The following is a 57,671-nucleotide window of genomic DNA, read 5'->3' as shown; positions in this document are numbered from 1 at the left end:
TTCAGATGTAAAAGTATCATCAGCATCGATTTCATTTTTCAATGTTTTGGCAAATTGCTCTAAACATGAATTAATGAAATTCGCTCCCATCGAATCCACCGTTTCAAACGATCCTTTAATTTGGAAGTAGTTTTCTAAATCTGCAGTTTTATCAATTAATTCAAGGTTTAAGATTCCACCATTACGCGCACGCATATTTTTGGTAATATCATTCGTTTCCTCGATTAATTTTGCTTTAATATTGTTTTCAAACGCTGTTCTTAATTTTTCAACATCACCTTCATACATGAAATGAACGTGACCTAATTTCGTTGTTGAAAGAACGGTTGTTTTAAATCCACCTCGGTCTAACCAAAACTTAGCCGCTTTAGAAGCAGCTGCAACTACCGAAGATTCTTCGACCGCCATTGGGATCGTGTATAATTCATCGTTGATTAAAAAGTTTGGTGCTAAACCAAAAGGCATATAAAAGTTAGAGATTGTATTTTCAGAGAATTCGTCGTGCAGTTTTTGTAAGTCTGCATCGTCGTTCCAATATTGTTTCAAAGTTTGGATGGCTTTTTCGTCACCATTAAGGTATTCGTTGACTAACCATTCAATTTTTCCTTCTTTCGATAATTTCGAAAATCCTTCTACGGGTTGATGTTTCATATTGGATGATAAATTTTAATTGTTGCAAAATTAAGAACCTTTGTTTTATAAAGTTGAATAAATCTTATGGAATTGCCTAATTATTTAACATTGTTTGTAACAAAAGCATAGTTATACGGACTGATAGAATAACTATTTTGTTATATTTGATTGTTTATACACATGTTTTAGGATAAGATTATGAAAAAGACTTTATTAAGTTTTCTGGTTTGTACGGTAAGTATGTATACTTATGCACAGAAAATTACGTTGGAAAACATTTACGGAGGAAAATACAGCGAACGTGGTTTGCGTGGCGTAAACTCGATGAATGATGGAGAAAATTACACGATACTAAATGAACAAGGTTTAGTAAAGAAAACGTATCAATCGACATTGAATAAATCCATTGATAAGGAAGTGGTATTAGTACCAGGAAAATTCCAAGGATATGAATTTTCAGCTGATGAGCGTTATGTGTTACTACAAAACAATGCTGAGAGTATCTTCCGTCATTCGTTTACAGCAACGTATGAAGTGTTTGATACGCAAACGAAATCTAAAGTAAAAGTCTTTGATGGTAAAGCTATTCAAGAGCCCTTATTTTCACCAGATGCTTCTAAAGTTGCATTTGCTTATGAGAACAATTTATATGTTCAAGATTTAAAATCGAACCAAATCACTCAAATCACAAAAGATGGAAAGAAAAATGAAATCATCAATGGAATTTGCGATTGGGTGTACGAAGAAGAGTTTGGATTTGTTCGTCATTTCGATTGGAATGCCGATGGAACAGCTTTAGCTTTTGTTCGTTTTGATGAATCGAAAGTAAAAGAAATCAATATTCCGATTTATTACCAAAATTTATATCCTCAAGAATTAAAATTCAAATACCCAAAAGCGGGAGAAGATAATTCAGAGGTTTCATTACATGTTTACAATGTAAAATCGAACACAACAGACAAAGTTGATTTAAGTGGAGTACAGAACTATTACATTCCTCAAATCAAATTCTCGAAGAAATCGAATTTATTAACGGTGATTACTTCAAACCGTCACCATAACAGTGTAGATGTTTCATTTTACGACATCAATACTAAAAAAGTAAACAAGTTATTTACTGAAACGAATAAAGCGTGGATTGAAACAGATCATTTCACTTTAGAGTTCTTAAATGATAATTCATTCTTATGGGCTTCGGAGCGTGATGGAAATAATCACATGTATCATTATGCCGATAATGGAAAATTAATTCGCCAGATCACGAAAGGTGATTGGGAAGTAACGCGTTACTACGGATACAATCCTGCGAACAAAACAATCTATTACCAATCGACTGCAAATAATGGAAAGCGAGTTTCTACAGAACGTCAGATTTTTGCAGTTTCATTAGATGGAAAGAAAACAACGCAGTTAACAAAATTAGCGGGAACTAATAATGCCGCGTTCTCAAAGAATTTCACTTATTTCATCAATACATTCTCTAACATCGATACACCTCGTACGGTAAGTTTAGTGGAAACGAAAACAGGAAAAGATTTAGGAATTATTATGAACAATGATCACGTAAAACAGCGTGTTCAAGCAGATAATATTGGATCAAAAGAATTATTCACTTTAACAACAGCTGCAGGTCACGAATTGAATGCTTATGTAATTAAACCGAAAGATTTTGACCCAAATAAAAAGTATCCTGTTTTAATGTATCAATATTCTGGACCTGGTTCTCAAAACGTCAATAACACATGGCAATCGACAAACGACTATTGGCACCAAATGCTAGCACAAGAAGGTTACTTGGTTTTCTGTGTAGATGGTCGTGGAACCGGTTACAAAGGTGAAGCATTTAAGAAAGTCACGTATATGCAATTGGGTAAATATGAAGTGGAAGATCAAATTGCTGCTGCTGTAGAAATCGGAAAATTACCTTACGTAGATGCATCTCGTATTGGAATTTGGGGATGGTCGTTTGGTGGATATATGTCGTCTAATGCATTATTCAAAGGAAACGACGTGTTCAAGGCAGCGATTGCAGTTGCCCCAGTAACAAACTGGCGTTTTTATGATACAGTTTACACGGAACGATTCATGCGAACACCACAAGAAAATGCGGCTGGATATGATGACAATTCGCCAATTAATCATGTCGATAAATTTAACAAGGGAAGTTTCTTATTGGTTCATGGAACAGCAGACGATAATGTACATACACAAAATGCATTTGAGTTATCTGAAGCCTTAATTCAAGCCAATAAAGATTTCCAAATGTTATACTATACGGACAAAGATCACGGAATTTACGGTGGAAACACACGCGTACATTTGTATCGTCAGATGACAAACTTCTTAAAGAACAACTTATAAAACACATAAAAACACATAAAAATGAGCCAAGACAAAAGTTTAGTTAGCCATCTCCATAGTTTGGGAATGGATGACAAAATGGTAAATGGACATCCGGCAGGATTATTCGTCCTGTTCTTTACCGAAATGTGGGAACGTTTCAGTTATTACGGAATGCGTGCCTTATTAACCCTTTTCTTAATCAGCACGATTGCAGATGGAGGATGGGGATGGACCAATTCCGAAGCGATGAAATTATACGGAACCTATACAGGATTAGTTTATTTGACACCATTATTAGGGGGGATTATTGCTGATAAAATCACAGGGTATAAAAAAGCAATTTTAATCGGTGCGCTAATCATGACTTTAGGACATTTATCGATGGCCTTTGAAGGAATTGCACCATGGTTTTTCTATCTGGGATTAGGTTTAATGATTCTTGGAAACGGAATGTTTAAACCTAATATTTCATCGATGGTTGGGAATTTATATCCTGATACAAGTTCTAAGAAGGATGCAGGTTATACGATTTTCTACATGGGAATTAATGCAGGAGCGTTTTTAGGAATGTTATTGTGTGGTTACATTGGAGAGAAAGTAGGTTGGCATTATGGATTTGGATTAGCTGGCGTTTTCATGTTCTTCGGAATGTTACAATTTTACTTTGCGGAAAAAATCTTCGGGATCATTGGTGAATCACCAAAAGAAGTACAAGCTTTTCATGATAAAAAAGTAGCCAATCACGAAGAAGAGGATGAGGTGATTCCAGCCAATGTCGTAAGAGACCGTTTAATTGTTGTGGCCGTACTAATGTTAGCCAGTATTGTATTCTTCTTGGCATTTGAACAAGCAGGAGGATCAATGTCGATTTTCGCTAAAGATTATACACAACGTGTTTTAGAAGGTGGAGCAGCTACAACGTTCAAATGGATTGATACGATTTTGACCATTGTTCCCATTGCGATAGTTACAGTTGTATTGTACGCTTTAGCCAAACAAATCTATAAACAGTATCCGTTAACCATTATTTTTACCGCGATTTCTTTTGTCATTATTTGGGGATTAGGATTATGGAAAATTTTCAGAGAATTTAATTCAGTAGAAACAGAAGTAGCTGCTTCTTGGTTCCAAATCTTAAATTCATTTTTCATCATTGCTTTAGCATCATCCTTCAGTAAATTCTGGGAGAAAATTTGGAATCCTTCAGGACCTGTAAAATTTGCTTTAGGATTAATTTTAGTTGGTTTAGGATTTGCAGCATTAGCCTATGGTGCGATGGAAATTCCACAAGGTGCAAAAACAGCTTCAGTGAGCATGATTTGGTTAATTGTGGCGTACTTCTTTCACACAACAGGAGAATTATGTTTATCACCTGTTGGATTATCGTATGTTTCAAAATTATCACCCAAGAAATTTATCGGATTATTATTCGGATTTTGGTTTTGTGCTTCAGCCATTGCCAATTTTATTGGAGGATTCTTAGGTTCGTACATCGACCAAATTGTAGAAACACATTCGATGGCGTATTTCTTTATGATTTTTGCAATTATTCCTGCAGTTACTGCATTAATTTTAATTGCATTAAATCCTATCTTAAAACGAATGATGCACGGAATTAATTAATCAATTCTCAAAAAACATATATTAAATAAAAAAAACCTCTGCTTTATCGGAGGTTTTTTTTATTTTCGTTGATTGCTAACAAAATCTTAAAAGATTTTTAGCGTGTATTAAATATTATGAGTCAGAAATTAACATTAGAACAAATTCAAAATTTCGAAGGGAAATATCCTGTTCAATTATGGCATTTGTTCATGGTAGAAATGTGGGAACGCTTTTGTTTCTACGGAATGAGAGGGGTATTGGCTATTTTTATGGTAGACCAATTAAAATTGACTGATATGGCTTCCAATTTAAAGTATGGAGCTATTCAAGCCTTTGTGTATGCGTTTACATTTATTGGAGGTGTTTTCGCAGATAAAATTTTAGGATTTAAACAATCTTTGGTTTTCGGTGGAATCGTAATGATTTTAGGAAATTTGTTAATTGGAATTGATCCTGAACATTTTTTCTATTACGGAATTGCCTTGACGATTGTAGGAACAGGTTTCTTCAAACCTAATATCTCGTCAATGGTTGGTGAGTTGTACAAAGAAGGCGATCCACGTCGTGACGCTGGATTTGGATTATTCTATTCCGGAATCAACATTGGAGCGCTTTTAGGAGGTGCGGTTTGTGTATATTTAGGAAAATACTTCGGATGGAATTTAGCATTTTTATCCGCTTCTGCAGTAATGGTTATCGGGGTGGCATTATTCCTTTATTACAAAAATGAATTAGGGCCAATTGGAGATTCACCATTGTTAAATTTAGAGCCAGCAAAACGTAGAATTAGAGAACTTGCAGTGTATGGAGGAGCATTATTGTCGCTTCCATTAATCTACAAAATGATTGAAAATACGGACTATACAGATTACTTTATGTATGCAATTGGTCCAATTGCTTTAATTTATTTCTTCATCGAATTATTCAAAATTAAAGATGAAGGCGTAAAGAAAAAATTAATTGCAGCCATCATTTTTATTGTATTCTCAATCATCTTCTTTGCCTTTTTCGAGCAGAGTGGTGGATCATTAGCATTATTTGCAAAGAACAATTTATCTCACGATTTATTATTCTTCCAAATGGATCCAAATGTGGTGAATAACATTTCAAATGCATTCTTCGTAATCTTATTCTCACCATTGTTAGGTTTAGTTTGGTTATGGATGGCAAAACGTCGTATCGAGCCAAATACAGTAGTTAAGTTTGGTTTAGGATTTTTATTTTTAGCAGGTGCATTTTTTATCTTCTATGCCACAAAATTCTTTGCAGATCCAGCCACTGGAATTACTTCTTTAAACATTTTTACAGCAGGATATTTAGTCATCACTTTCGGTGAATTGTGTCTTTCTCCAATCGGATTATCGATTATTACCAAATTATCACCAAACCGTTTAGTGGGAATGATGATGGGGTTATGGTTCTTAGCATCGGCTTATGGACAATATGTAGCAGGATTATTAGGGGCAGGAATGTCTTCTCCAGATGATTCAGCTTCAGCCATGGTGAAATTACAATTGTACACAGAAGGGTATTTCCAATTAGGAATTTACGCTTTAGTCGCAGGGGTAATTTTAATTGCTATTTCTCCATTGATTCGAAAATTAATGCAAGACGTAAAATAGTAACAAACGAAAAATAAATATAAATAATTAACAATGAGCGCGGTAAAAGAACAGAATTTTTTCGACTCTAAAGTATTGGGACACCCGTCGGGATTGTTCGTACTATTCTTTACAGAGATGTGGGAGCGTTTCTCATTTTATGGGATGCGTGTCTTATTAATCAATTTCTTAACATCAGCAATTATTTCTGACAAAGGACCTTTATTCAACGGTTGGGGATGGGATGCAGAGCAAGCAGGTGCGTTATACGGTACCTATGCAATGTTATTATACATTACACCAATCTTTGGTGGAATCTTAGCAGATAAGCTTTTAGGTTATCGTTGGGCTGTTGTAATTGGTGCCATTATCATGACCATCGGTCACGCGTCGATGGCGTTAGATGCTCCGATATTTATGTATATTGGTCTAGCTTGTTTAGTTATCGGTACAGGTTTCTTTAAACCCAATATGACATCAATTTTATCTGAAATGTATAAGAATTATCCAGAGAAAAAGGATGGAGCTTATACGATTTTCTACATGGGAGTAAATGCGGGAGCATTCTTCGGGATGATGTTATGTGGTTACTTAGCTGAAAAAATTGGATGGCACTGGGGATTCGGTTTAGCGGGTATCTTCATGTTATTGGGTACATTACAATTCTGGTTTGCAAAGCCTATTTTTGGTACGATTGGGGATCCTCCAACAGCAGAACAAAAAGCTTTAGCAGCTAAAAAAGCAAAGGAGTCAACTGATCCAGATGATAAACCAAACCCATTTACTTTAATTGATAAAATCTTAATTGCCGTAATGACAATTTTCGGTTTAGGATATGCATTTAATGACCCATTATCTAAAGCTGGAGATATCAATTTATTTGACTTTACAGTGGGATCTTTAAAAGGTCAGGATTTCATCATTTTAGTGGCTTTAATCTTATTTTTAGGGGTCGTAATTTCTCGTTTAACGCGTTATACAAAAGTGGTTAGAGATCGTATGATTGCGGTAATTATCTTCGCATTCTTCGTGATTTTCTTCTGGATGTCATTCGAGCAAGGAGCATCTTCATTAGTAATCTTTGCCCGTGATAATGTAGACCGTACGTTAGAAGGAACATCGTTAACGATTTTCAATATTATCAATGCTTTATTAACAATTATTCCATTAGCAATTATTACTTATGTGGTAGCGAAATTAACGCAACAAACATTTGGTAAAGCACCATTATCGAACGTCGTACAAATCGTATGTTTCGTTGGGATTTGGGGAATTGCAATTTGGATGTTATACCGTGAGTTTACTGCAGAATCTTCAGAAATTACAGTTTCTTGGTTTTCGATCTTAAACTCATTCTTTATCATTGCTTTTGCATCATCAGTATCTAAAATTTGGGATTCAAAATTAAACCCACCAGCAGCTGTAAAATACGGTTTAGGATTAATCATTATGGCGATTGGTTTCGGTTTATTAGCATTCGGATCTCACGGAATCCAAGAAGGTGTTAAAGTATCAATGATCTGGTTAGTATTAGCATACTTATTCCACACGTTAGGAGAGTTATTCTTATCACCAGTTGGTTTATCGTATGTATCTAAATTAGTCCCAGCACGAATGATTGCATTCATGTTTGGTATGTGGTACTTAGCGATTGCTATCGGAAACAAATTAGCAGCAATTATTGGTGGTCAAATCGAAAATATTACAAACCAATATTCATTATCAACATTCTTCTTAATTTTTACAATCGTTCCGATTGTAGCTGGTATAATCGTGATTGGATTAAACCCTGTAATGAAGAAGTTAATGCACGGTGTAAAATAATAAAAACAACCACAATGAGAACTTTTATAACTGTATGTACAATTGTATTATCTTCAATTGCTTTTGGACAAAATATCAATTGGCTAACTTTAGAACAAGCTAATCGCGAAGTGAAAGCCAATCCTAAAAAGCCAATCTTATTTACAATTTATACCGATTGGTGTGGATACTGTAAAAGATTAGACAAAGAAACATTTCTAGATCCAGCTGTGGTGAAGTATGTAAACGATCATTATATCGCTGTAAAATTCAATGCAGAAACAAAAGATATGGTGAACTTCTTAGGAATTAATTACACATATATAAGTGGAGCTCGTGCGAATTATTTAGCGTATTATCTAACGCAAGGTCGATTAAGTTATCCTGCCACAGTGATTTTAGATAGCAAGGGCAATACAGAAAAAATAGTTCTGGGGTATCGTTCAGCTAAAGATTTTAGTTCGGACATTAAAATTTAATACGGTAAAAGCCTTGTTCAGAGGTATTCCATAAAAGAGAATCGGATTGATTTCGAATGATTGAATCCAATTCTGAAACATAACGAGGGTAGTTGCTTCCATCAGCAATTACCCTTTTTATTTGGGATAGATGGACCTCTTTTTTAGGTTGAAAACTCGAATTTCGGATTAAGAGATAATCCATGTTTTTGGGAAATTCACTTAGATTTTCACCGATAAATACATTAAATTTTGATGTGAAAATAGCATTTTTCGACTTATAAAATCCATAGGATTTTAGGATAGTATCGAAAGTATAATAATTGATTTTTTTGATTCGTTGACGGATGGTATAAGGTCGAATAATGTAAGCATCAGCAGTAGAATTTTCGTAATTCTCATCATGAAATACAGTTAAATTCTGACCTTCTCTAACTCCAACAATACTCCCTTTATATTGATGAAAAATGATTATTTCATTGCTATTTCTGATGCGTGTTATATCCAAATAGCGATTCAATTGTATCCCTAGAAAACAGCCTAAAATAACAATTATAAAGGTCTTTCTCCGACCTTCGATCAATGGTCGTAATGCTATTAGAATAATCACGATTAGTAATGCAGTAAATGGTGAAATATAAACTTGTTTTAATACCCACGAATCGTGTGTTGCTAACCATTTGATATAGGAATTACAGCCTTCAATAAACAGATTATAAGTACGAACAAATGGTGAGAATGACACCTTAGCACTTTGCATAAAAAGGGCTATCATTGCTCCAATAATCATAAATAGGGATGCTGGTACAAGAATAATATTTCCGAAAAGGAATAGCCATGAAAATTGATTAAAATATAAAGCACTAAATGGAAGTGTCCCGAATTGAGCACTGATACTGGTGCGGGATAAATCAAAAAGATAAATGGACCATCGTTTCTTTGGTCGATAAATTATGGTATAAATAGGGTGTAACCACACAATAAAAAATACTGCTGAAAAGCTCAATTGAAATCCAACATCAAATAGATAATTGGGTTGATATAATAATATAATTAAAGCACTTAAAGCTAATGTATGATAGATATTTTTCGGGCGTTTCAATAGTTCAGACGTATAATAGATCGTTAGCATTAATGAAGCTCTAAAAACTGGAGGTCGCATTTCTACATATAAAGCAAATCCCCATATTATTAATAACGCAACAACTATTTGAATTTGTTTTCCGTGTTTTATCCATTGGAGAGGTTGCAATAGGAATCGAATAATCATAAAGATCATTACAACATGTAATCCTGAGATGGATAATATATGGATCACACCTGTTGCAATATAACTTTCATTCAGTTCATCTGATAATTCTGTTCGATCACCCAAAAGCATAGAAGATATAATTGATCGTGCTTCGAGATGATACCCAGAATTTTCTAATTGATTCCGAATGTTTTCTTTTGATTGGATTACAATTTTTGCCCAATGCTGATGTTTGGATGTATGATATAGTACACTATCCGCATATAGTTGATGGGTAATTTTCTTTCTTTGAAGATATAGCGAATAATTAAATTGATACGGATTTTTTGCATTTTCTAACGGATAAGAAGATCCGTAGACGATGAGTGTGTCTTTTGGATAAATGGAGTTTTTTTGGAGCGGAATATGTAAAAGTGAAATTTTATCGAATGTTAAATTTTGAACCTTATAGCGTAAATATTTTTTGCTCGATTTCTCATTTTCTAGTACGAGTAAAGTATGAATTTTCGAAGGATGAATTTCTTCAAGTTCTTTATATTCAGAAGGTTTTTGGTTTTGATGTAAGATAATACCTAAACAGATGAATTGCAGACCAAAGGCAATATTGGCAATGTTAATATTTTTGATTAATTGGCTGATAAACAAGCAAAAAAGAAGAAGAAGGAAATAAATTCGTAAATTTGTTGCATCAATGAGATACTCAGAAATGAGAATCCCAATGATCACGCAAATTACTAGGAATGAAAATAATTGATTCTTCATCCTAATAATTTACGAAATGATTTGTAATTATTTGATTTTAAATATTTGTAAATCAGTTATTTTAAGTTTTAATTTATGAAACACATTTTAACGATTTTAGTTCTTTTTGTTTCTCAGTTAATTTTTGCTCAAATGGATGTAAAGATTACTGTGAAAAATTTGAGAAAGGTAGAAGGAAATCTATCCATCGAATTTTATAGAAACGTAGAGAATTATACCAAAGGTCAGAATGCATTTAAGAAATTGTATGTTCCCATTAAAGATCTAGATCAGTTTGAGACAACGTTTAAAAATGTAGAGGAATCATATTACGCTGTAAAAGTGTTTGTAGATACAAACAACAATAAGGTTTTAGACCGAAGTTTTTTAGGTGTAAGAAAGGAACCCTATGGCTATTCCACAAACGCTGATCCTTTTTTAAGGGAACCTACTTTCGAAGAAGCTAAAGTTATGGCGACCAAACAAAATAATAATATTATTATTGAATTGAATAACAACAAAGGCGAAGATTAATCTTCGCCTTTTATTATTTAAAAATTTTATAGGAGATTCCAACATTAAAATCAAACAAAGATGTCGATCGTTGGTTAATATTTTCAAACGTATTCCACATGATTCTATAATTGGGTTGCAGATGAATACCCAGCTCCTTTGTAAGTTCATAATTTAATCGAACTCCCGTTTTGGTACTCAATGAACTTTCGTTAATGTTGGTCGCTGTTCCAATCAATTCATGACGATAACTTGAAGAAGATAAAGATATTTCGTTTTTAGATAATAAAAACATGCTCGCTCCAAGAAGGGCATCTACAGACCATCTCTTTTGACGTAAAATGGTATAGGATACATCCAAGGGAATTTCTACAAATTCTATTCGATGTTCAATTCGACCACTCTCCTTTTTAACATTGACCTCAGATAATGTGGAAATTTCATTCTGTAATCGGATATTTTTGCTGTATCGGATATTAGAAGAAACTAACGATGTTTCTTGTTGAGAGGATGTCGTCAAAGGCAATATATTGGTTTGTGTGGCTACAACGTCCATTGTTTGTTGATTCATATTCATTTTAGCAATCCCTGTACTGATGCGTAAGCGATCTGTAACGGCATACGATAATTTAGCGCCAAAATTTACCGCCAATTGGTTTTCGATGTGTTCAGGAAGATAGGTATCTGTTAATACCGATCGATGATTAAGAATAAACGATGGAGAATAATGAGAAGCTAACATCAGTTGTGCGCGAGGTTCTTTAATTTCTTTTATCTTCTCAACTTCGGACTTCTTCTTTAAAATTTCTTCTAGCGACTCTTCTTCACGCTTTTCTTTAGTATTTGGCGGATGGGGAGCATCTGAAATAGTTGTATTGGAGTGTTGAGCGATGGCAGGATTTGATTCCAGAGGTGTTTTCATTATCGGTAAATCATCCCAAAGATCATAAAGTGCTTTATTCTTGTTCGTGGAATCAGTTGGATGATGCTCATTATGTCGAATGAAACTCGATTTCATTTTGTTTTCCGCTAAACCTTCATCCAATGCAGACCAATCAGTTGAATGATTTGAAATATAGTGCTCAGTGTCATCTGCAGTATCTTTCGAACCGATGCTCAAGTTTGAATTTTCAGTCGGAGAAATATTTTTATTTGACTTTTGTTGAACCATGGGTACAGTTTTATGCCCGGGAATTAGATTTTTATCCATATCCTGATTATAAAACAAGGCGAAAATACCAAGGCAAGCCGCTGCTCCTGCGATCCAATAATAGAAAGGAATAATTTTTCGATTTCTTTTAGGTTCGATGTGTTGCTCAATTGTTTTCCAAGCTTCCAAAGGAGGGGCTTGTGGAGCAGATAATTTATCTTTAATATGTTGATCAAACTTATTCATGAATTACCGGTTTTTTCAGAAGATTTAATTTTTCTTTTAAAAGGCTTCTCGCACGGGATAGATTAGACTTGGAGGTATTGACAGAGATGTTTAAAAGCTCTGCGATTTCGAGGTGCTTATATTCTTCAAACACATAAAGATTAAACACTTGCCGATATTGTGGAGGAAGTTCTTGTACAATCTTTAGAAGATCATCATAATCAAAATCATTCAGTTGATTTTCTTCTTCTTCATGGATCGCTTCGGGAATCTTTCCAGCATCGATTTCATAGGTCAGATGCCTTTTTCGAAATTTAGATAAGGCTTGATTGACCATTATCCGTTTCATCCAACCTTCGAATGAACCTTCAAATTTGTATTGATCAATTTTATTAAAGATGGTGACAAATCCTTCTTGAAAAATATCTTGTGCATCTTCGTAGTTTTCAGCATAACGAAGGCATATGGAAAAAAGAATAGGAGAGTACATAGAATACAATGATTCCTGTGCTTTCCTATCTTTATCCTTGCATAGCAGTACAAGATCTTTTAAGGATTTCTCCAAAACTTATATAAAACTTTATTTTTATATGATTTATTCCGCTGGAACATTGAATGTTTGAGAAATGAAGATATCTTCTCCTAACTCATTTTTACCTGCCCATACACGTACAGTATTTTCACCAGCTTCACGAGGAGTTACTGTAAATGTTTTTGTTTCGATTCTTAAATCATTTGTACATTGTGCATTGTTCTTTTGCGAAGCGAATACACCTACATCCGTACGAAGCGTTGTACTTGAATTTAATTTTCGGAATTCTATAAATTCTTGACAGTTTCCAGTTAAAGTATATTTAACCTCAAATTTTGTTGGTTTATTTACCGGTTGTACAGAATCTAGATTGTACGAAATTTCTGTACCTGGAACATAACCATACGTTAAAAATTCTTGATTGGTGTCGTCGTCTAAACAACTAACGGTTGCTAATCCTACAAAAGCAATAATTAAGAAGTAGCTGAATAATTTTGCGATTTTCATAATGTAATTTTTATTTAAAGTTATTGATTATTAGATGCAAAAAAATCAAACGGTTGCGTAGAATTGAAAATTTTAACAAAAAAAATCCTCTTGAAGTCATTCAAGAGGAAAGAATTATGCTATTAAGTCATTTACAATTAAAGTTGCCGTCCGTTTGGATGCACCTACACCACCTAGTTTATGATATAAGGCATCATAGTCGTTTAAGATCTGATCACGTTTCGGAGTGTTTAAAATTAAATGCAATTCATGTTTGATATTTTCATACGTTAAATCATATTGAATCAATTCTTTGACCACTTCACGATCCATAATAAGATTGACTAATGAAATAAACTGAATGTTTTTTACCACGCGTTTACCAATTTCATACGATAAAGCATTTCCTTTATAACAAACGACTTCCGGTACTTTTAATAAAGCCGTTTCTAGAGTAGCTGTTCCAGAGGTAACTAAAGCCGCATGAGACATACGTAATAAATCGTAAGTTTGGTTCTCAACAATTTTTAAATTTTCTCCTGCAATAGCTTTATAATTTGCAATGGGTTGAGAAGGAGCTCCTGCAACTACAAATTGATAATCTGGGAAATCTTTTTCTACCGATAGCATTAAAGGTAATTTTACTTTAATTTCTTGGGTACGGCTTCCAGGTAATACCGCAATGATTGGTCGATCATCTAAACCATATTTTTGTTTGATCTCATTCACGTTAACTTCTGGTAAATTGTCCAAAGAATCTAATAATGGATTTCCAACAAAGTCCACTTTATAGTCATAACGCTGATAAAATTCTTCTTCGAAAGGAAGAATCACAAACATTTTATCCACTAATTTTTTAATTTTATGCACACGCCCAGTTTTCCAAGCCCAGATTTGCGGTGAAATATAATAGTAGATTTTGATGCCTAGAGATTTAATAAAAGGGGCTACTTGTAAATTAAATCCAGGATAATCCACCATAATAACACAATCGGGTTGATAGGCTGCGATATCTTTTTTGCAGAATGAAAGATTGGTCATAATCGTTCGAAGATTCATAATCACTTCCGCAAATCCCATAAATGCTAAATCACGATAGTGTTTAACAATGGTTGCGCCTTGTGCTTGCATTAAATCTCCACCCCAACAACGAAATTCGGCATTCGGATCTTTGATTTTGATTTCTTTCATTAAGTTCGATGCGTGTAAGTCGCCCGAAGCTTCTCCTGCAATGATATAATACTTCAATGGATATTGATTTTTCGTATCACAAAGATACTACTTTCTATCATCAAGAGGTTCGAGGTGTTGATTAATATTTGTAATTTTACCTGACTAAAAAGTAAGATGCAATGGCAGACGAAATTATTAATAAAGTTGCGAATAGTAGCTTGATCACTATAGATTTAGAAGATTTTTATCCGGATGGACCACGTGTTATTTTCGATTTAAAAGATTGGTTGTATGAAGAAATCATTTTAAGAGAAAAAGATTTCAGACAAAACTTAAAAGAGCATGATTGGACACAATATGAAGGGAAGTATGTCGCGATGACATGTACTGCAGATGCAATTGTACCATCATGGGCCTACCTATTGGTCGCTACTTACCTACAACCTGTAGCAAAAAGAGTAGTGCACGGAACATTAGCAGAATTGGATCAGATGTTATATACGGAAATTATTAAAGATTTACCAATTGAAGAGTATCAAGATGGAAAAATCATTGTAAAAGGATGTTCTAAAAAGCCTGTTCCAGATTCCGCTTATATCCAATTAATTGAAAAATTACAGCCTATAGCCAATTCCTTAATGTTTGGTGAAGCCTGTAGTACAGTTCCTTTGTATAAAATGAAAAAAGCATAAAAAAAAAGCACTTCTTTCGAAGTGCTTTTTTATGACATATGATTTTAGAATCCTCCCATTCTACCTCCTCGGTTTCCACCTCTTGGACGATTAAATTCATTTGAAGGACCAGTTGATTTCCCACCAAATTGGTTTAAGTTAAACGTTAGTGAGAACATAATAAATCGTGTAAGGATTGTATTGCGTTGATCACTGATAAACTCGTCTGAAATTGTTCTTGTATAACTGTTGTTTTGGTTTAAGATATCATATATTTTAAATCCAGCTTCGATCTTGTTATCAAAGAAAGAATACATCATTTGCATGTTCCATAAGAAGAAATCTCTACGGAATCCAGCAGCCATTCTTGAGTTGTTATTGTACGATAACTCATTTGTCCAAGTTAAATTCTTCGGCCAAGTTGTAATCGTTCTTAAATTAAAACTATGTGTTGTATTCGATTGTTGATCGATCGAATAGTTTTCGTATTTCGAATTCGTAAATCTGAAATTATAAGATGGTGAAATTGTCACATAATCATTCCAGTTCCATGTAAAACGAATATTTGGTGAAATTGTTGAATTATATGCCGTATACAATCTCGAGTTACGATAACCTTGTTGACGAGCATAGCTTGAATTTAAACCTACATTTAAATTTAATTTGTTTCCAGATTTACTTAATTGTTTGCTGTAAAATAAATTTCCATTTAAACGATAATTTCCTTCTACATTCGTGTAAGATGAAATTGTCATTAAGTTTTCGTCAACTTCCGAATAGTTTACAATACTTGAAGTATTGTAGTTATAGGTAAGATTTGCATTTAAACCTTGACGCGTTTTACGGTCAAAATTCGAGAAGTTTAACGATAGTTGGTGTGACTTATTTGGATTCAAATCAGGATTACCCACATAAGTTACTAATGGATTAGATAAATTCTCAATGGCTAATAATTGATCTGTACTAGCAATGCTTGTATTGTATTGGTAGTTGAATGCTAAACTATTATTCCCCGCTTGATAACGAATCGTAGATTGTAACGATGGTAAAACTTCTTTTACATTTAAGAAGTAATTTTCGTTGTTGTAAAAACCAAAGTTATCTTGATTATAAATGTTCGTTCCCGCTTTAATATTCCCAGAGAATTTCTTTTTGTTTAACTGAATTTCAGCATAAGGCGAGAATGTATTTAAAGTGGTTTCAGTATAACGAGATAATAAATCATTTCGTCCAATAAACTGATCAGTTAATTCGTCATAATCCCATGTAATATCATCATTCTCTTTGTAATTATAAGCATAACGAGAACCTAAAGCAATTTTTAAAGAGTCTGTTACAGGAATATTATAATTGAAATCAAATCCTACCGAATTTGTTTTGTTGTTGGTATTATTTAACTGATTACGAATATCATCAGGTTTATTCGCAAAGAATGTACTTTGTTGAATACGGTTTTCTGAATCTGTTGTTCCAATCGATACATCCGCATTCGCATTGATGTAAGACTTGTTTTTAAAGCCTTGGTACCATGAGATTTGAGAATCAAATGTATTAGTATCCGATTCACGTTTTGTTTCACCATAACTTTCATTTCGTAATACACCATCCGCATCCCATGATTGGCTATCGCTTTTATTAGAAGACGATGAACGGTTCAGTTTAAAACTTGGAGTGAAGTAGATTTTCGTTAAGTTTTTATTCCATTCTAAAGTCGCTCCTAAATTATGTCCGAACGTTTCCGTTTTTGATAAAGTATTGGATTCTTCTGTATATGTATTTTCAGGTAATAAGTTTTCACGACGAGTATAATTATCATTCTTATTGTATGAATGATTAAAATTATAGTTCCCTCCAACACTTAATTGATCGTTAATTTTGTCGGTATAGTTCAAACCAATAGAAGAACTATTTGTAATTCCATTTCCTCCACGACGTCCAATACCACCTCGACCAAATGAACCTGCACCATTCGATAAACCGGTACTAGCAATGTCGTTCGAAGAACCAATTAAACTGATTTTTCGGCTTCCTTTAAAATAGTTAGCCATGATGTTCGATTCGTAGCGATTATCAGTACCATATCCCACAGTACCTTTCACCATGTACCCCTGTTTTTTATCTTCTTTTAAAGTGACGTTAATTGAAGATTTATCTGAACGTGAGCGTTCTCCAGAGAATTTTTCGTTACGGGTTTTATAATCAGATACTTGAATTTTTTTGATGATGTCTGCTGGAATATTTTCCAACGCAATTTTTCCATCTGTTCCGAAGAAAGGCTCTCCATCAATCAAAATTTCATTGACTTCTTTTCCATTGACAGTAAGTTTTCCATCATCATCGATATCTACACCAGGCAATTCTCGTAGTAAAGCTTCCAAATTGGCATTTGGCTTTACTTTATACGAACTTGCATTAAATTCGATGGTATCACTTTTAATGACTACTGGATCAGTTGTCGTGATTAATACTTCTTTTAATTGAAGAATTTCAGGACTAATTGTAATAACTCCTAAGTCCATATCAGAAGTAAGTTTTGTAAACTCACGAGTGGTAACCCCTTCCATTGGATCATCAAAGATGATATAAAAAGGTGTATCCCTTTTGGGAATTTCGAAGATAAAATTTCCTTCTTCGTCTGTACTCGAAGTTGCAATTTGAATAGAATCTGATTTGTTTCCAACAATGATGGAAACATCAGTTAAAGGGAGTTCAATTTGATCTTGAATCTTACCTTTAATTTTGAACTGTTCTTGTGCAAAAGTAACTAGTGCACTGAAAAACAATAGGAATGTAATTATTCTTTTAAACATTGGTAATTAAATGATACATATATGACCAAAAAATCGACCAAAAGTTTAATTTCTATCTAATTTTTTTCCAATTTTGATTTTTAATCGTCGCGGTATCGATTTCAGATATCGTATTAAAAAGAGGTGTTATACTCATTACCCGATAAGTTTTTTCTTGTCTTAAATCCATTTCGGGACAAAAAGTTTCAATCAATTTTATTTTTTCTGAAGAGGATCTTACCGATTCATATAAAACAGCTTTTTCTTTTTTGTAGATCTCCCAACTTTGACAATTCGCGACAGAAGAATAATATTTAAATAAGAAGAATGGAAGAATTCCGATCAGTATTCCTAAAATAAATTTTAAAATATTTACCCATCGCCAACCCTCACTTTTTTTTATGGCTAACATAAATAAGAAGTAGATGCTGGTCCCTGCCGAAAACGTTAAAATTTTAGGAAAGATTTGGGCAAATTGGTAATCTGCAAATTCCAAACTAATGTATTCACCAAACACAAAATAACTAATGAACCAAATGATAATTTGGATAAAAGTTGTTTTAAGAATTAATTTCAAAGGTATATTCATGTGAATGGTTTAGCTAATGTAAAATTAAAGATTAATTCCTGCACACCAAAGGATTTTGCAGGAATCAATCTCAAGGTATTTTATTTGTATTCTTTGATTAAGTTTTCAAGAACTTCAGTTGCCGATTCTGCTAAATTAGTTCCTGGTCCAAAAATCGAATGTGCTCCATTTTGATACAAGAAGTCGTAATCTTGTCTTGGAATCACACCTCCAACCACGATATACACATCTTCTCGACCTAAAGCTTTTAACTCTTTGACCACTTCAGGAACTAAAGTTTTATGCCCAGCGGCCAATGATGAAATTCCTAAGATGTGAACATCATTTTCGATGGCTTGTTTAGCCACCTCAGCTGGGGTTTGAAATAAAGGAGCAATATCTACATCAAATCCCATATCGGCATATGATGTCGCAACAACTTTAGCACCGCGATCATGCCCATCTTGTCCCATTTTAGCGACCATAATACGTGGGCGACGACCTTCTAATTCTGCAAATTCGTCGGCCAACTGACGGGCTTTTTCAAAACTTTCCATTTTTCCTGCGTCCATAGCATAAACTCCTTGTATTCCTCTTGTAATGGCTTTATGTCTTCCATAAACCGCTTCCAATGCATCAGAAATTTCACCTAATGTCACACGGCGACGAGCAGCTTCGATGGATAATTCCAATAAATTTCCATTTCCAGTTCGTGCAGCTTCTGTCATTTGAGTTAATATTTCGTCTACTTTGGCTTGGTCACGTGTTTCACGAATATGATTTAAACGATCAATTTGTTTTTGACGAACTGCCGTATTATCAATATCTAAAATATCAAATGCTTCTTGTTCTAGTTTTGATTGAAAAGCATTTACACCAATAATGGCATCTTCGCCCGAATCAATTTTTGCTTGTTTTTTTGCAGCTGCTTCTTCGATGCGCATTTTTGGAATACCAGCCTCAATGGCTTTCGTCATTCCACCCAATTCGCGTACTTCTTGGATGTATTCCCATGCTTGATTAGCCATTTCATTTGTTAATGCTTCAATCATAAAGCTTCCACCCATAGGGTCAGCAGTTCTACAAATTTGAGTTTCTTCTTGCAGAATGATTTGTGTATTACGCGCAATACGTGCAGAGAAATCAGTAGGTAGTGCAATGGCTTCGTCTAACGCATTGGTATGTAAGGATTGTGTTCCTCCCAATGCTGCAGCTAAGGCTTCAATTGCTGTGCGACCAATATTATTGTAGGGTTCTTGTTCTGTTAAACTCCAACCCGAAGTTTGACAATGCGTACGTAACATCAATGATTTAGGATTTTGGGGTTCAAACTCCTGCATTAATTTTGCCCATAACATACGGGCAGCACGTAATTTGGCAATTTCTTGCGTAAAATTCATTCCGATAGCCCAGAAGAATGATAGACGTGGAGCAAAATCATCCACTTTCAGACCTGCTTCTAATCCAGTTTTAACATATTCATAGCCATCTGCCAAAGTATAAGCCATTTCTAAAACAGGTGTTGCGCCTGCCTCTTGCATATGATATCCTGAAATCGAAATCGAATTGAAGCGAGGAATATTTTGAGAAGTGTATTCAAAGATATCCGCAATAATTTTCATGGATGGTGTAGGAGGATAGATGTACGTATTTCGTACCATGAACTCCTTTAGAATATCATTTTGAATGGTACCCGATAATTGCGCTTGCGATACCCCTTGTTCTTCAGCAGCGACAATGTAAAAAGCTAATATAGGTAATACAGCCCCATTCATTGTCATCGAAACAGAAATTTTATCCAATGGAATCTCATCAAATAAAATTTTCATATCCTCTACCGAATCGATAGCAACTCCAGCCTTCCCGACATCACCTACCACACGCTCATGATCAGAGTCATATCCTCGGTGCGTGGCTAAGTCGAAAGCCACTGACAATCCTTTTTGGCCAGCAGCAAGGTTTCTTTTATAAAACGCATTGGATTCTTCTGCAGTAGAAAAACCCGCATATTGACGAATTGTCCAGGGTTGACGAACATACATCGTACTATATGGTCCACGTAAAAATGGGGCTACTCCTGGAAGAAAATCTGTTTGTTTCAGATTTTTTACATCTTCATAAGTATAGCTGTTTTTTACTTGTAAGCTATCTAATTCAAAATTTTCAAGTTCTGGTTGAACAGAATTGAGCTTGCGTTCAAATTTTAGATTTGAAAAATCTGTTTTGTGATTCATAACGCTAATATAAAAAATATAATAGAGATAAAATTCGAGAATTTTAGGTCAATAATTATTTTACATCTATATGATATTGAGTCGTTTGGTAAGATTATTGAAGCTAAGCTACAAAACCACAACTCATGATTTTAGAATTTAGTAAATTAAGTATTGAAGAAGTAATTGATTCAATAGACGAGAATAAAGCAACGGAATGGCAGTTAGATATTCGAAATTTTTTAAAAACTTATGCCGATCAAGAAGCGTTAGTCACACTTTCTGAACTCCAGGGTGAAGTCATTTTTTATGTTGATTTAAAAATTAAGAATATTAAACATACGGCTATTGCTTTAAACGAATTTTTAGCTTTAAAACAAGGAGATACAACGATTTTAACGGAATCCGTACGACGTAAAGTTGGGGTAATTATTCTGGCTCAAGCCATTGAAGGGAAAATGGATATTCATTGCAATGAATTAACAGATGAAATTAAAATTCCTTACACAGGACAAGACCAAAATTCTATTCATTGGGGCCTTAATTATGTTTATTTGAACGAAAATCAAGTGAATAATTCCCAATCTGTATTGCATCGTATTGAAAAAGTTGCGATTGCTTCTTATGGAATGAAAGATGAGACAAAAGCTGGAATTTCAAAAAATGATGATCAGTCTATTTTTGAAGTTTTTAGTGTGAAATCATATCCTGTAGCAGTACGAAAACTTGGAGAAAGTGAATTTACAGTTATTGGTGATGTTGAAATATCACGTTCCATAAATGGACATTTACTTCTTAATTCGCCTTTATTCAGTAAAGAAATTGATACGCAGAAGGTCGTACTCCTGGAAAATGATAAATCTTTTCGTTGGTTATTAAAACATGAATATTTGGATGATGAATCAAATCAAATTATCGATTTTGATCATATCGAAGAAGTGTTAGCGCCACATATTCCTTCGCGATTTGTAGTTTTAAATTTTCCAGACGCGGAAACAGGTAAAGATGTGGTAACTCTAGTCGTAAAACGTCTATATATTGATGATTTTAATTTCCCGACAGAAGGATTGAAAGATTATGAAATTCCAAGACAAAATTATTCAATTGGAGATTTTCCTGAAACAGATGATCGTGCAATAATTCGTGATGAAGTAAAAAGATTATTAGCTCAACATTAATAAAAAAATCAGACCCTGAAAGGAGTCTGATTTTCTTTTGAATGAATTAAAATATTAATACTGAATATCGATTAACGACTTTAATGGAATAGAAACTCCATTTTTAATCTGTAAGTACTTTTCAGTTACACTCCATACGGTTGTCTCAATTTTTTTTGGACCTTGATCCGTTTGGAAAGTGATATATGCTTTTGATTTGAATTCGTTTCCTAGTCTTACGGCATTTAATAGTTTGTCTTTCTGTACATGAACGTCTTCTTTTGGAGCTTCTAAAAATTTGAAGTTAATTACTTCTTCTTTTTCAATTAATTCTACATCCATCATCTTTCTCTCTTTTTTATGGTTTTATTTTTTCTGTTACACCTACCTAAATTACAAATGAAATCGAATATAAACTAATATTTGTCATGATTTTTTAAATGCGTTTTAAGTGGAATGTTTTTACCAATAATTCAAAAACTCGACCATAATCACGTTATTCTAAAATTATTCCCTCAAAAATTATTAATTTTGCACTATGTCAGACGAAAAGATATTTAAATCCGGATTTGTGAACATCATAGGTAATCCTAATGTGGGAAAATCTACATTGATGAACCTATTAATGAAAGAGCGTTTAGTAATTGCTACACATAAAGCACAAACCACGCGTCATCGTATCAAAGGAATCTTAACAGGAGAGGATTATCAAATTGTATTTTCAGATACTCCTGGTGTGTTAGATCCGGCCTATGAGTTACAAGCCAAAATGATGGAAGCGGTATCGGAATCACTTGTTGATGCTGATGTCATTTTATATGTGGTAGAAATCGGAGAAAAACGTTTGAAGAATGAAGAGATCTTTGCTCGCATTCAAAAAACATCTACTCCAATTATTTTATTACTAAATAAAATTGATACAGCAAATCCTGAGCGATTAAATGAGGCTGTAGAGTACTGGCATGAACTTTTACCTAATGCAGAAATTCTACCAATTTCGGCAAAGGAAAATGTAAATGTTGATTTATTAATCAACAAGATCAAAGCAATTATACCGGAGGGTCCACAATATTATCCAGAAGATCAATTAACGGATAAATCTGAACGATTTATTGTGAATGAAGTAATCCGTGAAAAAATCTTATTAAATTATACTAAGGAAATTCCTTATTCTGTAGAAGTCGTGACAGAGCGATTTAAAGAAGAAATTAATTTGATTTCTATTGAAACAGATATTTATGTTGAGCGTGATTCTCAAAAAGGAATTATCATTGGACATAAAGGGGAATCATTATCAAAAGTAGGGAAGGAAGCCCGTGAAGAATTAGAAAAATTCTTTGATAAAAAAGTCTTCTTGAAACTATTTGTTAAAGTTAAAAAAGATTGGCGTAAAAAAGAAAATGATTTACGTCGATTTGGTTATTAAATATTCATTTTAAATAAACATCAAGCGTTGAGATATCAACGCTTTTTTTGTGCTTAAAATTTTGATTGTTAGTATATTTAAGAAAATAATTAATCAATCATAAACAAAAAAAATCAATGGCAACAATATTATTTCCAACCGATTTCTCTCCAACAGCAAATAACGCTTTTCAATACGCATTAAACTTAGCACGAGTAATTGGTGCTGACTTGCGAATTGTAACAGTAAAAACTCATTTAAAAGAATATTTAAATCTTCAACAAAATGAATTTGATCAAAAAATAAAGGAATTACAAGATATCGCTTTAGGTAACAATTTAACAGAGGTTAAAATGACCAGTTCATTAGAAGTAGGAGATCTAATTTTAACAATTTTGGATATCATTCGAAAAGAGCACATTGATTATGTGGTAATGGGTACAAATGGAGAGAATAGTTTTGGGAAAAAGTTTTTTGGATCACAAACTATTGCTTTAATTAATAATTCACCTGTGCCTGTTTTAGCAGTTCCTCATGGAGTCGATTTTGTTGAAAGTAGAAAGTTTGCTTATGCTACAATGTGGAACACAAATGAAGAATCAGCCATTAGACAAATGCTTTCATTTTCTGAAAGACATCATTCGAAATTGGATATTGTTCATGTCGAAAAAAAGACTTTATCTATTGATGAAATCATGAAGAAACGAGAATGGGAAGTTGAATTTCCAGAGGCAAATTTTGAGGTGATTAAAAATGATGATGTCGATAGTGCTTTGATTGATTATTGTGAAAATCATCAAATTGATGTGTTAGGACTAATGTACCGTGAACTAAATCCGTTTCAACGATTGTTTAGTGAAAGTCATAGCAAGCGATTATTAACTGAAGCTCAATTTGCGATTTTAGTTTTAAAATCTAAGTAAATTATAACGTGATAAAAACGATGGTGTAAATCATCGTTTTTTTATTGGCTGAATTTTTGCGAAATTTAGATTAGATTCGAATTTAAATGACAGAACTAGAAAAGAAACAGAACCTTAAAAAGCATAAAATGATTGCTACGGGACTATTTGTCTTGATGGCAATCTTGTATGCTGCGATGGTTTATTTGAGTCAAACTTCAGACGCCTCATGGATTGGCTACGTAGAATCCTTCGCAGAAGCAGCAATGGTAGGTGCCTTAGCCGATTGGTTTGCGGTGACAGCATTATTTCGTTATCCGTTAGGATTAAAAATTCCTCATACCAATTTAATTGAAAGAAGTAAAAATGCCATTGGAGAAAATTTGGGAAGCTTTGTAACCAATAATTTTTTAACTCCATCCAATATCCGACCTTATATCATGAAATTAGATGTTGTAAAATTTGTTTCAGATTGGATGAATAAAGCGGACAACCAAACCGTTTTACAAGAGGAAATAAGTGCTTTGGTAAAAAAAATCATTAAAGATTTAGAAGACCAAGAAGTCGTTGATTTTTTAACCCTAAAAGGAGAAGATATTCTGAAGCAATTTAACTTGCAAGAATTGGTTTCAACATCTATTAGCTACATCATCGAAAAAGATAAACACAGTGAAATTTTAGATGCAATTTTACCTAAAGCGAAAGCATACATCAAAGAAAGTGATGTGTTGATTGAAGGAAAAATAAATGAGAAACATCCTGTGATTTCTTTTTTTGCCGGCAAGAAAATTTCAAAAGGAGTAGTGGAAGGAGTTGTAAGTTTTATTGAAGAAATCGAAGATAATCCCGACCATCCGATTCGACATAATATTCAAGAATCCCTTTTGAAAACAGCGGATAAAATAAAATCTGATCCAAATTGGAAAGAGAAATTAAATGCAATGCGTGACGAGTTTGTAACTGCAGATCGCTTAGAAGAGTATGCTTCAGATTTATGGTTGAATCTAAAACAAAATGTATCAGAAAGTTTAGATCAAAAAGATTCTGCAATTCAACGTTATGTTCATAAGAATATTCAAAAATTAGCGGAAAATTTAACGGATAATGATGAGATGATTATAAAAATCAATGGATGGATTCGTCATTTCCTATACCGTATGATTTTACGTAATGTAAAGGAAGTAGAAATGTTGATTAGTCGGACAGTAGGTGATTGGGAAGGAAAAGAATTAAGTGATAAATTAGAATTAGAAATTGGAAAAGATTTACAATTCATTCGTGTCAATGGAACGTTAGTCGGAGGAATTGTAGGTTTAATAATTTATAGTTTAACCCAATTATTTTTTCATTAAAATAGAAAAAGCTCAACTGATGGTTGAGCTTTTTTATTTCTGAAGATTTTATTCTGCGGTAAATACTTTTTCGGATGCCGACCAAATTCTGTAATTCACTTCGTATCCTTTCGGTGCATAAATCACTAAAGGTAAACGACTATTATATCTTACTTTTTCGGAAGGTGCGTAAACGACTTTTTCTACTGCTTGTGTATTGATACATCCCATCATCGTTGAACCAACATCACCATTCGTTTCAAATTGATAATAATTGTATCCCCAACCGTCTAAATTTCTTTCTTGCAATTTCCCCATTAAGAAATAGTTATTACATCCATCGGTCATGGTTTTTTTACCAATCATGATTTCGACCATATAATCGTTTTCATTTACTTTGGGTTCTAAACGAATGATTTTTTGAATTTGTTCTTTTTCAGTTTTAGGAAACATCTTAATATCTTCTTTCATTTGTGCAAAGGTTTGAATGGAAATCATCGAAAATATACCAACAAATAATAACTTTTTCATTTTTAAATTGTTTTAAATCTAATCCTAAGATGAAATTGTAGTACCAAAAGTTGGGTGAAGGATGTTAAATAAAAGCCAAAAAAAAAGACATTCAAAATTTGAATGTCTTTTTTGCTCCTCCTCTTGGGCTCGAACCAAGGACCCTCTGATTAACAGTCAGATGCTCTAACCAACTGAGCTAAGGAGGAGTATCGTTATCGATATTGTTGATGCAAATATAGAGCGAAAATTTATATCTCCAAATCTTTTTTCAACTTTTTTTCGTCTGAAAGTCGCTTAAATAGGACAACTTATTGAAAATGAATTAGAAAAATTTCTAAAAAAATTAATCTTTATAATGATAAAATATGCCTTGTTGTGCCGCTGTCCATAGTGGAGCGGTTTTATTTGCTTCTTTTAATGCATCACTTGCCCAAGTATTGCACGTAAAAAAGATGTTGTATGTTCCTTTAGCTTCATAAAACGCATCATTATTTCCGTAGACCATATCTGTCGGAATTAATTGCACTTTTCCATTTGCATCATACTCAAAAGAATTTTTAATGTAATTGACCATTTTTTGATATTCTTCCTTACTCATGTAAAACTTTTTGCAATCCTCACTTTCGAAAAGATGATTATAAAAAGTGGTATGCATGGCAGAATCACCTAACCAAAATGCAGCTTTAAAAGCTGTAGAAAATTTTAAATCACTCCATTCTGGTGTATCCAAATAAAATCCTTTATCTCCCCAACCAAATGCAATGTATTTCATCGGTTGTTTGGATTTTGTATCCGTAAACGGTATCATTTCCGACCAATTGATCACATCGGTTTCTACCGGAACGATAATATCGGTATGCATTCCATTCGTTAAAATAAAACCTGCGACATCATCACTTTCTTTATGTTCTACTTTATTTACTGGAATTAACGGAAGGATTAAAGCAGCTAAGATGTAGATCAATAATAAGCCTAAGATTACGCCAATGATTTTGAAAAAGGTTTTAAATAATTTATTCATTATGAATGGGTTTGTGTAAATATAATTATATTTAATAAACATATATCCTACACATGAAAGCACTTCTGTTTTTTCTATTATCAATACCGATATTGGCACAAAACAATTATTTAATTCAATTTGAAAAGACAAATATTCAGGATTTATCTGATTTGTCTGTTTCGGATAGAGCAAGGCTTGAAAATTCTTTAGCTAAGCCTAATTATTTTGAATTATGGATTAATAATAAAGAATGTACATATAAAGAAGTAGAAACTGTGACTGGGAGCAATAAAACATATTATTATGGTTTAAGGCAAGATGGGTATTCGCTTAATTTTGATCAAAATGTCTTGAAAGTGATTCAAGATTTGAATGGAAAATTGTATCTGCAAAGAAGTGAGATAGATGTGTATGATTGGAAAATCGAAGAAGAAACGAAATCATTTTTAAATTACAAGGTTCAAAAAGCTATTTTGGATCAAAATGATTTTAAATATATGGCGTGGTTTACCAATGAAATTCCATCTCGTTGTGGACCTGAATTATATGGTTTACCAGGTACGATATTAGAATTAAGTGTTTATAATAAAGATGATTTAGCAGATGAAATAGAAGATTATATCTTCATTCGTGCGACAAAAATTCAACCGAACGTAAAAAAGGGAATCAAGTTACCAAAGATTAAAAAAGTTCTATCGAAAGCTGAGTTTGAAGACATTTATAAAACTTATAGAAAGAAAGTAGAAGATATAATCGCAAATACCGGTGTTGACAAAGAATAAAAAAATCCCGTCAATTTTGACGGGATTCCTTTTCACTAAAAATATTTAAATATGAATCGACTTCATAAATGGATTTCATTTAACCATTAGTTCTAAAAACTAATTTATTATTTCCTGGTTTTTCTTCGAAGTAATCGATTAAAACCGCATCATTATCATTGATGTTTCCTTTCAGAATTTCTTTTGATAACTCATTCAAGACATCTTGCTGAATTACACGTTTCAATGGACGCGCACCAAATTGAGGATCATAACCTTTCTTAGCTAAATAAGCAGACGCTTCTGGTGTGATATCTAAAGTAATATCACGTTGACCTAATTTTTTCGCTACGCCATTTAAGTAAATTCCAACAATTCCGTTGATTTGGTTTTGACTCAATGGACGGAACAAGATAATTTCATCGATACGGTTCAAGAACTCTGGACGGAAATTTAATTTTAATTCCTCAAAGACTTCTGATTTTGTATCATCATAAATCTGAGCCACATTGTTTTCATCAATATCTGCGAATTTTTCTAAGATCGTGTGTGAACCAAAATTCGATGTCATAATGATAATCGTATTCTTAAAGTTCACCACTCGACCTTTGTTATCTGTTAAACGTCCATCATCCAACACTTGTAATAAAATATTGAATACATCTGGATGCGCTTTTTCAATCTCATCTAAAAGAATGACCGAATAAGGACGACGACGAACCGCTTCTGTTAATTGACCACCTTCATCGTAACCAACGTAGCCCGGAGGTGCCCCAACCAAACGAGAAACTGCGTGACGTTCTTGGTATTCCGACATATCGATACGCGTCATTGCATTTTCATCATCGAATAAGAATTCCGCTAAGGCTTTCGCTAATTCGGTTTTACCAACCCCAGTCGATCCTAAGAATAAGAACGATCCAATTGGTTTTCCTTCGTCACTTAAACCAGCTCTCGAACGACGAATGGCATCTGCAACCGCGGTAATTGCTTCTTCTTGACCTAAAACACGTTTATGTAATTCGTCTTCTAAGTGTAATAATTTTTCGCGTTCGGATTGCATCATTTTTTGTGCAGGAACTCCTGTCCATTTCGATACAACTTCGGCGATATCATCGGCATCAACAAATTCTTTTACCAATTTGTTGTGTTTGTTTTCTTCTAATTTTTGTTCCGCAACTTCTAATGCTTTTTTCGCATTCACTAAGTCCTCAAATTCTAATTTAGAGGCTTTCGCATAATCGTATTCACGTTTAGCGCGCTCAATTTCGAATTTGATGTTCTCGATTTCTTTTCTTAAATCCTGAACTTCATCGGCTTTATTTTTCTCATCTTGCCATTTCGCACTGAACTGGTTGCGCTCGTCTTGAAGGTTCGATAACTCTTCGCGTAATAGGTTCAATTTCTTTTCATCATCTTCACGTTTAATCGCTTCAATTTCGATTTCTAATTGAACAATACGACGATCTAATTTATCCAACTCTTCTGGCTTCGAGTTCATTTCCATACGTAATTTCGATGCTGCCTCGTCCATTAAGTCGATGGCTTTATCTGGTAAGAAACGATCCGAAATGTAACGTGTGGATAATTTGACAGCCGCAATAATTGCTTCATCTTTGATTCCGATTTTATGGTGCTGTTCATATTTATCTTTAATTCCACGTAAGATAGAAATTGCCGATTCTTCATCTGGTTCTTCCACCATTACTTTTTGGAAACGACGTTCTAAAGCTTTGTCTTTTTCAAAATATTTTTGATACTCATTTAAAGTTGTCGCACCAATTGAACGTAATTCACCACGCGCTAAAGCTGGTTTTAAGATATTTGCAGCATCCATAGCACCTTCACCGCCACCTCCGGCTCCAACTAACGTATGAATCTCATCGATGAATAAAATAATTTCTCCGTTTGCAGAAGTAACTTCTTTCACCACTGCTTTTAAACGTTCTTCGAATTCACCTTTATATTTTGCACCCGCAACCAAAGCTCCCATATCCAAGGAAAAGATTTGTTTGTTCAAAAGGTTTTCTGGCACGTCCCCATTAATAATACGGTGTGCAATACCTTCGGCGATGGCTGTTTTACCAACCCCTGGTTCACCAATTAATATGGGGTTATTTTTAGTTCTTCTGGATAAGATTTGTAATACACGACGGATTTCCACATCACGTCCGATGACAGGATCTAATTTTCCTTCTTTCGCTAATTCTGTTAAGTTTTTAGCATACTTATTTAAGGAATTGTAAGTTCCTTCTGCATTTTCTGATGTTACGCGTTCTCCTTTTCTCAATTCTGTAATTAATTTTTTGGTGTTGTCGAATGTGACACCTTGATCTTTCAGAATTTGACTAGTCGGTGAGACATTCTTAATGATTCCTAATAAAATATGTTCCAACGTAATGAAATCATCTTGCATCTCTTTGGCAAATTGTTGTGCCGATTGTAATACAGCATTGGCGCTGTTGGATAAATGATTTCCTTGTTGTCCTTGTACTTTTGGATACTTTTTAATTTCAGCATCCAATTCATTTTTAATATGCGTAAGGTTTGCACCTTGTTGTTCTAAAATTAATGAAATCACGTTTTCATCCACGTCGAACATTCCACTCAAAATGTGGCTTGGTTCAATGGCTTGATTTTGATTTCCTGCCGCAATTTGTTGTGCGGATTGAATCGCCTCACGACCTTTTATAGTAAACTGATTAAAATCCATTTGTTAAACTGTATTTAGGTTTTTGTTTGTTGATTGGATTAAATCAAATTAGATTCCAAATTGAAAATGAAGATGTTATACTGACTTTTTGTCGTTTTTGTATTAAAAAAGGAGACATTTTGACAAATATCTCCTTTGATTGTATGATTAATAGAATTTAATTTCGCCAGCATGAGTGTTAGCTGATAATGTTTAAAAAGATAGTTACTAAAAAATTATAAAAATGAATGAAAATAAAATTTAATTGATATAGTGATAAATTAATATATTTATTGGAATAATTTCTATCACTATTTAACTTACTAATATTATGAATTTACTTTTTATACACCCAAAATACATTGAACTACTTTTTCAAGCTTTAACTATTGTTTTAATTTTTGTAGTTTTATTTATACTATATAAAATTTATATTAAGTATCTAAAATAAAAATATAATCAGCTAACGTAGCATTATTATTGTATTGACAACAATAAGTTTAAAACAATCCCTCAACTGATAAATAACGTTCACCAGTATCGTAATTTATAGTTAAAACTTTTGCTTCAGTAGGAATTTTTTCTAACGATTTAGCAACTGCAGCTAATGACGCTCCGGTTGAGATTCCGACAAATAAACCTTCAATTTTAGCTACTTTCTTTGCATATTCAAAAGCTTCTTCTTTTGAAATTTGAATTGTTCCATCTACAATTGAAGTATCTAAATTTGTTGGAATAAATCCAGCTCCAATTCCTTGAATTGCGTGAGGACCAGGTTGTCCACCAGAAATTACTGGAGAATCTAATGGTTCAACAGCAAAAACTTTAGTTGAAGTATTTACCTCTTTTAAAGCTTTTCCAATTCCAGATAAATGACCACCAGTTCCAACACCTGTTATTAAATAATCAACACCTTGTGGAAAATCAGCTAGAATTTCTTTTGCAGTTGTATTGTAATGAATCGAAGGATTCGAATTATTTTCGAATTGTTGAGGAACCCAAGCACCTTCAATCGTTTCCGCTAATTCTTGTGCTTTTGCGATGGCACCTTTCATCCCTAATTCTTTCGGAGTTAAAACAAATTCAGCACCATATGCTTCCATGATTTTACGTCTTTCAATCGACATTGATTCTGGCATTGTAATAATCATTTTGTAACCTTTAACAGCAGCTACAAATGATAATCCGATTCCGGTATTTCCAGAAGTAGGTTCAATTACAGTTCCACCTGGTTTTAAAATCCCTGCTTTTTCAGCATCTTCGATCATGGCTAAAGCAATGCGATCTTTGATAGATCCACCAGGATTTTGTTTTTCTAATTTGATGTAAACTTCGTGATTTGGGAAAAGTCCGCTTAATCTAATTATTGGTGTATTTCCGATAGCTTCTAGGATATTATTTAAAATCATTATTAAAAATTTTGATTAGATGACATAAAAATCATCTGATTGATTGTTATTTTTTTGTTTGATAATTGGTTGAAATTCTTGGTAAACGATAGAATCGGGCGGTACACTTTTCGTAATCCATACATTTCCACCAATAACTGAATTCTCACCAATGACAGTTGTTCCTCCTAAAATCGTTGCTCCTGCGTAAATAGTTACATTATCTTCAATTGTAGGATGGCGTTTTTGATCAGCTAAATCTTTAGATACATAAAACGCGCCAAGAGTTACCCCTTGATAAATTTTTACGTTGTCGCCAATTGTTGTGGTTTCACCAATGACAATCCCAGTACCGTGATCGATATAAAAATTTTTTCCAATTGTCGCCCCTGGATGAATGTCAATTCCAGTTTGTTTATGGGCATATTCAGAAAAGAAACGTGGTAATATTGGAGTATCCAATTGATACAATACATGAGCTAATCGATGAACAGCGATCGCAAAAAATCCAGGGTAAGATAGGATGATTTCGATTTCAGATTTAGAAGCAGGATCATTATTAAAGAAAATAAAAATTAATTTTTCCAACTCGACTTTGATATCTTCAAGTTGATTAAAAAAAGTTGAAGTGATTGTTTCTGCTTTGTTTTCTGGTACGATACGAGTTAAGATTTCATAAAAACAATGGTTTACTTCCTCATAAGTATATCTTTTTTTGGGTTGACTAAAGATTAAATCGTAAAGGATGGATTCAATGATTTTTTCGACTTCTTTTTTATTAAAAGGTAAACTGTATCGACTAAATGGACTCATTTAAATATTAATCTATATTCTCTATAAAATTAGTAGATAAAATTCTAATGACCTTACAAATTCGCCAAAAAATGCGATTTTTTGTATGATTTAGAATTTCAAGAAAGAATATAATTTACACTATTGCAATCTGTATTAAATAATAATAGATAATATTTATTAAATACGGAATATTTTATGTTTTTGATTAATAATGTTTTAAATATTTTGTGTTAAATTATTGAATAATTTTAAAATTATTCAATAATGGTGTTTTTTTTACACTAAAAAGTTATATTTTAGTAAAACAAAATCACTATTTATGAAAAACTATTTTTTATTCTCATTTTTCATGTTAATTGGATCATTAGTTTTTGGACAATCTCCAGTTGGAACTTGGAAAACAATTGATGACGAAACCGGTAAAGAGAAATCTTACGTTGAGATTTATGAGAAAGATGGTAAACTTTACGGAAAAGTTGCTAAGATTTTGACGAAAGGTAAAGAAGATGCAAAATGTGATAAATGTTCAGGTGCATTAAAAAATAAACCTATTCAAGGTATGGTTATTCTTTATGATTTAAAGAAAAGCGGTAATGAATGGACAGGAGGAAAAATATTAGATCCTAATTCAGGAAAAGAATATAAAGCCACAGTTAAGTTAAACGGTAAAGATAAATTAGACGTAAGAGGATACGTTGGAATTTCTTTAGTAGGTAGAACTCAGACTTGGGTAAAAGTAAAATAAAAAGGTTACTGAAGTAATCAAACCACAAAAACTCAAAACAAAACTCTTAATGATGACTATTTTCGATTTAGAAGATAGTCATTATTTTTTGCCTAAATTTGTACCTTCAATTGGGCTTTGTCCAGTATAAAATATTCATTTCAATGAGTTTCAATAAAAGAGCATTACAATACATTAAACCTTATAAGACGTCGTTTGGTACGGCGATTTTCTTTAATGTACTCTATGCCATTTTCAACGTTGTAGCGTTAGCTTTTATGATGCCAATTTTAAGCATCTTATTTGGAGAAGAAAAAAATAAAATATTTACAAAACCTGTTTATTCAGGAAAAATATCAGAGTTAAAAGATTATTTTTCAGATTACTCAGGCTATTTAATGAGTGATATTACACAAACTGAAGGGCCTATTTTTGTCTTAGCTATTTCGTGTATATTATTTATTGTCGCATTTTTCTTTCGAAATATCTTTAGTTTTTTATCGGAAACATGTTTAGTGGATATGCGTTCAGGGGTAACGCGAGACTTACGAATTGATTTGCACAATAAAATCTTAGAATTACCAGTATCTTACTTTACCGAAAAACGAAAAGGAGATATGATTACGCGCATCTCTAATGATGTGAATGAAGTGGAAGGTAATATTTTAAATTCCATTGTAGAGATTATTCGTGGACCAATTATGATTCTTGTGTTTGTAACGGTTTTATTCGTTACGAGTATGGAATTGACATTGTTTGCGATATTGGTTTTTCCAATTATGGGGACAATTATTTCGTTGATTGGTAAAAGTTTAAAACGTGCCGCAAGCAATGCACAAAATGAATTATCCAATATCATTACATATGTAGATGAAACCTTATCCGCTTTGAAGATTATCAAAATTTTTAATGCCGACGAACAAGTCAAAGGACGATTTGACCAATCGATCAATCGCTATCGAAAATATTTACAAAAAGTAATGAAAAAGCGTGCCTTAGCTTCACCAACCAGTGAATTTTTAGGGGCGATTACAATTGGTTTAATTGTATTTTTTGGAGGGAAATTGTCGTTAGAAGGAAATGGATTATCGGGATCTGAATTTATCTTTTACATTGGAACATTTTATACTTTACTTGATCCAATTAAGAAATTTTCAAAAGCTTTATCTGATATTCAAAAAGGAGAAGTTTCAGCTCAACGTTTATTTGAAGTATTAGATGCGGATGTTTCGATAAAAGATCATGTTGGAGCAAAATCAATCGAAGCGTTTGAAGATAAAATTGAATTCAAGAATGTGACATTTGGATACGGAGATGAAACAATCATCGAAAACTTCAACTTAACGATAAACAAAGGAGAAACCGTTGCTTTAGTGGGACAATCTGGTTCGGGTAAATCAACATTAGCCAATTTATTGACACGTTTTTGGGATGTGAAATCAGGCGAAATTTTGATTGATGGAGTAAATATTAAAGAAATTCAATTGAAAAAATACCGTGATTTATTCGGTTTGGTTACTCAGGATTCTATTTTATTCAACGATACGATCGCAAATAACATTTCACTAGGGGATTTCCATCCAAATCAAGAAGGAATAAAGAAAGCAGCTCAAATTGCAAATGCAGAAGAATTCATTGTTAAGCAAGAAAATCAATACAATGAAGGAGTTGGGGAAGGAGGAAGTAAACTTTCTGGTGGTCAAAAACAGCGTTTATCTATTGCACGTGCAGTATATAAAAATCCTCCCATTATGGTTTTGGATGAAGCGACATCTGCATTAGATACGAAATCAGAGAAGTTGGTGCAAAAAGCATTAAATAACATGATGCAAAATCGAACTTCGTTAGTAATTGCACACCGTTTATCAACAATTCAAAATGCAGATAAAATTGTAGTGATGGAAGCTGGAAAAATCATTGAACAAGGGAGTCATGAACAATTGATAGAACAAAGAGGTGCTTATGCCAATTTAGTAAGCATGCAAAATTTTGGTTAACCATTTCAATCACAATAAAAAAAAAGCATCGAACTACTCGATGCTTTTTTAGTTTATAAAGATTGTAAATCAAATCCAAGTGTTTTCCAATCTTCCCAAAAGGTAGGATAAGATTTTTCTACCACCATTTCATTCTCAATCTGAATTGGAAATTTAATCGCTAAAGGCGCCATACACATGGCCATTCGATGATCATTATAAGTTTTCAATACAGGCGTATTTTCAAACACATTGTAACGTTTAATGCTTAAAGAGTCGTCTGTAATTTCGACCACAGCTCCCATTTTTGTTAATTCATTTTGTAGAGCTTGTAATCGATCCGTTTCTTTAATTTTTAAGGTTTCTAACCCTGTTAAATAACATTTTAAACCTAACCCTACACAAGTGGCAGCGATAGTTTGTGCAATATCTGGCGTATTGTTTAAATCTAACGTTATTACATCTGAATACGTAAAATTTGAATTATTTTTTAAAGTTAATTTTCCGTTATTGAATATTGATTCAACACCAAAATTATCTTTATAAATGGTTTGTAAAGCTGAATCGCCTTGTAAAGAAGCCTCGTAATACGTTGCAATTGTTACTTCGCTATTTGGACTTAAAGCAACTAAAGAATAATAGTACGAAGCCGAGCTCCAATCGGATTCCACTTGTATCGTTTGTGAAGCAACAGTTGGCGTGTAATCGACCTTAATTTGTTGGTTTTCCATTTTTGCATTCACACCAATACGATTCAATACTTGAATAGACATTTGAATATATGGAATCGAAATAATTTTTCCTTCAAGAGTAATCGTTAACCCCTTTTCCAATTGAGTTCCGATAAGCATCAAAGCCGTAATGTATTGGCTGCTGACATTTGCCGGTATCGTAATCTCAGAAGCTGTAATTTTTTTACCATTGATCTTTAAAGGAGGATAACCTTCATTTTCAATATAAGTAATATCTGCTCCTAATGCACGAAGTGCTTCCACTAATACCCCAATAGGACGCTGTTTCATACGATCAGAGCCAGTTAACGTTACGGTACGACCTTCTTGGATAGAAAAATAAGCCGTAAGGAAACGCATGGCTGTCCCCGCATGATGAATATCGATAACATCAGAAGTATTCGCTAATGCATTTTGCATCAATTGAGAATCTTCGGAATTGGATACATTTTCTAATGTAAGGGCATTTTGAAACAATTGATTTAAAAGGAGAAGTCGATTACTCTCACTTTTCGAGCCTGTAATTTGCAGCTCTCCCGTTAAATGTAGGTTTGATCGTGAAATTAAAATCATATTTATTTTAATTTCTCGTTATTCTGGTGACGATCGTGATCACGTTGGGTTTTAAGATCTAATTTCTTGTAGAATGCAGATTCTAAATCAACACCTGTTTGATTTGCTAAGCAAAGGGCTACGAAAATAACATCGGCTAATTCCTCTCCTAAATCTTTGTTTTTATCTGATTCTTTCTCGGATTGTTCACCGTAACGACGAGCGATAATACGCGCAACTTCTCCAACTTCCTCTGTTAATTGAGCCATATTCGTTAACTCGTTGAAATAACGAACACCGTGGTTTTGAATCCAATTATCTACGTCTTGTTGTGCTTGTTTTAAACTCATTTCGTCTGTTTTATTAATTAATAAAGTAAATGTACAAAATAAAAAAAGCCAATGGACATTCCCATTGGCTAATATTGTATTTGAATATATTTTTAGCTTTTTACCAATACAATTTGCTGTGTTTCGGCTTCTACAACTTTTGTCATAAAGGCTTTAAATGGTTGATAATAATTATTTGGTAAGACGCTGTAAGGTAGAACACGTATTGAAGTAACTTGAATAAATCCATCTTTTTCTTCGTATTGATAAACATAGGCGGCAGCATCATTAATAACTTTTTCTTGATAGGCTTTCGGCAAGCTTTCGACTTTATATCCCTCAGGAATTTTGATTTTAAACGACTTGTGAATGTTCATCGGAGTTCCAAACTCGATATTATAATTTCGCGTTTCATAATTTAAATGATGATTTTCTAAAGCATCAAATAATAAAGGATTGAAAATAATTTTATCTCCAGCTACATCTGCTTGTACCCCATCAAATTTAAAGGAATGACGTATCAATTTATTTCCATTATCTAAGGATTTGAAATTTTCGATATCAAAATTATATTGCGCAATAAATTCTTTTTCGAAAGCTTTTGGATCATCTTGAATTTCGGATTTATCATTGATGTAAAAATAATTATCATGATAATTGTTGTATGTTCCACTGATTTTACCAGCGGGTGATAGGGTCGCAATAACTTGTGTTTTATCTGTAGACATTATCGTATTGACTAAATCAATTTCACGCACACCATCTTTAGAAATTAAAATTCCACGATGATTTAAAACACGCATGGGTAATACATTTACATCTGCAAAAGGATTCGTAGCATCCATTAAAATATCATTCCCATTGATTTGAACGGATGCAATAACATAATTTAATTTCGCTTTTGAAGGAAAAATATAGTTTAACATTCCATTTTGAACTGTGCTTAAGACAACTGGGTTAGCTTTGAATCCTGCTTTTTCTAACATTGAAACAAGCATCAAATTGATATCTGCAACATTTCCAATTTTATCGTTAAAAGTTTTACGGATTCCTTTGTCTGTATAAATGCTATTATATTCATCCCATTTATAATTATCCTTTACAAAATTATAAATAGCCTTAATTTTTTCGGATTCATTGGATGCATTCGCAATAATTTCTTTGACTTTATCATCTAAAAAATTATTACCATTTAATTGGCGACCAAAAGATTCGCTATCCAGTAAATCTTTACCAATTCTTTCCCAAGTCGTAGAAAAATGTTGTGGCGTGCCATTCTTTGGATTATAAGAACCTAATTCAAAACGAACAGATGATAATAAATTACGAGGGTTTAAAACATAAGCTTCTCTCTCGTATCCTGGAAGATTTTCGGCCTCATACGTTTTCATGTTAATGGTATATTCAAAAGATCCCACAGAAGAAGCTTCGAAAGCTGAAGAAACGTTGTCTATGCCTCGACTTCCTTGAATTTTGTAAGATCCACGTGCTTTTTTCGTTGAAGTTTTTGGTTTTAAAGTAAATTGTCCTCTAAAATCATCCAAATAAGATAAAACTTCATTCGTTTCTAACGTTAATACGCTTTTTACAACAGGTATCGTTTCTTGAAAATACCAAGTGTCTGTATTGTAATAAAATGGAGATGAAACCTCATACATATACTCTAAGATAGAACCATTTTTTACATTTGGGAAAGTTAGTGTCTGTAAGTTTAAATAGTTATGAACATTTTTTGTGAAAATATCTTTACGTTCTACTTTATATTCTTTCATCGTATTCCCTTCAGGATTAAAGGTAGAAGCCTTCAAAGAAATCACTTTTTCTGTATTTGTTTTCGAATTTCCTGTTCGAATGGGAATCTCTAATGATAAAATATGATCAGGGGTTTTGTCTTTATCATATACCTTGATGCGATAAACGATTTGAGTTTTTTTGACAAGATCGCCAGAAGATTGATCCCAATCAACCGTATGTTTTGCACTCGAATATAATACTTCTGCAGCGGCATTAGGATTTATTTTACTTTGAGTCTTCTCAATTTCTTCATTTGTGAATTTTCCGAATTTAATTTCTTGAGCTTGAGTCGTAACAGCTGCAAGTGCTGTAATTCCGATGGTAAATAAATGATTCATTTGTCTTAGAATTCTAATAGTGTTTTTATGTTATCGTTGGCTGCAACTTGTCGTCTAAATTCTACGTAATCATTGAATTTAGTTGAATCATAATTGCCTTTTATTTGTTGATAAGTTCTTGTTAAAAGATAGGTGTTTTCGGTTTTTTGTTCAATTTTCAAATCATAGGAACCAAATTCTGTGACAATATGAATGGGTTCAAATTGAATTTTACCTTTAATGGTTGACGGAACAATTATTTCAAAGCTCATCTTATCGGTATACCCTCTTGAAATATGGAAATCGTGAACTCTAGTTTTAGCTTTTTTTAAAGTCGTTGTTTCGTTGTTCCCAGGAATTAAATTAAAAATCAGATGATTCCCCTGTTTTTTAGCAAAGTTATCGGAAGTAACTTCTAGAATGGTTTCAAATGATGATTTATCCCAATGGTCCTTAAATTCGATTTGATCAATCTTTGGCTGGGCCAATACAGGGAATTTTCTTCTGAAATATTCCATCTGATCTTTTTTCACATACGATTTAACAGCAGAATTATCGGCATAAAATAATCCATCAGAAATTTCATGCAATGTAATTTTTGCTTTCCCATCTGATGTAATTTCGATTCGACCTTTGGTTGTTAATATATTATTGGTATGATTTAAAGTTTGAGAAGGAATGATTTTGCCGCCATGTTCATCAAAAATATACACTTTACGATTACTGCTCATGTCTCCCAGTAGATTAAAAGATAAACTCTGGCTTGTCGCTTCTACCCAAATGTCTTCCTCTTTTAATGGAACATATACAATCATATGGTTCCCTTGTTGATACATCATTTCTTCATCGATATCAATGGGTGCATTATCAGCAAATAAAATGGTATGGTAGGCCTTGATTCCTACAGCGTCTAACATCCCAATCATATAATTGGATAAAGCTTTACAGTCGCCATAGCTTCGGGTTTCGACATATGAATTTGGAAAAGGAGATAAGCCCCCAATCCCAAGCTGTACACCAATATAGCGTACTTTATTTTGTAAATGTTTATAAAGAATGCTTACTTTTTCTTTCTCTGATTGAGCGTCTTTGACTAAATTCTGAAAGTAAGCTTTTTGAACTGGTGTAAAATCTAATTTTCCTTGGATTAAATTTTGATACGACCATTTTCCGTAGTCATTCCAATTATCGAAAGTCCCTTGTGTACCATCAATATTTATTTGGTTGGTCGCAAATATAACTTGTGGTACAATATTTCGCCAATTCACCATCATCTCTTCGGATTGCATTGGTTTAAGATTTTTCAAGGCATAACGATATTCATTTCCATTGATTTCTTTGGAAATGGGATATGTAGAAACATTTTTTTCTAAATGTCTTATTGTTGAAGTACTGTTATTGGTAAATGTATATTGAGCCGATTCGATAGACAAATTAGTACTATAGATAGGAGACCATCTGGGGATAAAAATAGTATTTTTATTAACAGTTGAAACTTTGTATCGAATTGTATAGGGATAAAAAGTCGGGGTAAAAGCTAAATATTTAACACGATCATCAGTGTACAATTGGCCTCCCGAGACCGCACTGACATCGCTAAAATTCTTTGATTTAAATTTCTCAATCAACTTTCCTTGATCATCGTATAATTCAGCTTCAAATGCCTCAATTTTCGTATTTGGATCATAAAACTGATGGGCATTAACGAATGGATCTCCCGATTTATCAAATACAGTAATTACAACTTCTTCCGAATATTTAAATTGATTAACCGTATTGAGTTGAATATGGGTATTTGCTGAACGGACAACGGCATAAGCATCTTGAGTTAATGCTGTTGGAATTTCGTGTACAGGATAAAACTGCGCAAATAATGTAAAGGGTAAAAAAGTTAGTAGTGTAGGAGGTAAAATGTGTTTCATTAGGTTATTCCTTGTTTCGAGAATCCATATAAATTGTAACTGGACCATCATTTAAAAGTTCTACTTTCATATCTGCTCCAAATATGCCTTTTTGAACAGGTTTAAATGTTGATTCTAAAACGTTTAAAAAATTATTATATTGTTCAATGGCTAAATCGGGCTTAGAAGCTTTGATGTATGAAGGTCGATTTCCCTTTTTAGTTGAAGCATGTAATGTAAATTGAGACACGACAAGTAAATCCCCATCCACTTGATTGATATCTAAATTCATTACGCCATTTTCGTCCCCAAAGATTCGTAATTGAGTGACTTTTTTTGCAATCCATTCGAAGTCTTCTTGTTGATCATCAGGTTCAAATCCTACAAGCAGTAATAATCCATGATTGATTTGGCCTGTAATTTCACCATTTACTTTTACAGAAGCGTGTTGTACGCGCTGAATAATTGTTCTCATGGGATAAAAATACAAAAAAGAAAAAAGTCCAACAGGGTTAAGGTTGGACTCGATTTTTATAGTTTAGTAGGTTGGATTATGATTAGTTAGGAATGTTTTAATTAATGGAACCAAAAAATAATGATTCATTAGAAATTAAAGCATAATCCACCGCTTTAATTTTAGAGATTTTAGATGCAATTTCTAGATCATGTTTGATAATATCGAATCTTTTTTGAGCACCTATTTCTTTCTTAAAACCGATTTTCCAGTTTCTTTCAGAATTAAGGTTGATCCAATGTTCGCTTGTCAAATAGTCTAAAAAAATTTCTTTTTCTTTGATTAGAGTGTCATCAAAATCAAAAGTAACTTCAATATAGTAGTTGTCCATTGGTGTTAAATTTTAACAAATGTACTTCTACTCGCATCGTATTGATTACGGAAATCCGTAAACAATGGATTTTTTTTGGAAAATAATTTAGATGAGAGACATATCTTTGGCAATGGCAATCATTTGGATATTATTTTTCGCTTTTAAAATGTTTTTTAGGCGATTAATTTTTTTCTCAATCGCACTAATAGAGGTAGGAGTAATATTGTTCTTCTTTAATGAAAAAGAAATTTCTTCTTGCGACAGACCTTGCGCTAAGTGTTCTAATAAGATAATATCATAAGGTTCAATTGTTGCTGTCGAATCATTTTTGATTAACTGTAAAACTTCTTGAGTAAAATAGTTTTCACCACGATCGATATGCGTGATGGCTTTTACCAATTCATTTAAGCTCAATGAACCTTTCAATACAATTCCATTTACTTCAGAAACTTCCTTTAATCGTTTGATTAATGAAGGTTTATCTTCAATGGTATATATAATTGATTTAATCTCAGGTTGAATGGTTTTAATCATATTGACTAATTCTTCACCATCTTTTAACTTAGGCGTTAGCATTCCGTCCGATTTGAAGGATAAATCAGAGATAATTAAATCAAATGGGTTGTTCTCTTGAATCGCTTTTTTAATTTTTAAAAATGCATTATCGCATGAACTGGCATGTTGAATATTAAACGAGAATTTTTCTTTTAAAATGCTTAAAATGCCCGTGTTTATACTATCAATGTCTTCTGCTATTAATATATTTTTAATCATTTACGTTAATTTGGAATATTGATAAAGGCCCTAAAACCTTTAGAAATCTCAAAATTAATAGTTCCATCAATACCACGAATGCGGTTTTCCATATTTCGGATTCCATTTTTTGATAAAATGTCTTGATCAATGGAAATTGAACCATTATCAACATATTTAATTTCTAAATTTTTGCCTTCCTGCAAGAAACTAATAACCACTAAAGAACAATCACTGTGTTTTTTCATATTGGTCATTAATTCCATTAATACGCGATAAATCACAATTTTAGTATGATTTTCCATCGTGTCCCAATTCACTAAATCAATTCCTTTGGTTATGATGTTCACATCTTCAGATTTATAAGATGCTAGCATACTGTCCAATTCTTTTTTAAAATTGGCTGTATCTACTGTATTTGTTTGGCGTGAAATGCTACGGGTTTGGGCATAAATATGATCTAAATTATCGGATAATTTTTTCTTTAAAAATTGATTTTCAAATTGAATGGATTCTAATAAGGTAATGGTATTGAATAAATCATTAGCCAACTCATCATGTAACTTTTGCGAAAGTGATACTTCCGTATCGTAAATGGTTTTCAGACGATCATTCTTACGTTTTTGTTTCTGTTGATATATTCTTACATAAAAAATGATAATTGCAATTATAAGTATTGCAATGGCAATGATGGTTGAAATTTTAGCACGTTCTAATTCTAATAAATGTTCCGCTCTTTCCAGGGATAATGCTTGTATTTCATTGCGATTCTTATCCGCATCATACTTCAGTTTAGCAAATTGATATTTGGTTTTGCTTCGTGATAATTGGAGGCTATCATTTAATTCAATAAATTCTTTGATAACGCTAGGATTAGAACCCGAATTGATTTCTATAAGTTTCTTTAATGCAGATAGACGTGCTTCAATATTTCCAGTTACAAAGGATAAATCATACATCTGTTTTGCATAATCCGCTGCACGCTGAGGATCTTTTGCTTCATAATATTCAGAAAGATGCTGCAGATTAACGCTTTGTCCATGGGCATAATCGATCTCTTTTCTAATATCTAAAGCTTTTAGTAATTCGCTTTCTATATTCAAAGATGGATTCTTTAACCATTTAGCATAGGCTAAGTTGTCAATCACTTTAGATTTTAAGTGCAGTTCGTTATCTAAAATGGTATCATTTTTTACAGCTTCCAAAGTTTTAATGGCATCATCGTATCGTTTCAATAGCGTATACGCAACTGCTTTGTTATTCTCAATCGAAACTTTAAAGTAATGATCCGTATTTAATTCTAAAGCTCGATCATACCAATACAATTCTTCATTAAAATTAAGCATGCTTCCACTGGAGATGGCTAATGAATTAAAAATTGGTGTGAGATAAGGATGTTTTGGATAATTTTTTAACGCATTCAAGGCTTCCATGGCTAAGTTTTCACTTCCGGAATGATCGCCATTATCATTCAAAATGATTGCCATATTCAGTGACGATTTTGCTAAACCGATACTATCATTGATTTGCGAATAATAATTTTTGGAATAATTATAATAGTAAAAGGCACTGTCCATATTATTCTCATCATAGAAATAGTTCCCGAAATTAAAATAAGCTTCGGCTTCTAACTTTTTATTATTGATTTTTTTGGTCCAATCAATAATTTGATGATTGTACAAATGGGCCTTGTCTTCGAGTTCCAAAGATCGAAGTAGTTCCATTTTCTTGAAACGTGCAGCAAACTCTACCGAATCATTCATTTGAGTTTTAGCCAAAGCAATGGCTTGTTCTGATTTATCGATCCGTAGTTTCGGCGCAACTTTTTTATTGTCAATTTCCTTAAACAATTGATCAATCGTTTTATCCGTCGACGCTTTTGTAGTTTGTTCTGTACTCGTCTCTTTACAATTTAGCACTAGAGATAAAGTTGTAAAGGAAGTCAATAATTTAATGTAAGTAATAAATTTCATCTCTAATGAATAGGTTTAATCTTCAAATCCGCAAATGGTTTTGCCCTGTTTTTTGGCTTCAGAAATTTTTAATTTAACAATGGGATGAGTACAGGCTTTTATCCCGCGGCATGAAGAAGTAAAGTGGTATTTTTTACCGTTGGGACTCTTACATATAAAGACTTTAGTTTCGGCCTCTACATTATGGTTTATAATAGAGGTTAAAATAAAAACTGAGCTTATAAATACAAGACGTATCAATCGGGTAAATTATACATGTAAATATAAAAAAAGCCCAAATAAAATCTGGACTCTTTTTAGTTCTTATTGATTATAAATATCCTCTTCCAAGAAGGTTAAGTAACTCTCGTAACGAGAGGGTGCTATTGCCATTGTTTCAACGGCATCTTGAACCGCACATTTCGGTTCATTCACATGGATGCAATTATCAAATTTACATCCGTCTCTTAACTCAAAGATTTCTGGGAAATAATTCTGTAATTCAGCTTTTTCTAAATGAACCAAACCAAATTCTTTGATACCCGGTGTATCGATTATAAAACCTCCAAAAGGCCACTCGAACATTTGAGCAAATGTTGTCGTGTGTTGACCTTTACTATTGAAATCGGAAACTTGATGCGTTTTTAAGTTCAACTCTGGATGTAAAGCATTCAATAAAGTTGATTTTCCAACTCCTGAATGTCCTGAAACTAAACTTACTTTATCTGTCATCTTATTTTTAACTAAATCTAAATTTAATCCAGTTTCAGCAGAAATATCCAACGACTCGTATCCAATCGAATTATAAATGTGTTTGTATAAATGAAGATCTTCTAATTCTTCTTCGGTATAAGCATCCAATTTGTTGAATAATATAACAACAGGAATTTGGTAGGCTTCCGCAGTGACTAAAAATCGATCAATAAACCCGAACGATGTTTTCGGATTAGACATTGTGACCACCAAAAAGGCGACATCAATGTTGGATGCAATGATATGCGTCTTTTTAGATAAATTAACCGATTTTCGAATAATATAATTCTTACGATCGTGGATTTTAGTTATCACAGCAACATCATCTTTATCGATTTCAAAATCGACCTCATCACCAACAGCAATAGGGTTGGTATGTTTGATATTTGCAATTCTAAATTTTCCTCTTATTCTGGCTTGGTAAGTTGAACCATCTTCTGTACGAAGATGATACCAACTCCCTGTAGATTTTGTTACAATTCCTTTCAAACGGTATTATATTTTTTCTTCTTTTTTAATCATAATATTATTCTGTTGAGCAACGGATTCTTGGTGAATAGCTTGTAATAATTTATCAACAAAATCTTCTGATAAACCTAACGAAGCTCCTGCTTTTACAGAATTTTCTTTGATCTGTTTCCAACGTTCAGGTTGGAAGACAGCTACATTGTGTTCTTTCTTTAATTCTCCAATCGAATTCGCTACTTTCATACGTTGCGCAATCGTATCAAGAATTGTTGTGTCTAATTCATCAATTTGATGACGTAAATTCTGAATTCCAGCTTTATAGATCGAATCTGGATCGTCTGATTGGCGTAACTCTAATGCCATTAAAATTTCTTTTAAACGAGCTGGCGTAATTTGTTGTGCCGCATCCGACCATGCTTCATCTGGTGTACAATGTGTTTCAATCATCAATCCATTGTATTCGAAATTGAAAGCTTGTTGAGATACATCAAATAATCCTTCTCTGTTTCCACAGATGTGTGATGGATCACAGATAATTGGAATATTCGGTAATTTGTTTTTGAAATCTAAAGCAATTTGCCATTGTGGATTATTACGGTATTTCGTCTTTTTGTACGTCGAAAATCCACGGTGAATGGCACCTAAGTTTTTAATTCCTTGCCCTTCTAAACGTTCTAATGCTCCAATCCATAAATCTAAATCTGGATTAACAGGATTTTTTACTAAAACAATTTTATCGGTGTCGCGTAAAGCTTCAGCAATTTCTTGTACAGTAAATGGATTTACAGTAGAGCGAGCTCCAATCCATAAAACATCGACATCATATTCCAAAGCTAATTTAGCATGGTTAGCGTTTGCAATTTCAGTTGCAATCATCATTCCATGCTCATCTTTTACTTTTTTCAACCAATTTAATCCAATCGCTCCAACACCTTCAAAGCAGTTTGGTTTAGTACGAGGTTTCCAAATTCCCGCACGAAAGACCTTAACATAATCTTTGTCAATATCTTCAGCGATTGTCATCATTTGTTTTTCACTTTCAGCGCTACAAGGTCCTGCGATGATAAGTGGTTTCTCGAATTGGTTGATCCAGTTATTATTTTCCATAATTGTTACAAATTTAAGGTATATAGATTTAGGTATTATGATTTATTTAAAATTCTTCTAATGTCGTTTGTGTTCGACAGGTATTCGTGGATAGTTGCTGCGTCGGCATCTTCTATCATCTTCTTCATTTTTTTAATTTGTTCTTCATAAGCATTAATGGCATTCAGCAAATTTTCTCGGTTTTGGATAAAAATTGGTGTCCACATTTCAGGTGAACTTTTCGCTAAACGAACGGTTGATTCAAATCCAGAACCTGCCATATCAAAAATGGCTTTTTCATTTTTCTCAATTTCTAATACCGTTTGCCCTAAAGCAAAAGAGGTGATGTGCGATAAATGAGAGACATAAGCAATGTGTTCGTCGTGAGCTTTAGAGGTCATCGTAATGACATTGGTCCAAAGGTTTTGATAAATTTTTCGAACCTTTTTTACGGCACTTAAAGCACTTTCTTCTGGATCACAGATAATGGAAACTTTGTTCATGAACAATTCCGGAAATGCTGCTTTTGGTCCCGAATTTTCTGTTCCGGCAATCGGATGGGTGGCGACATAATTCTTACGATTCGGATGAGTACGTACGATGGCTCCGATTCCAGCTTTAGTCGATCCCATGTCCATTACGATTGTGTCTTTTGGGATGTAATCTAAAATTTTAGGAAGCGTGGCTTGTATGGCATTAATCGGAATCGCTAAGACTACCAAATCACTGACTAAAACAGATTCTTTTAAATCGCCCAACGTGTCAACGATGTCTAATTCTAGTGCTTCGCGACAATGTTGCAAGTCAGCATCTACGCCAATAATCGTGTCTGCTAACCCCACTTTTTTTAAGGCTAGGGCAAAGGAACCTCCAATTAATCCTAAACCTACAATGGTTACTGTTTTCATAAGCGTTCCAAGACTTCATTTAATTTTTCAACTGACGCACACAATGAAAATCGGATGTAACCTTCTCCATTGCTACCGAAAATACTACCAGGAGTGATAAAGACTTTTTTATCGTACAAGATTTCATCAATAAATTCCTTATCATCAATCCCTTCAGGCAATTTGGCCCAAATAAACATTCCAACCGCATTCGTATCGTAGGTAACGTTAAGCTTTTCACAGATCTGATAAATCATTTCACGACGTTCAGCATACACTTTCGTTAAATGTTGATACCAATCTGCTGAAACTTCTAAAGCTTTAGCGGCAGCTTGTTGTATCGCATAGTTCATTCCCGAATCCATATTCGACTTTACTTTTAAAATCGATTGGATGAATTCTTCTTTTCCTAAAACCATTCCAACACGCCATCCCGCGATATTAAAAGTTTTGCTCAATGAGTTTAATTCAATTGCCACATCTTTAGCACCTTCAATGGATAAGATACTCGTTGGCTCATCATTTAAAATAAAACTATACGGATTATCATTCACAATTAAAAGCTGATGGCGTTTTGCAAATGCCACCAATTGTTCCAGAACTTCTCGTGAAGCCGTTGCACCAGTGGGCATATGCGGATAATTGATCCACATTATTTTGGGTTTTTGCTCCGCTAATTTTTCCAATTGTTCAAAATCAGGTAACCAATTATTCTCACCTTTTAAATCGTAAAATAATGGTTGGGCTTGTACCAATTCAGTTACCGACGTATAAGTTGGATAACCCGGATTTGGAATCAATACTTTATCTCCTTCATTCAAAAAAGCCATGGAAATGTGCATGATTCCTTCTTTGGATCCCATCAAGGGTAAAATCTCAGTAGTTGAATCCAATTTGACACCAAATTGTTGGTGATAAAACTGTGCCATTGCATTTCGCATAATCGGTAAGCCACGATAACTTTGATAGCCATTAACACCAGCTTGAGAGGCTGTGATTAATGTTTCAATCACTTCAGGTGCTGGTTGCAAATCAGGGCTACCAATCCCTAAAGAAATAATTGGAATTTCCGTTTGCATGTTCGCTATTTCCTGAAGTTTTTTCGAGAAATAGTATTCTTGAACACTTTGTAAACGTTGGGCTTCTGTGATCATTCTTTTCCTTTTTTGTATTCTCCTAAGATTTCTAAATCTGTTAATTTCTTCGCAATTTTGCCTAAAAGCGTGTAATATTGCTGCTTGACCTCGAATGTGATATCGATATGAAAGGAGTATTCCCAAGGTTTATCAATAATCGGAACTGATTGAATTTTATCCATATTAATTCCGCATTCGGCAATATGATTTAAGACCTCAACCAATGCTCCAGCTTTGTGATGAACGGAGAATCGCATTGATACTTTATTGAAATCTTCGTAATCGATGTGCTCACGTTCTAAGACAAAAAATCGTGTAAAGTTGTCTTGAAAGGTTTGGATGCTCGAGGCTAAAATATCCAACCCGTAAACTTCGGCTGCTTTACGAGAAGCAATCGCTGCAACGTAATCCAAGTTTTGATCGACAATATCTTTCGCTGTTAAAGCAGTATCCACATCGTTTACAATTTTCCAATCGGGATGTTTTTCCAAAAACTTATCGCATTGTAAAAGGGCCATTTGATGCGATCGTACTTCTTGAATATCCTCTAAAGTTTGACCTTTCTGAACCATGAGTTGATGCTGAATCGATAGATAAATTTCACCGACTACTTTTAATCCATATTTGGTAATTAAAGCATAGTTCGGAAGGATAGCTCCAGCAATCGTATTTTCAATGGCCATAACCGCCTTGTCCACTTTCCCTTTTGCTAAGGCTTTAGCCAATTGCTTGAATGTATCACATTCCATCAATTCGATTTCATCTCCTAAATAATTTGCAGCCGCTTCGTGGTGATACGACCCTTTGACTCCTTGAATAGCTACTTTTGTTTTCATTTCGATTTTAGGCAAAAAAAAAGCCCCGGCACGTGGCGGGACTTTCTTATCTTATTAATATATTCAATCAATTATGACAACGCAGTCCCTGCTCTTCTGAATACCATCCAAAAAAGTAAAAGAAAAACGCGTTAAAATAATTGAACATTGTCATTTCTTAATTTGTAAATTGTAAAACAAAGCTATTAAATAATTTTTTAAACGAACTTACGTTTTAATAATTTTATCAAAAATTTTTCGCTGGATGGGAATAATCATCAAAGATTTAACAAAAAAGTACGGTAATCAATTGGCACTGAATAAGGTGTCTTTTTCGATAGAACAAGGTGAAGTGGTCGGTTTATTGGGTCCGAATGGTGCTGGGAAGTCGACACTAATGAAGAGTATTACCAATGCAATTATTCCAGATAATGGAGAAATTTTAGTAAATAATTCTTCAGTTAACACAAATCCAATCGAAACCAAAAGTCAAATTGGATTCTTACAGGAAAATAATCCGTTGTACATGGATATGTACGTCAAAGAATTTTTGCAATTTGTCATGAACATTCGTGGCGAAAAAAAGCAAAGAGTAGACGAAGTGATCGAATTAGTTGGACTAACACCAGAGCAACATAAAAAGATTCATCAGCTATCGAAAGGATATAAACAACGTGTCGGGATTGCTCAAGCCATCTTATCAAAACCGCAGATTTTAATCTTAGACGAACCAACCAATGGATTGGATCCAAACCAAATTATTGAAATCAGAGAATTGATTCGTGAAATTGGTAAAGACACAACGATTATTCTTTCAACACACATTATGCAAGAAGTAGAAGCTTTATGTTCGCGTGTAATTTTATTAAATAAAGGTGAGATTGTAGCCGATCAACCAATTGAAGAATTCAAAGGACAATATCAAAATTTAGAAGAAGCGTTCCAAGCTTTAACAAAATAATTTATTCTATAATATATAGAAGTATAAAAAAAAGCCTTCAGAATACAGAAGGCTTTTTACATTATGCTTTCTTTTTTAAAATAAAGACTTCTTTTATTTTATCAATGTCTACTTTTTGATTTTTAGAAGTTGGTGCTAATGTTGAAATCAAATAATCGACTTCTTGCTCAGAAGATGGTCCACCTACATTTTCACCGTTGATCTTAGAGTCTTTTAAAACGTTTCCATTTTCATCCAAAATGACCCAATAGGGTAAACCTTGATTTTTTCCACCTAATTGTTCCACCAATTCAGTTCCGCCAGGAGTATTCAATGTTGCTTTTTCACCGCGTTCTTCTATCGTGATAAATGCTTTGACATAGTTTTGATCAAAATATGCTTTTACCAAAGGATCTTCCATATTTTTTTCCATCTTCTTGCACCATCCACACCAAGAAGCGTGAAAGATTAAAAAGACATTTTTATTTTCGACTTTGGCTTGATGATAAGCTTTATTCATGATCTCAGTTGCTGATTGTGCATTTGCAAAACTGGCAATGGTAATAAATAAACTGAATAAGATGGCTTTAATTTTCATAATCTCTATTAAATAAGTAGAGTAAATGTAACGATAAATTGTAAATCATCATAATTTTCAGAAAATAAGTATCTTGCATTTAGTTAACAATTTGATATGAAAAAGATTACAATTGGATTAATGGTGTTTGGATTATTTGGATGTGTCAATCATGCTAAAAATCTAAATGGTCAGTGGACTCAACTGTTTATGGGATTTGGAGAAAATACCACGGAAAAAAATTATATTTCAGATTCGGCTCAAATTCATCTTGAATTAAATACACCTTCAAAAATTATTTTTGATTATCAGGATGGGTTGGATATGGATAAGAGTGATTCCATTCTTTTTAAATATCCTCAACTTCATTTTAGAAAATTGAATTATAATCAAACAGTCAACCGTTATACGATGATTTATAATCCATCATGCGATTGTTTCGATGGGTATTTTATGAGCTTTAATGGCAACAAAATTTTGGTGCGGTGGGTGAGAAATAGAACAGATAGTAAACTTTAAAGGAAATCCTTATCTTTGCACAGATTTTATCAGAACATCATTCTGATTTATAAGTAATAATAAAAAGAATCATCATATATGAAATGTGGAATCGTTGGATTGCCAAACGTAGGTAAATCGACTTTATTTAACTGTTTATCGAATGCCAAAGCGCAATCGGCAAACTATCCTTTCTGTACAATTGAACCAAATGTAGGAACTGTTTCAGTTCCAGATCCTCGTTTATACAAGTTAGAAGAAATTGTAAATCCTGAGCGTGTTGTCCCAGCAGTTGTAGAAATTGTAGATATCGCAGGTTTAGTGAAAGGAGCAAGTAAAGGAGAAGGTTTAGGAAACCAATTCTTAGGAAATATCCGTGAGTGTAACGCGATTATCCACGTTTTACGTTGTTTCGAAAACGAAAACATTACACACGTTGATGGTTCGGTAGATCCAATTCGTGACAAAGAAACAATTGATATTGAATTACAGTTAAAAGATTTAGAAACTGTAACGAAACGTATTGAGAAATCAAAGAAAGCTGCAAAAGCGGGTAATAAAGAAGAGCAAAAAGTTGTTGAGGTTTTAACTGCTGTTACAGAACATTTAGAAAACTTAAAGAATGTTCGTGTAATGGAATTAGACGAAAAAGGACAAGAAATTGTTGATTCTTTACAGTTAATTACAGCGAAACCAGTTTTATACTTATGTAACGTAGACGAGTCTGATGCAAAAGACGGGAACGAATGGGTAGAGAAAGTAAAAGAATCTGTAAAAGATGAGAAAGCTGAAGTTTTAGTTTTAGCAGCACAAATCGAAGCAGATATCAATGAATTAGAAACTTTCGAAGAGCGCCAAATTTTCTTAGAAGAATTAGGGTTAACAGAACCAGGTGTAAACCGTTTAATTGTTTCTGCTTACAAATTATTAGACTTAGAAACTTACTTTACAGCAGGTGTTAAAGAAGTAAGAGCTTGGACAATTAAAAAAGGTTCTACAGGACCACAAGCTGCTGGTGTTATCCATACAGATTTCGAAAAAGGGTTTATCCGTGCGGAGGTAATTAAGTTTGAGGATTTCGTAACGTATGGATCGGAAGCAAAATGCCGTGAAGCGGGTAAATTAAACGTGGAAGGAAAAGCATATATCGTACAAGATGGTGATATTATGCACTTCTTATTTAATGTGTAAGAATTTACATTTATAACATATAAAATCTCAACCTTATGGGTTGGGATTTTTTTTTGTCTATATTTGAGCCAATTAACATTGAATTACATTAAAAAAACATATATGATTAAAAATTTATTCTTGCTTGGATCAATCTTAATCGGTTCATTCGCTTCTGCTCAAACGACAACTATTTTCGAATAAAATTTTGCCACAACCGAAACTCATAATCTTTGGACAATAGGAGATCTCGATGGGGATAATGATACTTGGGAATTAGTATCAGATGAAGATTCAGGAGAAGCTGAAGTACTATCTTTTGAAGGAGGATTTGCTTGGTCTTGGTCATGGTTCTATGCACCGATGACACCAGATAATACCTTAACCAGTCCAGTGATTTCATTACCTGATAATGGAACCTTAGACTTATCGTTTAAAGTTGCAGCGGCAGATGATGAAGAAGGGTTTTTCGAAGAACACTATGCCGTTTATGTTATACCAGCAGGAGCAGAGTTTACAGGAAATGAAACCCCTGTTTTCGAAGAAACATTGGACGCAGGATACGCTACAGAAGCTAAAGTTATCAATTTAGACATAACTGAATATGCAGGACAAGAGGTTCAAATTGTTTTTAGACATTATGATTGTGAAGATATTTTATTTATCGGGATTGATGATGTTAAAGTAGAATTTACTCCAAGTTTAAGCACAGCTGAGTTAAATAAAGAAAAAGCGGTGGTTTACCAAGATCAAAAAATCATTAAAATCCAAGGCTTTGAAAATGTGAATGAGGTAAGAGTTTTCGATTTGACAGGGAAAAAAGTAAGTCAAGTGAAAGCAGAAAGCGTTAATGTTTCTGCATTACCAAAAGGAGTATATATTGTCAATTTCTACAACGAAAAAGAAGTCGTTTCTCGAAAAGTAACAATTAAATAAAAATTGATTAAAAAACAAAAGCCACCCTTCGGAGTGGCTTTTGTTTTTATTTTATAATCGATTTAATCGTTCCAATGCAGCATCTAAAGTTTCTTCTTGTTTGGCAAAACAAAAACGAATGACATGTTCATTCAAGGCATCGTGATAAAATGCAGAAAATGGTATAGTTGCAACCTTATGATCAACGGTTAATTGTTGAGCAAATGATTTATCATCCAAGGGAGAATAATTTTTATACGACGCTGATACAAAATATGTACCTTCAGCTGGAATCATTTCAAATTTTGTAGTCGATAAACCTTTGACGAAATAATCTCTTTTTTGTTGAAAAAAATCATTCAATTCCAAATAATTATTTTCATCATCCAAATAATCTGCAATGGCATATTGAGAAGGAGTGTGTACACAAAAAACATTGAATTGGTGTACTTTTCGAAATTCTTTCATCAAGGCCGCTCCAGCTAATACATATCCTACTTTCCAACCGGTTACATGACATAATTTCCCGAAAGAAGCTGTAATAAAGGTACGTTCTTTTAGAGAAGGAATGCGAGCAAAACTCTGATGTTCTTTTCCGTCAAAAGTCATATGCTCATATACCTCGTCACTTATAATGTAACAATTTAGGTCTTTTAATATGGATTCGATTTGAATTAAATCGTCTGCGGTAAAAATTTTACCAGAGGGATTATTTGGATTATTAAAGATGACCAATTTGGTATTTGAAGTCACTTTTTGTTTCAAATCTTCAAAATCAATTTGATAATCGGGATATTTTAATTGAATGGGTTGAACTACTCCACCAAACATTTCAACAGCAGGTTTGTATAAATCATACGCAGGTTCGAAAATAATGACTTCATCTCCTTTCTCTATAATGGATGCGATTGCCGTAAAAATAGCTTGGCTTGCACCATTGGTAATTGTGATCTCTTGTTCAGGATGATAAATGGCATGATGAAAACGCTCTACTTTTTGAGCAATAAAATTTCTTAATTTTTCGACGCCAATCATTGGCGCGTATTGATTGTAATTTTGGTACGAATAATAATTCAAACTTTCGATCAAAGAAGAGTGAGGTTCAAAATCTGGAAAACCTTGTGCCAAGTTAATGGCTTGGTGCTGATTTGCCAGTTGGCTCATAACGGTAAATATAGTGGTCTCGAGATGAGGTAATTTCGAATTCATAACAGTTTTATTTATAGTGTGAAAGAGTTTGATTATTTTAATGAAAGAATAAAGTTACCAAAAAGAATTTAGTATTTTTTTAGTAAATTTGTAAATTACACAATTCTAATACGATAAACGCCAATGTCTGAAATAAATCAAGTCAATTATACGGAAGATAACATTAAAACCCTCGACTGGAGAGAGCATATTCGTATGCGTCCTGGTATGTATATCGGGAAGTTAGGGGATGGATCTTCTCAAGACGACGGAATTTATATCTTATTAAAAGAGATTATTGATAACTGTATTGATGAGTTTGTTATGGGCTCGGGAAAAACAGTAGAAATCAATCTTCGTGAAGATGAGGTTACGGTTAGAGATTATGGACGAGGAATTCCTTTAGGAAAAATGGTGGACGCAGTTTCGAAAATGAATACGGGAGGAAAATATGACTCCCAGGCATTTAAGAAATCTGTTGGTCTTAATGGGGTTGGTACCAAAGCTGTCAATGCATTATCAACATACTTCAGAGTACAATCGGTTCGTGACGGTAAGACACGAGTTGCCGAATTCTCGCAAGGTCAGTTAACGGCACAAGAGGAAGAAAAAGAAACTTCATTACGCAAAGGAACAAAGATTACATTTGTTCCGGACAGAAATATTTTCTTAAACTATAAATTCAGAAAAGAATACATCGTACGTATGTTGAAAAACTACGTATACTTGAATCCAGGATTAAAAATTATTTTTAATGGCGAGGAATTCTATTCGACTGAAGGTTTAAAAGATTTATTACGTGATAATATTGAAGACGAAACAATTTATGATATCATCCATTTACGTGGAGAAGATATTGAAATTGCTTTAACACACAGTTCAAAATCTTATTCTGAAACATACTATTCATTCGTGAATGGTCAGAATACCACACAAGGGGGTACGCACTTGGCCGCTTTTAAAGAGGCAATTGCCAAAACGGTTCGTGAATTTTACAATAAAAATTACGATCCTGCAGATGTACGTAAGTCGATCATTGGAGCCATTTCCATCAAAGTCATCGAGCCTGTCTTCGAATCTCAAACGAAAACAAAATTAGGATCCAATGAAATAGGTCCGGGGATGACGACAGTTCGTACATTCATCAATGATTTCGTAAAAACCAATTTAGATAACTATTTACATAAAAACCCTGAGGTTGCTCAAGCGTTAGAACGTAAAATTAAGCAATCCGAAACGGAACGTAAAGAATTATCAGGTATTCGAAAGTTAGCTCGTGAACGTGCTAAAAAAGTAAGTTTACACAATAAAAAGTTAAGGGATTGTCGTCAGCATTATAATGACCCTAAAGCTGCCCTACGTTTAGATACCACAATTTTTATCACCGAGGGAGATTCAGCTTCGGGTTCTATTACTAAAAGTAGAAGTCCAGAGACACAAGCGGTATTTAGCTTGCGTGGAAAACCATTAAATACGTATGGATTAACCAAGAAAATTGTGTACGAAAACGAAGAGTTTAACTTACTTCAGGCAGCATTAAATATCGAAAATGGATTGGAAGATTTACGATACAATAATGTCGTTATTGCTACCGATGCCGATGTTGATGGAATGCACATTCGTTTGTTGATGATTACATTCTTTTTACAATTCTTTCCAGAGTTGATCAAAGAAGGTCATCTATACATTTTACAAACTCCACTTTTTCGTGTAAGAAATAAAAAAGAAACAAGATACTGTTACACAGACGAAGAACGTATTGATGCTATTAATTCGCTAGGAAAGAATCCAGAAATTACCCGATTCAAAGGGTTAGGGGAGATTTCACCGGATGAATTTAAAAACTTTATTGGCAAAGATATTCGTTTGGAACCCGTGATGATCGGTAAAGACAGTTCAATTGAACAATTGTTAGAATTCTATATGGGAAAAAATACACCAACGAGACAAGAATTTATCATCAATAACCTTTCAATAGAAGCAGTATCCAACGAAATCTAACCCATTTCATGCTAAACCGTATGTTGAGTTTTCTAGCCACAAAATAACCTTTATGAAACTTAATAACAAAAAATCGAAAGTTATAGCACAAATCATTAATCTCGTTTTGGGATTATTATTTGTACTTGCATTACTTATGTTAAATAAAATAGTTCCAACGCCAACGTTTATGCGAGCGGAATATGTAATCGGAATTTTAATTGTTGCCTTTGGTTACATTGCAGTGAGAGGATGGCAGTACTACGAATTAGATACTTCTGGCGAAGGATTTACATTAAAGGTAAAACGTATTGATTGGTTTTCATTTTTAAGTATAAAAGAAAAACACATCGATTTACCCAAATATAAATTGCAGAATTACATTTATAATAAAGGTGTATTTAACGATGATTTGACGTTATTAATTAATAGTCGAAAAAGTAAAGGAAATACGATAAAAGTAAAGTTTAGACTTTCTTTATTATCAGATAATGATCGTGAGAAAATCATTATGGAATTAGAAAAAATAATTTCTTCAAATAATCAATTTCAAATAGATTCAAAAGTAGCATAATATGCAACAAGAACAGGAGAGTATCAAGAAAGTATCAGGGATGTACCAAGATTGGTTTCTTGATTATGCCTCTTATGTGATTTTAGAACGTGCCATTCCATCCATTTATGATGGGTTAAAACCAG

General features: G+C 33.4%; 51 protein-coding genes, 1 tRNA gene and 1 pseudogene (2 of these 53 only partly in view). 22 read left to right on the top strand and 31 right to left on the bottom strand.

The features are described 5' to 3' along the window. Nucleotides 1-651: the beginning of a hydroxymethylglutaryl-CoA reductase, degradative gene (locus tag AC1QSP_RS09165; protein WP_484078435.1), read on the bottom strand. Its footprint begins 702 nt before the window's first position; the window shows 651 of its 1,353 coding nt (coding positions 1-651); the start codon lies at nucleotides 649-651; its stop codon lies off the left edge, out of view. 180 nt (nucleotides 652-831) lie between these two features. On the opposite strand from AC1QSP_RS09165, the gene AC1QSP_RS09160 reads away from it, so the two are divergent. The 5 genes from AC1QSP_RS09160 (at nucleotide 832) to AC1QSP_RS09140 (ending at nucleotide 8,464) form a co-directional block, all read left to right on the top strand. Further along, a complete protein-coding gene (locus AC1QSP_RS09160) occupies nucleotides 832-2,994 on the top strand; it encodes a S9 family peptidase (RefSeq protein WP_484078434.1) in 2,163 nt (720 codons plus the stop codon). A 21-nt stretch (nucleotides 2,995-3,015) separates the two neighbouring features. Further along, the gene (locus AC1QSP_RS09155; protein ID WP_484078433.1) at nucleotides 3,016-4,599 is read left to right on the top strand and encodes a peptide MFS transporter; all 1,584 of its coding nucleotides are present in this window, start codon (nucleotides 3,016-3,018) and stop codon (nucleotides 4,597-4,599) included. Nucleotides 4,600-4,715: 116 nt separating this feature from the next. Then, a complete protein-coding gene (locus tag AC1QSP_RS09150; protein WP_484078432.1) occupies nucleotides 4,716-6,203 on the top strand; it encodes a peptide MFS transporter in 1,488 nt (495 codons plus the stop codon). 33 nt (nucleotides 6,204-6,236) lie between these two features. After that, the gene (locus tag AC1QSP_RS09145) at nucleotides 6,237-8,006 is read left to right on the top strand and encodes a peptide MFS transporter (RefSeq protein WP_484078431.1); all 1,770 of its coding nucleotides are present in this window, start codon (nucleotides 6,237-6,239) and stop codon (nucleotides 8,004-8,006) included. A 14-nt stretch (nucleotides 8,007-8,020) separates the two neighbouring features. After that, a complete protein-coding gene (locus AC1QSP_RS09140) occupies nucleotides 8,021-8,464 on the top strand; it encodes a thioredoxin family protein (RefSeq protein WP_484078430.1) in 444 nt (147 codons plus the stop codon). Here the strand turns inward: AC1QSP_RS09140 and AC1QSP_RS09135 are convergent. Beyond that, nucleotides 8,454-10,457 carry a ComEC/Rec2 family competence protein gene (locus AC1QSP_RS09135; protein WP_484078429.1) on the bottom strand — a complete coding sequence of 668 codons (2,004 nt, stop codon included), beginning with the start codon at nucleotides 10,455-10,457 and terminating at the stop codon, nucleotides 8,454-8,456. The genes AC1QSP_RS09140 and AC1QSP_RS09135 overlap by 11 nt on opposite strands. Before the next feature lie 75 nt (nucleotides 10,458-10,532). On the opposite strand from AC1QSP_RS09135, the gene AC1QSP_RS09130 reads away from it, so the two are divergent. Then, nucleotides 10,533-10,970, top strand: coding sequence for a DUF2141 domain-containing protein (locus AC1QSP_RS09130; protein ID WP_484078428.1), 438 nt, complete (start codon nucleotides 10,533-10,535; stop codon nucleotides 10,968-10,970). Nucleotides 10,971-10,983: 13 nt separating this feature from the next. Here AC1QSP_RS09130 and AC1QSP_RS09125 read toward each other — a convergent pair whose 3' ends face one another. The 4 genes from AC1QSP_RS09125 to lpxB all read right to left on the bottom strand — a co-directional run bounded on the left by AC1QSP_RS09125 (nucleotide 10,984) and on the right by lpxB (nucleotide 14,590). Then, nucleotides 10,984-12,345: a hypothetical protein gene (locus AC1QSP_RS09125; protein ID WP_484078427.1), complete on the bottom strand. Its 1,362-nt coding sequence runs from the start codon at nucleotides 12,343-12,345 to the stop codon at nucleotides 10,984-10,986. Then, complete coding sequence (locus tag AC1QSP_RS09120) at nucleotides 12,338-12,814, bottom strand: RNA polymerase sigma factor (protein WP_484078426.1); 477 nt, start codon at nucleotides 12,812-12,814, stop codon at nucleotides 12,338-12,340. The genes AC1QSP_RS09125 and AC1QSP_RS09120 overlap by 8 nt, the downstream gene beginning before the upstream one ends. Nucleotides 12,815-12,919: 105 nt before the next feature. Next, nucleotides 12,920-13,363, bottom strand: coding sequence for a hypothetical protein (locus tag AC1QSP_RS09115; RefSeq protein WP_322971594.1), 444 nt, complete (start codon nucleotides 13,361-13,363; stop codon nucleotides 12,920-12,922). Between the two features lie 114 nt (nucleotides 13,364-13,477). After that, nucleotides 13,478-14,590, bottom strand: a complete 1,113-nt coding sequence (lpxB, locus tag AC1QSP_RS09110; RefSeq protein ID WP_484078425.1) for a lipid-A-disaccharide synthase — start codon at nucleotides 14,588-14,590, stop codon at nucleotides 13,478-13,480. A gap of 104 nt (nucleotides 14,591-14,694) precedes the next feature. Between lpxB and AC1QSP_RS09105 the strand changes: the two genes are divergently transcribed. Further along, nucleotides 14,695-15,207: a DUF2480 family protein gene (locus AC1QSP_RS09105; protein WP_484078424.1), complete on the top strand. Its 513-nt coding sequence runs from the start codon at nucleotides 14,695-14,697 to the stop codon at nucleotides 15,205-15,207. A gap of 44 nt (nucleotides 15,208-15,251) precedes the next feature. Here the strand turns inward: AC1QSP_RS09105 and AC1QSP_RS09100 are convergent, their stop codons facing one another. The 3 genes from AC1QSP_RS09100 to scpA form a co-directional block, all read right to left on the bottom strand. After that, complete coding sequence (locus tag AC1QSP_RS09100) at nucleotides 15,252-17,996, bottom strand: outer membrane beta-barrel protein (RefSeq protein ID WP_484078423.1); 2,745 nt, start codon at nucleotides 17,994-17,996, stop codon at nucleotides 15,252-15,254. Between the two features lie 52 nt (nucleotides 17,997-18,048). Then, nucleotides 18,049-18,564 carry a hypothetical protein gene (locus AC1QSP_RS09095; protein ID WP_484078422.1) on the bottom strand — a complete coding sequence of 172 codons (516 nt, stop codon included), beginning with the start codon at nucleotides 18,562-18,564 and terminating at the stop codon, nucleotides 18,049-18,051. An 80-nt stretch (nucleotides 18,565-18,644) separates the two neighbouring features. Beyond that, on the bottom strand, nucleotides 18,645-20,777 hold the full coding sequence (gene scpA / locus AC1QSP_RS09090) for a methylmalonyl-CoA mutase (protein ID WP_484078421.1): 2,133 nt from the start codon (nucleotides 20,775-20,777) through the stop codon (nucleotides 18,645-18,647). A gap of 125 nt (nucleotides 20,778-20,902) precedes the next feature. Between scpA and AC1QSP_RS09085 the strand changes: the two genes are divergently transcribed. Then, nucleotides 20,903-21,934, top strand: a complete 1,032-nt coding sequence (locus AC1QSP_RS09085; protein WP_484078420.1) for a hypothetical protein — start codon at nucleotides 20,903-20,905, stop codon at nucleotides 21,932-21,934. A gap of 54 nt (nucleotides 21,935-21,988) precedes the next feature. Here the strand turns inward: AC1QSP_RS09085 and AC1QSP_RS09080 are convergent, their stop codons facing one another. Next, complete coding sequence (locus AC1QSP_RS09080) at nucleotides 21,989-22,258, bottom strand: hypothetical protein (RefSeq protein ID WP_484078419.1); 270 nt, start codon at nucleotides 22,256-22,258, stop codon at nucleotides 21,989-21,991. A gap of 208 nt (nucleotides 22,259-22,466) precedes the next feature. Between AC1QSP_RS09080 and era the strand changes: the two genes are divergently transcribed. From era to AC1QSP_RS09065, 3 genes are all read left to right on the top strand, one after another. Next, the gene (era, locus tag AC1QSP_RS09075; protein ID WP_416233871.1) at nucleotides 22,467-23,339 is read left to right on the top strand and encodes a GTPase Era; all 873 of its coding nucleotides are present in this window, start codon (nucleotides 22,467-22,469) and stop codon (nucleotides 23,337-23,339) included. 116 nt (nucleotides 23,340-23,455) lie between these two features. After that, on the top strand, nucleotides 23,456-24,241 hold the full coding sequence (locus AC1QSP_RS09070; RefSeq protein ID WP_484078418.1) for a universal stress protein: 786 nt from the start codon (nucleotides 23,456-23,458) through the stop codon (nucleotides 24,239-24,241). An 86-nt stretch (nucleotides 24,242-24,327) separates the two neighbouring features. Beyond that, complete coding sequence (locus tag AC1QSP_RS09065; protein WP_484078417.1) at nucleotides 24,328-25,572, top strand: DUF445 domain-containing protein; 1,245 nt, start codon at nucleotides 24,328-24,330, stop codon at nucleotides 25,570-25,572. Between the two features lie 48 nt (nucleotides 25,573-25,620). Here the strand turns inward: AC1QSP_RS09065 and AC1QSP_RS09060 are convergent, their stop codons facing one another. The 3 genes from AC1QSP_RS09060 to AC1QSP_RS09050 all read right to left on the bottom strand — a co-directional run bounded on the left by AC1QSP_RS09060 (nucleotide 25,621) and on the right by AC1QSP_RS09050 (nucleotide 27,085). Then, the gene (locus AC1QSP_RS09060) at nucleotides 25,621-26,082 is read right to left on the bottom strand and encodes an ecotin family protein (protein ID WP_484078416.1); all 462 of its coding nucleotides are present in this window, start codon (nucleotides 26,080-26,082) and stop codon (nucleotides 25,621-25,623) included. A 114-nt stretch (nucleotides 26,083-26,196) separates the two neighbouring features. Next, nucleotides 26,197-26,270, bottom strand: a tRNA-Asn gene (locus AC1QSP_RS09055). Nucleotides 26,271-26,407: 137 nt separating this feature from the next. Continuing rightward, nucleotides 26,408-27,085 (bottom strand): TIGR02117 family protein, encoded by a 678-nt coding sequence (locus AC1QSP_RS09050; RefSeq protein ID WP_484078415.1) that lies wholly within the window; start codon nucleotides 27,083-27,085, stop codon nucleotides 26,408-26,410. Between the two features lie 53 nt (nucleotides 27,086-27,138). On the opposite strand from AC1QSP_RS09050, the gene AC1QSP_RS09045 reads away from it, so the two are divergent. After that, complete coding sequence (locus tag AC1QSP_RS09045) at nucleotides 27,139-27,849, top strand: GLPGLI family protein (protein WP_484078414.1); 711 nt, start codon at nucleotides 27,139-27,141, stop codon at nucleotides 27,847-27,849. Between the two features lie 79 nt (nucleotides 27,850-27,928). Here the strand turns inward: AC1QSP_RS09045 and clpB are convergent, their stop codons facing one another. The 3 genes from clpB to epsC form a co-directional block, all read right to left on the bottom strand. Next, nucleotides 27,929-30,541, bottom strand: a complete 2,613-nt coding sequence (gene clpB / locus AC1QSP_RS09040) for an ATP-dependent chaperone ClpB (RefSeq protein WP_484078413.1) — start codon at nucleotides 30,539-30,541, stop codon at nucleotides 27,929-27,931. Between the two features lie 479 nt (nucleotides 30,542-31,020). Next, nucleotides 31,021-31,929 (bottom strand): cysteine synthase A, encoded by a 909-nt coding sequence (cysK, locus tag AC1QSP_RS09035; protein ID WP_484078412.1) that lies wholly within the window; start codon nucleotides 31,927-31,929, stop codon nucleotides 31,021-31,023. Between the two features lie 15 nt (nucleotides 31,930-31,944). Further along, nucleotides 31,945-32,721, bottom strand: a complete 777-nt coding sequence (epsC, locus tag AC1QSP_RS09030; RefSeq protein ID WP_484078411.1) for a serine O-acetyltransferase EpsC — start codon at nucleotides 32,719-32,721, stop codon at nucleotides 31,945-31,947. A 301-nt stretch (nucleotides 32,722-33,022) separates the two neighbouring features. Here epsC and AC1QSP_RS09025 point away from each other — a divergent pair, with 301 nt between their 5' ends. Continuing rightward, nucleotides 33,023-33,448, top strand: coding sequence for a DUF2147 domain-containing protein (locus AC1QSP_RS09025; RefSeq protein WP_322971609.1), 426 nt, complete (start codon nucleotides 33,023-33,025; stop codon nucleotides 33,446-33,448). 143 nt (nucleotides 33,449-33,591) lie between these two features. Beyond that, nucleotides 33,592-35,424, top strand: coding sequence for an ABC transporter ATP-binding protein (locus AC1QSP_RS09020; protein ID WP_484078410.1), 1,833 nt, complete (start codon nucleotides 33,592-33,594; stop codon nucleotides 35,422-35,424). Between the two features lie 53 nt (nucleotides 35,425-35,477). Here AC1QSP_RS09020 and AC1QSP_RS09015 read toward each other — a convergent pair whose 3' ends face one another. The 13 genes from AC1QSP_RS09015 to AC1QSP_RS08955 form a co-directional block, all read right to left on the bottom strand. Continuing rightward, entirely contained in the window at nucleotides 35,478-36,707 is a 1,230-nt protein-coding gene (locus AC1QSP_RS09015; RefSeq protein WP_484078409.1) for a 3-phosphoshikimate 1-carboxyvinyltransferase, read from the bottom strand. A gap of 2 nt (nucleotides 36,708-36,709) precedes the next feature. After that, the gene (locus AC1QSP_RS09010; protein WP_322971612.1) at nucleotides 36,710-37,036 is read right to left on the bottom strand and encodes a nucleotide pyrophosphohydrolase; all 327 of its coding nucleotides are present in this window, start codon (nucleotides 37,034-37,036) and stop codon (nucleotides 36,710-36,712) included. Nucleotides 37,037-37,128: 92 nt separating this feature from the next. Then, complete coding sequence (locus tag AC1QSP_RS09005; RefSeq protein ID WP_484078408.1) at nucleotides 37,129-39,147, bottom strand: transglutaminase domain-containing protein; 2,019 nt, start codon at nucleotides 39,145-39,147, stop codon at nucleotides 37,129-37,131. 5 nt (nucleotides 39,148-39,152) lie between these two features. After that, nucleotides 39,153-41,048 carry a DUF3857 domain-containing protein gene (locus AC1QSP_RS09000; protein WP_484078407.1) on the bottom strand — a complete coding sequence of 632 codons (1,896 nt, stop codon included), beginning with the start codon at nucleotides 41,046-41,048 and terminating at the stop codon, nucleotides 39,153-39,155. Nucleotides 41,049-41,052: 4 nt separating this feature from the next. Then, nucleotides 41,053-41,502, bottom strand: coding sequence for a D-aminoacyl-tRNA deacylase (gene dtd / locus AC1QSP_RS08995; protein ID WP_484078406.1), 450 nt, complete (start codon nucleotides 41,500-41,502; stop codon nucleotides 41,053-41,055). 97 nt (nucleotides 41,503-41,599) lie between these two features. Next, the gene (locus tag AC1QSP_RS08990; RefSeq protein ID WP_484078405.1) at nucleotides 41,600-41,872 is read right to left on the bottom strand and encodes a hypothetical protein; all 273 of its coding nucleotides are present in this window, start codon (nucleotides 41,870-41,872) and stop codon (nucleotides 41,600-41,602) included. An 87-nt stretch (nucleotides 41,873-41,959) separates the two neighbouring features. Then, a complete protein-coding gene (locus AC1QSP_RS08985; RefSeq protein ID WP_484078404.1) occupies nucleotides 41,960-42,628 on the bottom strand; it encodes a response regulator in 669 nt (222 codons plus the stop codon). A gap of 5 nt (nucleotides 42,629-42,633) precedes the next feature. Continuing rightward, entirely contained in the window at nucleotides 42,634-44,580 is a 1,947-nt protein-coding gene (locus AC1QSP_RS08980) for a hypothetical protein (protein WP_484078403.1), read from the bottom strand. A gap of 303 nt (nucleotides 44,581-44,883) precedes the next feature. Continuing rightward, on the bottom strand, nucleotides 44,884-45,801 hold the full coding sequence (gene rsgA / locus AC1QSP_RS08975) for a ribosome small subunit-dependent GTPase A (RefSeq protein ID WP_484078402.1): 918 nt from the start codon (nucleotides 45,799-45,801) through the stop codon (nucleotides 44,884-44,886). Between the two features lie 6 nt (nucleotides 45,802-45,807). Continuing rightward, entirely contained in the window at nucleotides 45,808-46,887 is a 1,080-nt protein-coding gene (locus AC1QSP_RS08970) for a chorismate mutase (protein WP_484078401.1), read from the bottom strand. Between the two features lie 35 nt (nucleotides 46,888-46,922). Then, a complete protein-coding gene (locus AC1QSP_RS08965) occupies nucleotides 46,923-47,774 on the bottom strand; it encodes a prephenate dehydrogenase (protein WP_484078400.1) in 852 nt (283 codons plus the stop codon). Continuing rightward, nucleotides 47,771-48,907, bottom strand: a complete 1,137-nt coding sequence (locus AC1QSP_RS08960) for a pyridoxal phosphate-dependent aminotransferase (protein WP_484078399.1) — start codon at nucleotides 48,905-48,907, stop codon at nucleotides 47,771-47,773. Before AC1QSP_RS08960 ends, AC1QSP_RS08965 begins: the two co-directional genes overlap by 4 nt. Continuing rightward, nucleotides 48,904-49,725, bottom strand: coding sequence for a prephenate dehydratase (locus AC1QSP_RS08955; protein WP_484078398.1), 822 nt, complete (start codon nucleotides 49,723-49,725; stop codon nucleotides 48,904-48,906). Before AC1QSP_RS08955 ends, AC1QSP_RS08960 begins: the two co-directional genes overlap by 4 nt. Nucleotides 49,726-49,969: 244 nt before the next feature. Here AC1QSP_RS08955 and AC1QSP_RS08950 point away from each other — a divergent pair, with 244 nt between their 5' ends. Then, nucleotides 49,970-50,665, top strand: coding sequence for an ABC transporter ATP-binding protein (locus AC1QSP_RS08950; RefSeq protein ID WP_484078397.1), 696 nt, complete (start codon nucleotides 49,970-49,972; stop codon nucleotides 50,663-50,665). 61 nt (nucleotides 50,666-50,726) lie between these two features. Here AC1QSP_RS08950 and AC1QSP_RS08945 read toward each other — a convergent pair whose 3' ends face one another. Next, nucleotides 50,727-51,242 carry a thioredoxin family protein gene (locus tag AC1QSP_RS08945; RefSeq protein ID WP_484078396.1) on the bottom strand — a complete coding sequence of 172 codons (516 nt, stop codon included), beginning with the start codon at nucleotides 51,240-51,242 and terminating at the stop codon, nucleotides 50,727-50,729. Nucleotides 51,243-51,338: 96 nt separating this feature from the next. Between AC1QSP_RS08945 and AC1QSP_RS08940 the strand changes: the two genes are divergently transcribed. The 4 genes and pseudogenes from AC1QSP_RS08940 to AC1QSP_RS08925 all read left to right on the top strand — a co-directional run bounded on the left by AC1QSP_RS08940 (nucleotide 51,339) and on the right by AC1QSP_RS08925 (nucleotide 53,825). Then, nucleotides 51,339-51,740, top strand: a complete 402-nt coding sequence (locus tag AC1QSP_RS08940; protein WP_322971627.1) for a hypothetical protein — start codon at nucleotides 51,339-51,341, stop codon at nucleotides 51,738-51,740. Nucleotides 51,741-51,818: 78 nt separating this feature from the next. Next, on the top strand, nucleotides 51,819-52,910 hold the full coding sequence (ychF, locus tag AC1QSP_RS08935) for a redox-regulated ATPase YchF (RefSeq protein ID WP_322971628.1): 1,092 nt from the start codon (nucleotides 51,819-51,821) through the stop codon (nucleotides 52,908-52,910). Nucleotides 52,911-53,108: 198 nt separating this feature from the next. After that, nucleotides 53,109-53,564, top strand: a pseudogene (locus tag AC1QSP_RS08930) (choice-of-anchor J domain-containing protein); the annotation flags it as partial. 60 nt (nucleotides 53,565-53,624) lie between these two features. Continuing rightward, nucleotides 53,625-53,825, top strand: coding sequence for a T9SS type A sorting domain-containing protein (locus tag AC1QSP_RS08925; RefSeq protein ID WP_484080400.1), 201 nt, complete (start codon nucleotides 53,625-53,627; stop codon nucleotides 53,823-53,825). A 51-nt stretch (nucleotides 53,826-53,876) separates the two neighbouring features. Here the strand turns inward: AC1QSP_RS08925 and AC1QSP_RS08920 are convergent, their stop codons facing one another. Continuing rightward, a complete protein-coding gene (locus tag AC1QSP_RS08920; protein WP_484078395.1) occupies nucleotides 53,877-55,013 on the bottom strand; it encodes a methionine aminotransferase in 1,137 nt (378 codons plus the stop codon). A 123-nt stretch (nucleotides 55,014-55,136) separates the two neighbouring features. Between AC1QSP_RS08920 and AC1QSP_RS08915 the strand changes: the two genes are divergently transcribed. The 3 genes in view from AC1QSP_RS08915 to AC1QSP_RS08905 are tightly spaced (at most 52 nt apart) and all read left to right on the top strand, a layout consistent with a single transcriptional unit that may run on beyond the window. Continuing rightward, a complete protein-coding gene (locus tag AC1QSP_RS08915; protein ID WP_484078394.1) occupies nucleotides 55,137-56,993 on the top strand; it encodes a DNA topoisomerase IV subunit B in 1,857 nt (618 codons plus the stop codon). A 52-nt stretch (nucleotides 56,994-57,045) separates the two neighbouring features. Next, nucleotides 57,046-57,546 (top strand): hypothetical protein, encoded by a 501-nt coding sequence (locus AC1QSP_RS08910; RefSeq protein ID WP_484078393.1) that lies wholly within the window; start codon nucleotides 57,046-57,048, stop codon nucleotides 57,544-57,546. 1 nt (nucleotide 57,547) lies between these two features. Continuing rightward, nucleotides 57,548-57,671: the start of a DNA gyrase/topoisomerase IV subunit A gene (locus tag AC1QSP_RS08905; protein ID WP_484078392.1), read on the top strand. It continues 2,438 nt past the right edge of the window; the window shows 124 of its 2,562 coding nt (coding positions 1-124); its start codon is at nucleotides 57,548-57,550; its stop codon lies off the right edge, out of view.

It is taken from the genome of Faecalibacter sp., assembly GCF_057177045.1.
The sequence above is the reverse complement of the archived record's forward strand: the minus strand, read 5'-3'. Positions and strand labels throughout refer to the sequence as shown.

Bases quoted from the DNA above. Each gene is read 5' to 3' on its own strand.
- AC1QSP_RS09160 (WP_484078434.1), top strand. From the start codon at position 832: ATGAAAAAGACTTTATTAAGTTTTCTGGTTTGTACGGTAAGTATGTAT.
- AC1QSP_RS09155 (WP_484078433.1), top strand. From the start codon at position 3,016: ATGAGCCAAGACAAAAGTTTAGTTAGCCATCTCCATAGTTTGGGAATG.
- AC1QSP_RS09150 (WP_484078432.1), top strand. From the start codon at position 4,716: ATGAGTCAGAAATTAACATTAGAACAAATTCAAAATTTCGAAGGGAAA.
- AC1QSP_RS09145 (WP_484078431.1), top strand. From the start codon at position 6,237: ATGAGCGCGGTAAAAGAACAGAATTTTTTCGACTCTAAAGTATTGGGA.
- AC1QSP_RS09140 (WP_484078430.1), top strand. From the start codon at position 8,021: ATGAGAACTTTTATAACTGTATGTACAATTGTATTATCTTCAATTGCT.
- AC1QSP_RS09135 (WP_484078429.1), bottom strand. From the start codon at position 10,457: ATGAAGAATCAATTATTTTCATTCCTAGTAATTTGCGTGATCATTGGG.
- AC1QSP_RS09130 (WP_484078428.1), top strand. From the start codon at position 10,533: ATGAAACACATTTTAACGATTTTAGTTCTTTTTGTTTCTCAGTTAATT.
- AC1QSP_RS09125 (WP_484078427.1), bottom strand. From the start codon at position 12,345: ATGAATAAGTTTGATCAACATATTAAAGATAAATTATCTGCTCCACAA.
- AC1QSP_RS09120 (WP_484078426.1), bottom strand. From the start codon at position 12,814: ATGTACTCTCCTATTCTTTTTTCCATATGCCTTCGTTATGCTGAAAAC.
- AC1QSP_RS09115 (WP_322971594.1), bottom strand. From the start codon at position 13,363: ATGAAAATCGCAAAATTATTCAGCTACTTCTTAATTATTGCTTTTGTA.
- AC1QSP_RS09105 (WP_484078424.1), top strand. From the start codon at position 14,695: ATGGCAGACGAAATTATTAATAAAGTTGCGAATAGTAGCTTGATCACT.
- AC1QSP_RS09100 (WP_484078423.1), bottom strand. From the start codon at position 17,996: ATGTTTAAAAGAATAATTACATTCCTATTGTTTTTCAGTGCACTAGTT.
- AC1QSP_RS09095 (WP_484078422.1), bottom strand. From the start codon at position 18,564: ATGAATATACCTTTGAAATTAATTCTTAAAACAACTTTTATCCAAATT.
- scpA (WP_484078421.1), bottom strand. From the start codon at position 20,777: ATGAATCACAAAACAGATTTTTCAAATCTAAAATTTGAACGCAAGCTC.
- AC1QSP_RS09085 (WP_484078420.1), top strand. From the start codon at position 20,903: ATGATTTTAGAATTTAGTAAATTAAGTATTGAAGAAGTAATTGATTCA.
- AC1QSP_RS09080 (WP_484078419.1), bottom strand. From the start codon at position 22,258: ATGATGGATGTAGAATTAATTGAAAAAGAAGAAGTAATTAACTTCAAA.
- AC1QSP_RS09070 (WP_484078418.1), top strand. From the start codon at position 23,456: ATGGCAACAATATTATTTCCAACCGATTTCTCTCCAACAGCAAATAAC.
- AC1QSP_RS09065 (WP_484078417.1), top strand. From the start codon at position 24,328: ATGACAGAACTAGAAAAGAAACAGAACCTTAAAAAGCATAAAATGATT.
- AC1QSP_RS09060 (WP_484078416.1), bottom strand. From the start codon at position 26,082: ATGAAAAAGTTATTATTTGTTGGTATATTTTCGATGATTTCCATTCAA.
- AC1QSP_RS09050 (WP_484078415.1), bottom strand. From the start codon at position 27,085: ATGAATAAATTATTTAAAACCTTTTTCAAAATCATTGGCGTAATCTTA.
- AC1QSP_RS09045 (WP_484078414.1), top strand. From the start codon at position 27,139: ATGAAAGCACTTCTGTTTTTTCTATTATCAATACCGATATTGGCACAA.
- clpB (WP_484078413.1), bottom strand. From the start codon at position 30,541: ATGGATTTTAATCAGTTTACTATAAAAGGTCGTGAGGCGATTCAATCC.
- cysK (WP_484078412.1), bottom strand. From the start codon at position 31,929: ATGATTTTAAATAATATCCTAGAAGCTATCGGAAATACACCAATAATT.
- epsC (WP_484078411.1), bottom strand. From the start codon at position 32,721: ATGAGTCCATTTAGTCGATACAGTTTACCTTTTAATAAAAAAGAAGTC.
- AC1QSP_RS09025 (WP_322971609.1), top strand. From the start codon at position 33,023: ATGAAAAACTATTTTTTATTCTCATTTTTCATGTTAATTGGATCATTA.
- AC1QSP_RS09020 (WP_484078410.1), top strand. From the start codon at position 33,592: ATGAGTTTCAATAAAAGAGCATTACAATACATTAAACCTTATAAGACG.
- AC1QSP_RS09015 (WP_484078409.1), bottom strand. From the start codon at position 36,707: ATGATTTTAATTTCACGATCAAACCTACATTTAACGGGAGAGCTGCAA.
- AC1QSP_RS09010 (WP_322971612.1), bottom strand. From the start codon at position 37,036: ATGAGTTTAAAACAAGCACAACAAGACGTAGATAATTGGATTCAAAAC.
- AC1QSP_RS09005 (WP_484078408.1), bottom strand. From the start codon at position 39,147: ATGAATCATTTATTTACCATCGGAATTACAGCACTTGCAGCTGTTACG.
- AC1QSP_RS09000 (WP_484078407.1), bottom strand. From the start codon at position 41,048: ATGAAACACATTTTACCTCCTACACTACTAACTTTTTTACCCTTTACA.
- dtd (WP_484078406.1), bottom strand. From the start codon at position 41,502: ATGAGAACAATTATTCAGCGCGTACAACACGCTTCTGTAAAAGTAAAT.
- AC1QSP_RS08990 (WP_484078405.1), bottom strand. From the start codon at position 41,872: ATGGACAACTACTATATTGAAGTTACTTTTGATTTTGATGACACTCTA.
- AC1QSP_RS08985 (WP_484078404.1), bottom strand. From the start codon at position 42,628: ATGATTAAAAATATATTAATAGCAGAAGACATTGATAGTATAAACACG.
- AC1QSP_RS08980 (WP_484078403.1), bottom strand. From the start codon at position 44,580: ATGAAATTTATTACTTACATTAAATTATTGACTTCCTTTACAACTTTA.
- AC1QSP_RS08970 (WP_484078401.1), bottom strand. From the start codon at position 46,887: ATGGAAAATAATAACTGGATCAACCAATTCGAGAAACCACTTATCATC.
- AC1QSP_RS08965 (WP_484078400.1), bottom strand. From the start codon at position 47,774: ATGAAAACAGTAACCATTGTAGGTTTAGGATTAATTGGAGGTTCCTTT.
- AC1QSP_RS08960 (WP_484078399.1), bottom strand. From the start codon at position 48,907: ATGATCACAGAAGCCCAACGTTTACAAAGTGTTCAAGAATACTATTTC.
- AC1QSP_RS08955 (WP_484078398.1), bottom strand. From the start codon at position 49,725: ATGAAAACAAAAGTAGCTATTCAAGGAGTCAAAGGGTCGTATCACCAC.
- AC1QSP_RS08950 (WP_484078397.1), top strand. From the start codon at position 49,970: ATGGGAATAATCATCAAAGATTTAACAAAAAAGTACGGTAATCAATTG.
- AC1QSP_RS08945 (WP_484078396.1), bottom strand. From the start codon at position 51,242: ATGAAAATTAAAGCCATCTTATTCAGTTTATTTATTACCATTGCCAGT.
- AC1QSP_RS08940 (WP_322971627.1), top strand. From the start codon at position 51,339: ATGAAAAAGATTACAATTGGATTAATGGTGTTTGGATTATTTGGATGT.
- ychF (WP_322971628.1), top strand. From the start codon at position 51,819: ATGAAATGTGGAATCGTTGGATTGCCAAACGTAGGTAAATCGACTTTA.
- AC1QSP_RS08920 (WP_484078395.1), bottom strand. From the start codon at position 55,013: ATGAATTCGAAATTACCTCATCTCGAGACCACTATATTTACCGTTATG.
- AC1QSP_RS08915 (WP_484078394.1), top strand. From the start codon at position 55,137: ATGTCTGAAATAAATCAAGTCAATTATACGGAAGATAACATTAAAACC.
- AC1QSP_RS08910 (WP_484078393.1), top strand. From the start codon at position 57,046: ATGAAACTTAATAACAAAAAATCGAAAGTTATAGCACAAATCATTAAT.